Raw genomic sequence first — 54,564 nt, 5'->3', positions numbered from 1 at the left:
TTGCACACGCGGTGACTCAACAAATTGTTGTCGAAAAGCCTGGCTTGTGTGTTCGCCGGGCTTTTTTATGCCCGTTAAAAAATAAAAACGCCACTAGATGTGGCGTTTGGGTAGTTTCGACAACAATAAGAAATTGCTTTTAAAAGAAACCCAGTGGATTCTCACTGTAACTGACTAATAGGTTTTTAGTTTGTTGGTAATGATCAAGGGCAAGTTTATGTGTTTCGCGGCCTATGCCTGACTTTTTATAACCACCAAACGCAGCGTGTGCTGGGTACATGTGATAGCAGTTGGTCCAAACACGGCCCGCTTCAATCTTACGACCAAAGTGATAAGCACGGTTCATGTTTCGACTCCATACACCAGCACCTAAGCCAAACTCAGAACTATTAGCAAGGGCTAACGCTTCGTCTTCATCTTTAAAAGTCGACATTGAAATAACCGGGCCAAAAATCTCTTCTTGGAACACGCGCATGTCGTTAGTGCCTTTTAATAGCGTTGGTTGAATGTAGTAACCGCCATTAAACTCATCAGACAGTTGTTCGACTTCGCCGCCCGCGAGAACTTCGGCCCCTTCTTGTTTACCAATTTCGATGTAGCTTAGGATCTTATCAAACTGAGCTTGTGATGCTTGAGCACCCACCATGGCTTCGGTATCAAGTGGATTACCCCGTTTAATTTGTAGAGTTCGGGCAAGAACACGTTCAATAAATTGCTCGTAAATATCTTCTTGAATAAATAAACGCGATGGACACGTACACACTTCACCTTGGTTAAAGTACGCAAGTACAGCCCCTTCAATCGCTTTACTCAAAAACTCATCGTCTTTTTCCATGACATCGTTAAAGAAGATATTTGGTGATTTACCACCTAGCTCAACCGTCGAAGGAATAATATTATCAGCAGCGCATTTTAAGATATGTGAACCCACTGGTGTTGAGCCTGTAAAGGCAATCTTCGCAATTCGAGTACTGGTTGCCAGCGCTTCGCCTGCTTCTTTACCATAGCCGTTTACCACATTTAGAACACCTGCAGGTAATAAGTCACCAATCACTTCAAGCAGCACTAATATAGATGCAGGGGTTTGTTCAGCTGGTTTTAATACAATACAGTTACCGGCAGCAAGGGCTGGTGCAAGTTTCCACGCCGCCATTAACAATGGGAAGTTCCAAGGAATAATTTGCCCTACTACACCCAGTGGCTCATGAAAATGATAGGCAACCGTGGTTTCATCTATCTCACCGATTGAACCTTCTTGCGCGCGCACACAACCTGCGAAATAGCGAAAGTGATCAGCCGCGAGTGGCACGTCTGCCGCAAGTGTTTCACGAATTGCTTTACCGTTATCCCAGGTTTCGGCCACTGCCAGCATTTCTAGGTTTTGTTCAATACGATCGGCAATTTTTAATAAGATATTGCTACGCTCGGTGACCGACGTTGTTCCCCATGCCGCTTTTGCATCGTGGGCTTTATCAAGTGCCAGCTCGATATCTTCTTTTGATGAACGAGGTACTTTACAAAACACTTTACCGTTTACTGGGCTAATGTTTTCAAAGTATTCTCCTTTTACAGGGGTAACCCACTGGCCACCAATATAATTCTCATACTGCGCTTTAAAGTTAACTTTTGCACCTTCACTGCCTGGATTTGCATAAATCATAATGTGTTCTCTCTTCAAATTGTTGTGTTTTATTTAGCATTGACTAAATTATGCGGTAGGTTATTGTTTAATGAACCGCTAACAATTGAAGTTAGCTCAGTTACTGAAAACACACTTGATTCCTAGTCCAGACTTTTTGACTATTTGTCCAGAATTTAGGACGACAGCGAGGCAACAATGAACACATCAGTTAGTAGCAGAAGTTTAGATAAAAAACGACAACGTATTGATGTGCTTATTGAAAATAAAGTCAGTTTTGCGGGCGAACATGCCGAATTAAGTATTTACGACACCTATTTAGATGCCCAAAAAGTGGCGTTACATTCCACTGAATTATTATTTTGTGGCATGATCAGCGGTAAAAAAATCATGCATGTTGCCGACAGTGATTATCATGAAGAGTTTTTACCAAACCAATCATTTGTACTTGCCCCAGAGCAAGGGGTGCTAATAGACTTTCCCAATGCATCTCTCAATCAGCCAACAACCTGTTTAGCGATTGAAATCAGTACCGATAAAATAAGCCAAGTAGTTGATGCTCTTAATTTTAACCAGCAAATTACCCAGGATGACTTTTTTCAATATCAAACCAAGTTAGTGCACGCCCAGCATAACCCGCAAACTCAGCAACTGCTTGAGCGGATGATCACCCTATTTAGCGAAAATGAACAACACCGCGATTACTTAATTGATTTATCACTTAATGAACTCATAACCCGCCTGTTACAGCAGCAAAGCCGAGATTTAATGATTGCAAGTTGTAAGCAAGGCAAGCTCGCAACCCCGTTAAGTGATGTAATTAGTTATATAGAACAGCACCTTGCTGAGAATATTGATATTGATGTGTTATGTAAAATAGCCTGTATGAGCCGCAGTAAATTTTATCAGCAATTTAAACTAGCCTTTGGTGTTACGCCCGCTCTTTGGCAACAACAATTACGCTTACAAAAAGCGTATAAATTGCTCGAGAAAGGCGAGGCGATTAGCCAAGTTTGTTACCAATTAGGCTTTAATAACCCAAGCCATTTTAGCCGTGTATTTAAACAGGCCTTTGGCGCAACCCCAAAAAGTATCGCTAATCATTAAGTTCTGGATTGCGATGAGAATAAACGCGATAGGTTAAGGCGAGTAAAATACAAATGGCACTTGGTACATAAAGCGCCGCAAAGGTCATTTTTGCAAATAACCACGCCCCTGCTAAGCCACCAAATATAAAGCCAATAATGATTAGGCCGAACAGCTTAGCCTTACGTTTATCAAGCGCCTCGCCACGAAAAACCCGACCAAACATAATACCTAAATCAGTAAAAATACCCGTAACATGGGTAGTACGCACAATTGCACCACTGTAAGTTGTTGCCAAGGCGTTTTGTAACCCACATGCCGCAGAAGCTAAAAAATGTCCATAGCCCGAGCCATTAAATAATAACCAAAGTGCGCCCAGTAAAAGCCCTGCTTCGATCAGCAATGCCGTGTCGTAATGACGACCTAGTTTAAGTGCTGAACTATGCAGCAAGAACCCGGCAATACCAGACCCAACTAAAAATGACAGTAATACACCTAATAAATGTAAAGCATCAAGGCTATTGCCATGCATGAGATCTGCGCCAAGCAAGGTTGCGGTTCCCGATAAATGCGATACCGCTTGATGCTCAAAGCTAAGTAAACCAACTGCATTCACACACCCAGCCACCAGCGCCAAAATAAATGCACCAACCTCAACCCATTTTGGTAACTTAGAAATCACTCGCTACTCGCATTTTTCTCACCCTCGTACTCATTCTTTTATGGTACGCCTATTTTTATGACTAAAAACACTTTTTTTCGACTCTTTATATGGTAATTTACAATTAAGTAAATCGATTAAGAACCTACAATGACAAAGCCAAAAAGTTGGACGCTGAAAAGTATTGCCCAAGAGTTAGGTGTTTCAAATGCCACTGTATCAAATGCGTTTAACCGCCCTGATCAATTATCGAAAGCACGCCGCGAAGAGATTTTGGCTGCCTGTAAAAAGCTTGGCTATTTTGGCCCTAACAAGGCGGCACAATCATTGCGCCGAGGCACCTTTAATATTGTTGCGTTAGTATTACCAGACAGCGTTGAATATATGATATCTGACCCGGTTGCTAGCAGCTTTATGCGCGGTGTGTCAGCGGTGCTCGAAAAAAATGGTATTAACCTTTTATTATTTTCAGGCAACAGCGATAACCTAAATAGCGTTGTCGACTTTGTAGATGGTTTTATTTGCTACGGCCGCCCACGTAATAAGCAACTTGTTGAGCAATTAAAACAGGTTGCCAAACATGTGGTAACGGTTGATTTTAATATCGGTCGCGATGCCTCAGTAAACGTAAACAACCAACAAGCCAGCTTTGATATTGCAAAACACGCACTTCACAAAAATGATGATCGGGTTGCTATTTTAGGCCTGCGTTTACTCGATAACGACGTATTATGCCGAGTATACGAACATCATGAGTTTGAAGCAGGTCAGTCGATTGCTCATCAACGACTGCGCGGTTATCACCAAGCAATCAGCGATGCTGGCATCACCCTGGGTGATGATAGAACATGGAATATTCCAGAAAGCAGCGAGCGCTTTGCCAGCATTGCCGCCAAAGAAGCACTTAGCAGTACACCAAGGCCAAACGTATTGTTATGTATGAGTGATTTGATCGCCCTTGCCGCCATGCGCGAAGCATTAAAAATGGGCTTATCGGTTCCTGAAGATGTCAGAATTGTTGGCTTTGATGGCATCGATGAAGGCCAACGATTTGTGCCAAAACTCACCACTGTTCATCAAAATAGCGAAGAAAAAGGCCGTATTGCTGCGACCTTGTTTCTATCGAAAGAGCAGCAAACAGCCGAAATCGACTATCAACTGCAATTGGGTCAAAGTAGTTAAGCTAAAAAGTCAGCCAAATCAACAATACTTTGTTCGCCTTCACGGTGATCAACAATGATCACTTCACGGCTTAAAAAGTCAACTTTTAACTCGATTGAGCTGGTATCATCATGCCAGCTTAAACGACACACACTGCCTTCACCTTTAGCAATAAACTCACCGTTAAATGCTGGGTGCTCATTACGTAATTGAATTAGCTTGATCAAACCTTTCACCACAGGTTTAGCAAGCGCAGCATCAATGTCTTGCGCATTTAAATAAGGGCGATTGATATCACGACCTACATTGGTACGAGCCAGTAATTCCATATCGTTTTCACAAGCGAACAGGCCACCATAATAAACTTGTGGAATACCTGGCGCGAAGAACTGAATCGCACGCGCTAATAAGTAATCAAAGTCATCTGCACCCAAAGCATTGTAGTATGTACAGTTTACTTGATATAAATCGACATTACTTGCTGCTGCACCAGTTGCTAAGCGGCTTTGCCCTTCACTCTTTTCATGAATGGTTTCAACCAAGTTATCAATTTCTGCTGCGTTTAATAAGCCCGGTTTATCACCCATCGGGCCTGCGTCAATGATGCCAATGCCATCATGGGTATCGAGTACCGTTAAACAGTTTCGCGGCGAAATGGTTAGCCAATTCAGTAGAGCTTGCGCATCATTGCTAAACAAGCTGTGTAAAATAAGGGGTGGTAAAGCAAAGTCATAAACCATATTTACACGCTTTGCGACTTCAACCTGAGTCTGGAAATGGCTGTGGATCTCGGCAATGGTTTCCATACCCGCTTCATTTGCTTGCGCCGAAAGCTTATTTAAATACTCAAAGGTTTCATCCAACATAAAGCAGTTTGTGCCAGCTTCTTTAATCGCATAGCCTGCTGCATCTAAACGAATAATGTTGACATTATTATCAGCAAATTTGCCAAGCACCGTATTTAAATACTCGATACCCGCCGTTGATTTCACATTAATATCAATTTGGTTATCGGTAAATGTGGTCCAAAAATCATAGGTTTGGCCATCACCACACGCAATAGGTGTAAAACAACTACCTGGACGCGGACGATAAATCGCTTGTTGCTCAGCCTCAGACATGCCATTTGGGAATACATCGTCTTTAGTTAAAAATAAATCCCAAAATTCAGATTGCTTGCCTTTAGCGAGTACATCTTTAAATTGGAAAGACTGTGCAGAAACATGGTTAACAATTAAGTCAGCCATTAGATCATAGTTTGCACCAAGCACGTTAATATCGTCCCAGCTACCAAGGCGCGAGTCTACTTCACTATGATCAATAGGATCAAAGCCAGCATCACTGCCATCAATCGGATTATAAAATGGCAACAAATGTACACCTGCAAACACATTGTTAAGTGGGCCATTTAATAAATTACTTAATTCATCAATACCTTGACCAGTAATACGGTCTGCGTAGGTGATTAATTGCACTTTATTGTTGATCATAATTGTTAATACCAAGTTGAAACTTAATCGATTAAGATATATCTTTAACCACGACAGCAAATTATTCAAGCAGTTTTTATAGTTTTTATACACTAATATACATAGTAAAGGCGCAGACCTTTCGGTGGGGATACAACAATGAATAGAACACACGATCCTTTGCAAACCATTAGATGGCTGACATACATGATGTTTTTTATGTTTGCGATGACCTCTGATGCGGTTGGTATGATCATACCTGAGCTTATCGAAGAATTTAATTTAAGCATGACCCAAGCCAGTGCTTTCCATTATGCACCGATGGCACTTATTGCTTTTAGTGGCCTGTTTTTAGGCTTTTTGGCCGACAGCTTTGGCCGCAAACAAACCATCATGCTAGGACTCGGCATCTTCACCATTTGTTGTTTTCTATTTGCTGTTAGCAGTAGTTTTAGCGTATTTGTAGTGCTGCTTAGCTGTATTGGTCTTGCTATTGGCCTATTTAAAACCGGTGCTTTGGCACTGTTAGGTGATATTTCTACAAACAATTTAGAGCACACAAAAACCATGAATTTGGTCGAAGGTTTCTTTGGTGTTGGCGCCATTGTAGGCCCTGCCCTTGTCAGCTTTTTAATCACCCAACAGGTTAGCTGGACCTACCTTTATGTTATCGCTGGGGTTTTATGTTTGATTTTAACCATAATTGCTTGGCGTGCAGATTACCCTAAACCTAAAAAGCTAGAAGAACACGCAAAACCGGCCTCTCTTGCAACCACCATGAGCATGATGAAAAACCCTTATGCACTGGGCTTTTCATTAGCAATTGCCCTTTATGTTGCAACCGAAGTAGCAATATACGTTTGGATGCCTACTCTACTTGGCGATTACGACGGCCCGTGGCAATTACTGGCAACCTATGCACTGACCTTATTTTTCATTTTACGCGCTGCGGGGCGTTTCTTAGCGGTGTGGCTATTAAATCACTTAAGCTGGCAAGCGGCGATGCTGTATTTAAGCTTAGGAATTGCACTGTGTTATTTAGGCTTAATCTTCGGTGGTGTTGATTGGGCGGTATTCTTACTCCCTTTATCTGGGCTATTCATGTCGATGATCTACCCAACTTTAAACTCAAAAGGTATTTCTTGCTTTGCGGTGCAACAGCACGGTGCTGTTGCTGGGGTTATTTTGTTTTTTACTGCCCTCTCTGCTGCAGCAGGCCCATTATTAATGGGTGTGATCAGTGACTACTTTGGCCACATTCGTTACGGCTTTTATCTCGCAACAGGCTTCGCATGTTTACTGTTTTTAGCCATGCTATATAACTACTTACGTAACCCTGCTGAGCAAGCGTTAGCGCAGCACAGTGCATTAAGCCACTAAATAAAAATCGTTAAAAATCAATCATCGAACATAAATCGTGCAAGTTTTTCACTAAAAAGACTTGCACTGTGTAAAATTATTGTTATCTTTACTTAATCGATTAAGATAACAATTTAGACAACAAACCATCTGGGATTGAGACGAGGCACATTATGACAACACACAAACATGCCCTTTATACATTAAGCGCGCTTGCATTAGCAGTAAGCCAAAACTTACACGCCGAAGAGCAAGCACAACCTGAGGCTAAAAAAAGCGGTCTTGAAACTATCGTTGTAACCGGTGTACCACGCCGTACAACCATCATGGCATCAAGCTCATCGGTTAGCAGTGTTACATTAGCTGAAATTGAAGTATCAACACCACGCTCTACTGCAGAAGCCTTCAGAACAATTCCGGGTGTACGTTCAGAATCGACGGGCGGTGAAGGTAACGCAAATATCGCGGTACGTGGTTTACCGGTTGCATCGGGCGGTGCTAAATTCTTGCAACTACAAGAAGATGGCTTACCTGTTATGCAGTTTGGCGATATTGCCTTTGGTAACGCAGACATTTTCATGCGTTTAGATTCAACAGTACAAAGTGTTGAATCAATCCGTGGTGGCTCAGCATCAACAGCAGCAAGTGATGCCCCAGGTGGTATCATCAACTTTATTTCAAAAACAGGTGAGAACGAATCAGGCAGTGTATCAACCACTGTTGGCCTTGATTATGACTCTATTCGTACGGACTTTGAGTATGGTACTTACCTAAACGACAGTGTGCGCTATCACATTGGTGGCTTTGTTCGCCAAGGCGAAGGCCCGCGTGAAACTGGTTATACATCTAATAAAGGTGGCCAAATTAAGGCAAACCTAACGAAAGAATTTGATGCCGGTTATGTACGTGTGTACTTTAAACACCTCGATGATAAAAGCGTAGGTTACCTACCTATGCCTATGTACTCAGATGGCGATTCAATCCCAGGTTTCGATGCGCAATCAGATACGCCGCATTCTGCTCTTTTCACACAAACGCTGCGTTTAAATGGTGATAACCAAATCAGCACGGGCGATATGACCGACGGTATGAACCCAGTTGTTACCTCAGTAGGTTTTGAAGCAGCATTTGATTTAGAAAACGACTGGCGCATCGAAAACCGCTTTAGAACGTCATCAGTAAGCGGTAACTTTATTTCTCTTATTCCAGCTGAAGTTGCAAGTGCAAGCTCTATTGCTTCTAGTATTGCTGGTGATGGTGCATCGCTTGTTTATGCAAATGGTGGTTCAGCAGGCGAAGCCTATGGCGATGACGATTTAGCAATGCGTATTCACACATTCGATGTAACGCTAAACGACATGGGCTCAATTGTTAATGATCTTAAGTTAACTAAGTCGTTCTCTGATGACACCAGTGTTACGTTTGGTTACTTTGCATCAAGCCAATCGATTGATATGTCGTGGCTTTGGAACTCATATGTTATGGAGCTAAAAGGCGACAACGCGGCATTACTTGACGTTTACGCTGCAAATGGCGACAGCTACTCAGATAATGGCTTGTACGCTTATGGTACACCTTACTGGGGTAACTGCTGTCAACGTAACTACGACACAGAATACGAAACACGCGCACCTTACATTAACTTAGCCACTAAGTTTGGCGATTTAAGCATTGATGCAAGTGCTCGCTATGATTCAGGTGAAGCACGCGGTAACTACGCAGGTGCCGTAACATCAACAATTGATATGAATGGCGACGGTACCATCTCAATTCCTGAGCAAAGTGTTGCTGGTATTGATAATGCAAATCCTAGCATTGTTAACTACGACTGGCACTACAGCTCATACTCAATTGGTGCGAACTACCAAATTGATCCAAGCTTTGCGACTTTTGCCCGTTTAAGTAAAGGCGGCCGCGCAAATGCAGACCGCTTATTATTTGGTAAAGTAGAAGCAGATGGTTCGGTTGCCGAAGCCGATGTAATTGATGAAGTAAATCAATACGAAATCGGTGTGAAAAAACGTTTTGATTCGCTATCAGTATTTGCAACTGCATTCTACGCAGAAACAGAAGAGCAAAACTTCGAAGCAACATCACAAAAGTTCTTTGACCGCGAGTACGAAGCAAAAGGTATTGAGGTTGAATCAACCTACTACGTAGGTGATTGGGATTTCCGTGGTAACTTTACTTGGACAGACGCAGAAATTGCTAAAGATGCGTTATCGCCAGAGTTAGTCGGTAATACACCACGTCGTCAAGCTGACCTTATTTACTCTCTAATGGCAACTTACAACTTTGATAAAGGTGCTGCTGGTCTAAGCTTTATTGGTACAACAGATGCTTACGCACAAGACAGTAACGACCTTGAATTCGATGGCTACACGCAAGTGAATGGCTTTGTAAGTTACAATCTATCTGAAAACTTAAGTCTATCACTTAACGTGAATAACCTGTTCGACACCGTAGGTATCACAGAAGCAGAAGAAGGCTCAGTACCAGATAACGACATTATTCGTGCCCGTACTATCAACGGCCGTACCACGTCGCTTACTTTAAAATACTCTTTCTATTAATTACTCTCCTCCCTCGTTTTAGCCCAGTGTTTACTGGGCTTTTTGCGTTTATGTGTTCTTACCAACAGTAACAAAAGGGTGCTGTATTTGACTAGGTTGCTGCTCATTTCGTTTTACATAACTAAATAGTATTAAGCACCCAAGGGCCAAACTTGCTGCTAGCATTGAGCCAAGTGTTGCAAACCTAAAACTATAAAACTGTGCAACAACCCCAGTTGCCCCTGCCCCGCACATAACACCCAGTTTAATGGCGTTCGTGTAAAACGCTGAGGTAAACCCTATTCGTTCGGGGAGCTGATCTTGTAATACGGTTAAGCCAATGCCCGCAAAAATACCGTAAAACAGCCCATTCAATACTTGCAACGCGATCAAATGCCATACTTGAGTGGCAAAAAACACTCCTAAATAAAATACAATGGCACAACAAAATGCCACCGCAAGCATCGCGACTTTACTGTATTTTTTAGCAAGCTTTGCCCCATACAGCATGATAGGAATTTCTAACAGCGCCACTACACCCATAAACAGCCCAGGCGTATGTTCAGCGAATCCTAGTTCAGTAATGCTATAAAGCGGCAGTGCCGATGAATACATAATATTGCCCGTTGAACCAAGCATAATAGCTAAGCCCAACAGCCAAAATGATAAACTCGCTGCCGCTGCTGGCTCTCTGCCGTTTTGTGATTTCTTAGCGCTGTAGTCAGGAATAAACTTAAATGCAAAAATAAGAGCAACCAAGGCACACAACGCAGCAAAGTAAAACGAGCGGCTAAACTCGCCTCCAGCGGCTAACAAATAACCAAGTGGCGGACCGCCCACCCACGCAAAGGAAATAGCAGCACGTAAACGGGAATTAAAACTGGTGATGTCGATGTTCTGTTGACGCCCAGCCCATTGTCTTGCCACGGTCATCATTTGCGGAATTGCCGCATTACCCATTGCAAGAAACAACACACCTGCGAGCAAGACTTGCCAAAATGCAGTAGCATTCGCAAAGGCCACTAACGCACACACCATACCCGATACAGCCACCATAAATAACTTTCGCGCACTGGTGCCTTTATCAGCCATGCTACCTAGCCACTGACTGATAACTAACCCCATAATGGTGACCGCCACCACATAAACACCTAAGTACATAGGGGGTGCTCGCAACCCTTCTACAATAAATAAGCTCATCAATGGGTTAACGAATGCCCCCATTAACCCGGTTAGCATACTTAGAAGAATAAAAATTACACCATGCTGTTTCAGCAATGCTTTCACTCACAACCCCACATCAATACGACAAGTCAACATTTAAAGGGCGCATATTATACATTGTTGTAGTAGAAAACTCATTTTGTAATACAAATAAAAAAGCCCAGCGGGGAAACTGGGCTTTGTCGTGTGGAACAATGTTAGTCGAAGGACACTGTTACTGGGTTAGAACAAGTCGTTTCAGTTACACAGACTTGATACTCATAGCTTGGCAACTCAGCCTTACGCTGTACATCGCGGTAGAACCCACGATCAGCGACTGTTTCAAGTAGTTCACCGTTACGATAAATGCTTACTTGATCGGCCACTGTTTGCCAACCTAAATCAACACGCATCGTACCTAATCGTGTTTTACTTGCACGTTTAACAGATAGCTCAATTTCGACATCAGATACCACAACCGTTTGTGTAAACGTATCTGTTTGACCTTCGCTATCGGTCGCAGTTAGCGTTACTTCATAGCTACCCGCTTGTGCGTAACTATGCATAGGGTCAGCATCTGTTGAAGAAGCACCGTCACCAAAGTCCCACGCCCAAGCAACAATATCATCGTTACTATCAGTGCTGGTGTTAGTGAAAGTGACATTTAAGCCTGATGTTTCAAATGCAAAGCCAGCTTGTGGTGGCTGCGGGCTTACTTCACCAATAGCGCTAAACGTCAGTGACCAGCTGTTTAAAGTACCCGTATCAGCTGACAGTACGTCTTTCACATTAAGTACCCAATCACCTGTCGCAACTTCACCATTAAAGTTTGCTAGCGAATAGCTTTGTACTAGGTCGTCGGCACCACCACCTGATTGGCTGTGTAGTGTAGCTGTTGTACCTTGCGGAGAGGTTAAGGTAACAACTAAATCACCAATATAAGTATGAGAAATGTCGATACTTGCATCCGTTGAGAAAACCGTCAGTTCATCTGCAACTGTAATGATTGAATCAACACCCGTGTCATTGTTATCTGGAATAGACGCAGGTGTTTCATTTGAGTAAGTAAAGTCATTTAAGCCAACAGGGTTAACAAACAATGACGCACTGCTTTGTTTAGCTAGCTCGCCCGATGTTGCATCAACAACAAAACTATAGCTACCCCACGCTGTTGCCTCTTCTGTTGGTACAGTTAAAGTAACTACATCACCCGGTACCGCCTCAGTTTGCGATAGCGTTGCGCCCGCTAAGTCAGCTTGAAGTGCTAGGCTAACAACACCTTCCCACTGGGCGATTGAGCCAATTTCAAAGGTATAAGTTGCCGTTTCACCAGCAGTAATCTGCTGTGAACTTGGCGAAACCGAGATTTTGAAGCTTGGAGTCGGATCAGCTTGTTCTAGTGCCTGATTCACATTTAAACGATTGCCAGACACTGTTTTACCTTGTAGTGCTTCATTCTGGTCACCGCTATTCATTAGCAACTCTTTGAGTTCAAGCGCTGTTAAATCAGGATTAATCGATAGCACTAATGCTGCGGCACCCGCAACATGTGGTGTTGCCATTGAAGTACCCGAATAACTAGCATAACCATTGCCCGGTACCGTTGATAAAATAGCACTACCCGGTGCACCTAAATCAACACTGGTTAAACCCCATTGTGAAAAGCTAGACATGTTATCTCTGCTATCAGTGCTGGCAACAGATAATACGCTGTCGTGCTCGTAGTTTGACGGATAGTGAGGGTTTTGGTCATTATCAACCGCATCGTTACCCGCAGCAGCAACGAATAAGATATCAGCTTGTTCACTCGCTGTGATAGCATCCGCTAGAGCTTGGCTAAAGCCACCACCGCCCCAACTGTTATTTAGAACACGTAAATTTACGCCTTGATTCTTAAGATCAACCATGTAATCGATACATTTAATAGCGTCAGAAGTGGAACCGGTACCATCTGCACTTAAAAATTTACAACCTACAATCGATACTTCGTGGTTAACACCTACAATACCCGTGCTGTTATTACCTGACGCGCCAATTGTACCCGATACGTGAGTACCATGGCCTTGGTCATCCATTGGATCACCAGAGTCAGTGATAGCATTAATACCGTGAACGTCATCAACATAACCATTACCGTCGTTATCGATGCCATCTCCTGGAATTTCGCCTGGGTTGATCCATGCATTATCAGCTAAGTCTTCATGGCTGTAATCAACACCCGTGTCAATCACACCAACAACAACATCGCGACTACCTGTTGAGATAGACCATGCTTCAAGCGCATCGATGTCAGCATCATCTACACCACCTGTCTGACCTTCATTGTGTAACCCCCACAATGATGAAAAATCTGGATCATTAGGCGCACTTGCAATTGAGACTCGATAATCTGGTTCTACATATTCTATGGCGGCATGAGTTTGTAGACGCTTGATAGCTTCTTTTGTACTCATTCCTGCAATTTTAAACTTAGCTAAACGGCCAGATAAAATCGCTGAGTAATTATCATCAACACCATCTTTATTCATATCGCTGATTGTGGCTCTGACTAAGCTACGAGCATGAGCACGCATTGCTGCAGAAGTGCCCTTTTTATACATAACGAGTACAGAATCTTCACTTGCACCGACGAGAGTTGTTTTTGCTGGTGTGCTGATTTGCGCAGCACCTATACAAGGTAATAAGGCGAGGCTTAATACAGATAATTTAGTTTTCATATTTACTATCCATAATTAGTAATACTGACCGAATCAACATGATTCGACCACCAAAGCTCATTACTTCTGAAAATGATTATCACGCGGCATACCCCATAAATGGCGAATTGCAGATAACAGGCAAGGAAAAAAATTAAACAGGCAGCAAATCCATGCTTTTTTACCAATTTAGATTCTAAATCCAGATAAAAATCAGCCTTTTTCGTGACAAATGGAGCGTCAATTACCCGAGGTTATTTATCAAACTTTTTTACTGCTTTGTAATAATTCCTCATATCAAAACCTGATTAGATAATTATAAGATTATGAAAATAAAGAATTAATTAAAACCACAAAAACTGCTGATTTTATATTATTCCATATCTGTCTAAAGTGATTTTCTGTTAATTGCTTTATCTTTTCAGTGCATTTAACAATTTTGCTTCATTCACTTCTGATTGTTAGCGAACACTTGAATATCACGCAATTTAATCCGGCAAGGCATGCCGGTACATGGCCCTAAAAGCAAAAATAATATTTTAGGGCTTTGATTAATAATAATTTAAAGGAAATAATCATGAAGTTAAGAAAGTCTCTTCTTACCTGTGCAATCACCTTTGCACTCGGTTCAAGCTTTGCTGCTAACGCAAATACTGATGACAAAGCGCAGTCTAGCTCTGAGCTTGCTACTCAGGTAACAACTTTAGGTGTTAGCAACTCAATTATTCTAGATCAAGTATCTGTAACAGGTGTGGGTAATGAAGCAGTTATTACCCAGCAAGGCACTGGACAACGTGCAGAAACCGTCAGTATTGGTGACGGCAATATGGTTCAAGTTAACCAAGCACAAACATCTAACTTATCACTTATTTATAATACAGGTGATTTCAATGATGTTGCTCATACTCAGAATGGCACAATGAATGGCGCACTGTCTGAAACAGTAGGTAACGACAACGCTATTCGTGTTGAACAACAAGGTGCTGGCTTCTTTGGTATTAATAATGAAGCTATTAACACAGTTACAGGTGATGAAAATACAATTACTGTAACCCAAGGTGATGGGGGCCACTGGTTCTACAACTTCGATTTAGAAGGTAATAGCAACACAGTAAGCTCTGAGCAAGTTGGTTTATTAAATGAAGCTACATTTAATACTGTCATTGGTGATGACAACACGATTGAAGTAGCTCAAGAAGGCTTATTCAACGCCTTTACGTCAGATGAAATTGTCGGTAATGGCAACGACATTACAATTGACCAGACCGGTGCGTTTAACAGTGCAACATTAACTTCTGTTCGTGGTGATTACAACGAAGTTGAACTTGAGCAAGATGGCGACTCAAACACTGCGTTAATTGCTGAAGTTACAGGTAATGATAACGAAGTTAAATCAGACCAAGAAGGCAACAGCAATAGCTTTGAATCAGCGGTATTAATTGGTGACGGCAATACGTTACTTGTTAATCAAAAGCAAGATGGGAATACTGCTGGCTTAGATGCAATTGGCAATGATAACGAGCTAACGGCATTCCAAAATGGTAACGGCAATGATGTATACCTTGGTGCAATTGGCAATGATAATGAATTTGTTGCAAACCAAATTGGTGATGCAAACAGTGCACATATTGCTAACTTCAATGGCAACGATAATAACGTTGATATTGCACAAGCAGGTGATGAAAACACGGTACTGGTTCAGTCTTCTTATCCAGATACATCGCTATCTTCAAATGATAATGATATTGCGATTAACCAAGAAGGTAATCTAAATGAAGCCGCACTAACGTTTGCAAGTGTGCTTGATAGCAACAATAACCAGGTTGCTTTCACACAAGTTGGTGAACTGAATGCGATTGACCTTATCATGGAAGGAAGTAGCAATTCAGTTGATATTAGCCAAACTGGTTCTGAAAACTTTGTTGCAGGCATTGGTGAAGGCGCATTCTTGTTAGGTGGTGAAGGTAATTCACTGGTCGTTGTCCAAGAAGGTAATGCTAACCTTGTAGAAGGCTCAATGATTGGCTCTAACAGCACGGTCGTTATCACTCAGCTAGGTGATGGCAATATCGCGACTGTAACCCAAGAATAATCATATTTAGGGGGAGCCTTGCTCCCTCATTTCGCTATGAAATTAAATAACTTTCTCCGCATATGTTGTATCTTGCTTGCAGCTCATAGTGCTGCTAGTTATGGCGAAGATCTCGAAATTGATGGTTTAGTACTCGATAGAAGCATTAGCCGATTTGGCCATCAATTTTATTTTGAGTTTGCCAATCTTTGGCGTGACTTACCTTCAACAGCTGGCTTTAATATCGAAATAAAAGAAACGGTATTACCTCGAGCGGGTACTCGCCTTGTTTTAAGAATGAACAACCAAATTGTGTACGTTACCTACCTAGGGCGTCGTTTAGAGCCATTAGATGAGCGTGTTAAACAAGCCATGTATAGCGTAATGGATGCAATGGCGCGTAACAAAATGCAGCAATCATCACCTGATATGGCAAAAAATGGATGGTAAAATGAAATACTTAACAACACTAATAATAATACTCTGCCCCCTCTACAGTTGGTCAACTGAACTCGTTTATACCCCTATAAATCCAAGTTTTGGTGGCAGTCCACTCAATGGCAGCATGTTGCTTAATAAAGCGCAATCCCAGAATAAACATAAAGCGCCAACAATCGAACAAACTTATGGTGAAAAATTTCAAGACTCATTAGAGCGTACCTATTTAAATCGCATGGTTCGTGAGATCACCGATATGGCGTTTGGTGATGAAATCGACGACAGTATTTTTAACGGTGACTCTATCTTCATGACAGGTGATTATGAAATTCAGATCATTACCAGTACTAGCGATTCTATTACTGTAAGAATAACAAATACTTCTGATGGAACAATTACAGTTATTGAAGTACCGAGGTTTGGATAATGAGAAGTTTAATCTTAACCACACTAATCGTAATTTTGTCGGGTTGTTCATCAATGGGCAATTTAATTCCACCGACAAAGCAACTCGCAAGTACACTAGAGCCAACAGAAACCTTTAAGGCATTGCAAGCACTTCCACAACCAGTGGGCAGCATTCCTGTTTCTGTGTATTCATTTCGCGACCAAACTGGGCAATACAAACCTCAAGCTAATGTCAGTTCGTTTTCTACCGCAGTGACCCAAGGCGCAAACTCTATTTTAGTGCAAGCATTACATGAATCAGATTGGTTTATTCCGGTAGAACGTGAAGGTCTACAAAATATTTTGACTGAGCGTAAAATTATTCGTGCCGCGCAAGCCGAAAACGACAAACTGCCTGAACTGCCACCGCTTACGACTGCAAAAATAATCTTAGAAGGCGGTATCATCAGCTACGATACTAATATTAAAACGGGCGGTATTGGGATGGAATACTTCGGGATTGGCGCATCAGAGTTATACCGTGAGGATGCAATCTCAATTTATTTACGCGCTGTCGATGTTCGCACAGGCCAAGTTTTGATATCCGTTGCGACAAGCAAAAAAGTGCTCAGTCAAGAAATGCGCGCAGGGTTCTTTCGCTATGTCAGTTACAAGCGTTTAGCTGAAGCAGAAGCCGGTTTTACCGACAACGAGCCTATGAGCATCTGCGTAACTCAAGCAATAGAAAAAGCATTAAGTGATCTTGTACTAAAAGGTATTAACAAAGGTATTTGGGCTGCAAAAGCGGTCTAATTGAATTGTGGCGCTGAACATCACAGCGTCACACACTTAAAATGAACTGCCGACTTTCGTCACCAAGAACTACTACTAACCATGCTAGAGCTAAGCACTGGGTAAAATCACTCTCCTTTAAACGCAATACTTACACCTTTGGATTATAATCACTGTGTATTTTGTAAAGACAAACTCACTGCCATGTAGCTTTGTGCCCAGTTAGCTAGTTCTACGCGATTACGTGATGATGTTTTCTTAAATGCGCTGTAAAGATGGGTTTTAACCGTATGATCGCTGATGTTTAAACGCTCTGCGATATCTCGATTACTCGCGCCTTGTGCAAGTAGATGAATCACTGATTTCTCGCGTTTAGTTAGTAAGCTGAGATCAATATCGTTATTTACCGAATCATTACTGGCACTAAATTGACTACGAGACATAGCATAAAGCATGTGATTAAAGGTTGTAGAAATACTTTTACGACTAAAAAATAACTCACCATTGATCACTCTCACAAGCCCTGAAAAAATATCTTCAGGTGATTGCTCGGCAAAAAACACGCCTTTAATGCCATTTAAAAGTAGGTTCTTTTCACAGATGGCGTCAGCATCTGCATTAAAAATAACCACTGAGTTTTGCTTAGCAAGTTGTACTAATTCTGCTGGTAATAGGTCTTTCCAATCGGTGTTAGTGCTATCTATCAGATAAAGATCAAATTCGTCGCGCATCGCATCTTGGGGTAAGCTTGTATCTACTTTGACGCGGACAAAGAATGCATCAAGCATCTTAATTAAATATTGATAGCTTTGACTACGGTTTTGCAGTTTTGGTTGTGCTTTTAGAAAAACAGAAGTTGGTTGAATCATCTCATTTCTTCCTTGAAACATTTTATTCACAATACCCAATTTGGATACATGATTCAACCATTTATAATCCTTTATTTTAGTAATTTACAACATCACCAATCCATTTGGATGGCCAGACGCGCGAGTTAACAAACTGTAAATAAACATACTCACATCTCCCCTTTTACAGTGAGTCATTGAGTAGTTTATAAAAACGTGATGTTACGCCGTTCGTCCAACCAAACCCTTGTTGTACTGTGTATTCACCGCCACCAGCACGACTTACCAATTCACATACATTGTATTTTTCAAGAAGACACTTATCCTCAGCAAAACGCATTTCGATCATACTCAACCAATTTTTCATGACAGCTTCGGCTTCGCTGATAAAGCCATAGTCAAGCAAACCCTTAACAGCAAACCATTGCAGAGGTGCCCAGCCATTAGGGCTATCCCACTGCTGAGGAGTATTAGATAATGTTGTAACTAACCCTCCAGGTTTTAAAAAGTCACTCATTAGTTTCGTTTTTACTTGCTGAGCTTGCTGCTCAGATGCAGCACCGACAAATAAAGGTACAGCCATTGCCATTGAATCAATGGGACTTTGCTTATTTAAACGAATATTAAAGTCTCTATAAACGCCTTTATCATTGTCCCAACAATATTGATTAATTGCTTCTAGTCTAAATAATGCCAATTCAGCAATTGCTCGACTTTTATGCTCTTTGTTAATTAAGCTGTAAAACCTTTCTAAGGTCTTTTCGAGGTTATAAACTAAACAATTTAAATCAATGGGTACTATATTTGTTGTTTCAATACTCTTCAAATCACTTGGCTCACTGAGCCAGCGACTGCTGAAATCCCACCCTGATTCACAGGCAGCACGAATATTTTGAAAGTAACTCAACTGCTGATCAGCTGAAAGATTTTGCGCATCATGCAAATCTTCTTTCAACGACTCTGGTCGTGGCGAGCGGGCGCTATCCCAATATCGATTTAAAATAGCCCCATCAGACATTTTAACGACACGCTTAGTAGCTTGTTTATCGTCAACTAACTCTTCACACCCTTTCATCCAAAACTGATATTCAGCTTCTAATGCCGCTATCGCATTTTCTAGCCAAGAAAAGTCTTTGCGTTGCTCATATTTAGCCTCCCATAATAGCGTAACCATCAAAGCTAAAACGGGCGGCTGAGACCGAGAGCTGTAATAAACTCTATTTCCATTTGGAATGCAGCCATTGCGTTTTTGCAAGTCAATAAAATTATTAACCATGGCTTCAATGGTTGCCAGGTCGCCTATGTCCTCAAGGCCTAATGCTGTAAAGTAACTATCCCAGTAGTAAATTTCTTGAAAACGTCCACCAGGAACAATGTAGTCAAACTGTAGAGGCATCAAAGAGCTTGATAAATCACTATCGGCACTGCGATGCAGGTGCGGCCATAGATCGAGTATATACTGGTTTACCGATGTCGTATTGAGTTTCGCCATTGGTATAGCTTGGTTGGCGAATGAAAAGTGCGACATAACAAACTCACGAAGCTTTTCACCTTGCAGAGGACCTACTAATTGGTATAACTCACTCGCACTCTGCCAAGATAAATTGGGGACTGCATCTGCAAATGTTTTAGAATCAGCAAAAATTTCTGCCATTTGCACATCTTTAAATAGCTGGCTATTAACAAAGTTCATAATCATTCCTTAATTGCCTGACGTGTCAGACCATTTTCTAAAACAAGCGTCGCTTTTTTAAACGCCGAAACACTTACTAACAACAGGACTATTGGCAGCAAAGTTAAATAAAAGGCGTGCTGGCCACTAAACTTATCGAACACAAAGCCCGTAATTATTGAACCCGTGGTGCCCCCTAAAGCCGAGAAAACAACGATTAAGCCAGTCATCGCAGCATGTTTATGCTTTTCTAAAGAACTCAGCATGACTGAGTTGAGTAAAGGGTAAATAGGTGCCATAAAAAAACCGACTAGAGGCAACATATATGCCGCAAAAGGCACATCAAAAATATTTTTTACTTGGCTGCCATTAACATCATGAGTAAGAGGTAAAACAAGTAAAATCAACAGCCCCATTGTAATCAGGCAAGTCAATAACATCTTGAACCAACTAATAAACCTAAGTACTTGCCCAGCAACCAAACGGCCAAGCGCTAACGCTGCAGCAAATAAACTAGCGAGCTGAATACTGACATCAACGGGGAGTTTTAAAACTTGATTGTTAAAGGTAGGCAGCCAGGTACCCACTCCTTGTTCAATTAAAACGTATAAAAAAGCACTAACTACAAAAATAAGCACTAAGGGTTGGTAAGTTAATTTCAGCATATCTAAGAAAGCGTCTACTTGTGACTGTTTCTGGTTATGTAACTCAGGAGATTTAATTGGCGCTGTTAAAACAGTAAAGGTAGTCACTAAGACGATCGCTGCTAGCATGTAATATACATTCAACCATTCGTTACTTTGGGGGTTATTAGCATCGATGAATAATGCAAAGATCCAGTAACCCGATAACACCCCAAGCATAAACACTCCTTCAATAGTGTTTAGCAAAGACGAATGTTTGTTCGCGTTATCAGAAAGTTGACCAATAATTGAGTAAACAGAGATTTTCACTACAGCGAAGCTACAACCAATTGCAGCAAATAATGCTTTTAGCACCCAAAATTCAGCAATGCTTGGCACCAATAAACAAAGAGCCGACACTAACAATAATGCACAGAGCATCGCGATTTTGTAGCCTATTCTTGGAATGAATGAAGCGACTAAAAAAGACATAATGGCAATGCTCAAATCCTTAAATCCCTCTAAAACAGAGGCATCCGTCTTGCTAACATCCAGGCTATTAATTGCTTGTAAAATAACAGTGCCTACACTATTGAGCATAATTGCAAATACAAAATAGCTGCTTGCTAACGCTATGGTAATTCTTAATGAAGCCATTTAACTATACCGAAAGTAATTTTTACTCAGTCTAGTTGAGTGGAATTTCTTTTGCAAACGTTTGCAATAACAAAATACACAATTTATTCACAAAAAACCGAGCTCTATTTGCTAGATTGTCGATTTATCATTTCAATTTCAACAACTTGGGAGTTAACTTTTTGGCCTGCGAGTTGTGCAAGTAGTTTTTCAACCAAAATAATAGAGGCGCGCTGGGTATTTTGCTTAATAGTTGAAAGTGATGGATGACTAATATCAGCCATAGAAATGTCATCAAATCCGATAAGACCAACATCATTTGGTATACTGATGTAGCGTTCTTTAAGGGCCTTCATAGCGCCAAGAGCGACCATATCACTACATGCCATAATCCCATCGAAACAAAGCCCCTTATCTACCAGTAACTGATTTATACCCTGATAGGCAGCTTTACTCGTGATATCGATAGACAGTACATTTGGTGTGGCTTTTGCCTTTGAAACTGCATCTAAGTAGCCTCTGTAGCGTTCACCAATTTCTGCGTGAGCAGGATCGCCCAAAAACAACACATTTTTTGCACCGTGCTCAAGTAAGCGTTCAGTGGCTAAACGACCTCCCAAGTAATTATCACTACCAACTATAGGGTAATTACTCTCTGTTTTTGGATCTCCCCAAACAACCAATGGAACACCCGCATTTGCAGCTGCCTCAATATTCGCCTGGCTTTTACCTTGTCCGACAACAATCAAACCATCAGCCCGACGGCTGTTGATGAAATAATTGACCCAATCATCACTTGCCATAAATGAGTTAGAAAGTAACAGTTCGAGGCCATGCTTATTCAGTGCAAGGTTAATTTCGCCAACAAGTTTCAGTAAAAAAGGGTCATTAATTGATTGTTCTGTGTCACCATCAAGATTGATCATCACAGCAATCACATTGGTTTTTTGCGTTCGAAGACGGCTTGCAGCAGTATTCAGACTAAAGTTGTGTTTCTTCGCTAAACGCTGAAGCTTCTGCCTAGTTTCTAGTTTAATCAAAGGGTTATCATTAAGTGCTCTTGACACTGTCGAGGTAGATACACCTGCTAATTTAGCAAGATCAACTAATTTTAATTTTTTATCGTTCATGGCAGTAACACAGTAATCCTTAAACTGGGATAACAATATAGCATTTTTTTAAACAAACAACTGCTTAAAATTTTTTATTAAAAATCAATAACAAAACCAAGTTAACTGGAAGAAACCAAGAAAATTGTGAAAAACAGTTACAAAATTGTTTGCAAACGTTTGCATAAACTTCTATGGTTTAAATAGGCAAAGCATTAACAATTTTTTAAAATCTTGTTATGCAGTGTACTTAACAACAGATTAGTGGGAAAAAACTATGGCAACAAAACACACACGAACTGCAATTGCATCCGCAATTCTTTTAGCAATGTCAGGCCAAACTGCTTTTGCTGAAGAGCAGACACAACAGGCAGCAGAAGAAAAAGTAGAACGCATTATTGTATCTGGTACACCAGGTGGTGTAGGTGTTCGCAAAATTGACGCCGGTTATGCCGTGACGAATATTGATGCTGACCAAATTGTTAAACTTTCACCTAAAAGCACCGCGGACTTGTTTAAAGCTGTACCTGGTGTTTGGGTAGAAAGCTCTGGTGGTGAATCAGGCGCGAACGTATTTGTACGTGGCTTTCCGGGTGGTGGTGATGCACCATTTTTAACAATTAGCATTGATGGCTCTCCTATCTACCCTGCTCCGACGCTCTCATTTTTAGAAAACTCTTCTATTTTCCGTCTTGATGAAACAATTGAGACAATGGAAGCACTTCGCGGTGGCCCTAACCCAGTTGTTTCAAACGGTCAGCCCGGTTTAACAACAAACTTCCGCTTAAAGCGCGGTAGCGAAGATACCGAAGCTATTTTTAAGTACACAACATCTGATTATGACCTACAACGTATTGATGCGATGGTAAGTGGTGAAATTTCTGAAGATTTTTACTACATGGTAGGTGGTTACGTTAAGAGTTCACCTGGTATTCGTGACGCAGGTTTTACCTCAGAAAAAGGCAATCAATTTACGATTAACCTTACAAAGGTGCTAGACAATGGCACCATCAACTTATACAGCCGTCATACCGATGATCACGGTGCGTGGTACTTACCTACGCCTTTAAATGTTGAAGGTATTGATGCTGGCTACACACAACTTGGCACTCTAAATCGTCAAGCAACTATATATACTGGCCCTAACAATGATGAACATCAAATTGACTTAGGTGAAGGGCGCGGTTGGAAAGGTCATGTGTCTGGCGGTAGCATCAAGCTTGAATTTGATAATGGCTGGCAGTTTGTAGATCGCTTTAACTTTACTAAAGGTGATGCAAATACCTACGGCCTTGTTCCAGCAGGCTCTGCAACAACATTGGGTGAAGTAGCAACTAATGGTGAAACCGCAGCAGGTGCAGCAACAGGCACTGTTTATGATGCAGATACACCAGTACAACAACTTGGCCGTTGGGTTGTATTAAAAGAAATTAGTTCATTCACTAATGATCTTGCCTTTTCTAAAGACTTTGGTGACCTGTCTGCCGCATTCGGTTATTACACAGCAAGCACATCTGCAAACGACTGGTGGAGCTTAGGAAACGCTGCTTATCATGTACTTGAAGCAGGCGGTGAGATGTTAAATGACATTGAGTGTAATGCAAGTACTGAAGGTTGTGCATGGAACTACGATATTAACTCGACAGGTGATGCACGCACCAATGCGTTTTACTCAACAGCTCAGTATAAAATCAATGATGCATTCACACTTGATGCAGGTATTCGTTTTGAAAATCACGAAGTAGAATACACTGTAGATGAAGGCCTAGATGGTGTTATTACTAAATCTATCCAGTACGATGAAAGCAAAACATCATGGACAACAGGTATTAACTACTCAATTAATGATGATATGGGTGTATTTGCACGTGTTAACCGTGGTTATAAAATGCCTTATTTCGATGATTTTCGTGATAACTACGGCGCTTACCAAGGCGGCGAAAAGTTAATCAAAGAAGTGACACAGGCTGAATTCGGTTACAAGCTTTTGACCGATAGTACTGATTTTTATGCCACTTTATTCACGAATGAAGTAAAAGGTGACACTTTTGTTCGTCGTCCAGGCGCCCCTGCTGAAATTTTAACAAATGAAGCATACGGTATTGAGCTTGATTATAACTATAACCACGAATCTGGTTTCTCAGTTAACTTAAACTCAACACTGCAAGAAACTGAGATCACAGAAAGCCCGACCAACGAAGGCAACGAAAGCCAACGTCAGCCAAAATGGCAAGTACGTGTTACACCGAGCTATGACTTTGAAGTCAGCGGCATGTATGCAACTCTATACGGCACAATTTCAGCAGTTGATGATCGTTGGGGCGACAACGAAAATACTGTTACATTAGAAGGCTATGAAAAAGTTGACCTAGGTTTAATTGTTGAGCCTATGGAAGGTATTAAAATACAGTTAGCTATTGATAACTTAACTGATGAACAAGGCATTACCGAAGGTGATCCTCGTAATGCTGATGCACCAAATGGCCGTTATATTATGCCTCGCACCACGCGTTTAAGCGTAAGTTATGAGTTTTAAACTCTCCTAAAATCCCTTGGTTGTAAGTCAATCAATACCCAAGCCACAGTGTTTTACAACCTGTGGCTTTTTTGTATTTATACTTCCAAAAAAAGCTTATTAATTAAGTCTTTCTCTTGTTCATTAAGTTGTTCTTGCAACGCTCTAATAAAATCCATTGACGTTGCTGGTCGGTTAGGAAATGCATATTTTTGCCATACTGATTTTAAAGCAGCCACAATCACAGCATCGCCAATTTCATTTCTAAGTTTTGCAAATACAAGAGTAGCTTTGGAATACTGATCGTAACTTTTTGATGAGTCTACCAACGCTTGCTTTGTCGAAATATCTAGCCGAGAAGCTTGTTGATATCGCTGAGTTTCATATTTGACTAATGCATCGACAGCCTTTTTTCCGTATCGTTTTTCAATCACCACAAGCTCTATATATTTAGCTAATGATTCAATCAAAAAAGCGCTATCTTCAGGAACACTATTGCCAATATCATGACCAAACCATTGATGAGCCGTTTCATGTACTGCACGGCGGTAGCGTTGATCAAAACCTGCGCCTTCACTTGGTTTAGCTCTAAAACCGACCTTATTATCAATCAACATGATTTCAGGTAATGCATACCCTGTCCCACCAAATCCTGTTGCGTCGATCAAACTGAGCTTTGAACCTTTGTACGCATTAAGATTATTATTAAACCAAAAAAGCGTGTCACTCATAGCTTGTAAGTTAACTTTTACGGCATCTTTATTAGCTTCTGTTGCACTTGATTTAGTAAAAACCTGTAACTTCACACCCTCATAAATTAACTCAGTTGCTGCAAATGGAAATGACAACCAAGCAGGTAAGTTGTTAATTGGCACTGTCGTCTGAAATTTAAAAACGGCTCTTTGCCCTTCAACAATATGCGCTATTTTCTTCCCCTGTGAAACGACCTGATAACCTAGGGCGGTGGTAACTTTGCTTTTCATGGTGATGCGTTCATAGTTATATGGTACTTGGTATGTTGCATTAAAAAGCTTTGAAGGCGGTGTTTTAACATAGAGTGGAAGCCCATAATCTAACCTTAACTGCTCGTCATCTAATTCATAGTTTCTTTGATACCCAAGCGTCGGTAATAGCGGAACTGAACGAATATAACTAAATTCAGGCGTTATGATTTGATGCCCTTGTGTAGGCCATAAATTGGCTTGCTTTACTACAAATTGCGTTTTTAGTTGCCTTGTTTCGAATGGCTGAAGTGCGGATTTAAACTCGTAAATAGCTTGGTTCATTGATGGATAAAATGCGACTTCCTCAGCTCCTTCTATTTTAATATCTGCCCATTGATAGAAGCCTGCACGACCTATCAATACCTGTTTTATTGGTTTTTTGTGAGGGTTAGTAAATGAGTAGGTTAAGTTAAATTGGGCTGACTGCTTATAAGGATAGAAATCTATTTCTGCATCGATATGACTCACTTTTGGCTGAGCTTTATGTTTCCAATCAGCAAACATTTTTTCATAATTTGCTTTAAATGTTTCTCGTTTATAAGAGTTACTTAATGGCTTTTCTGAAATTAAATTAGTATGTAGCTGCCAAAATAAATTGATAGCCAAAACTGCAGGTATTAACAGCCAAGCATCTTTATTTTTAAGTGCCCTACTGCCCATTCCTGTCCCGCGGTGATTAAAAGCCTGACTAACAAGCACAACACTAAGTAATAATACTAGCCACGCGCGGACATAAGGCCAGTAACTACTTAAACTTGCTCGATATCCCCAAAATTCATTAGCCGGCTGCAATGGTGTCCAAGCTACACTCCAAAACGTGTGTGTTAGCCCCAAATAAGTCATTACTGGGGTAAATTTAAGTAACAAAATGGCAAACACCACTAAAGAAGCAACAAGCTCTGAGCGCAATAAATTAAAAATACATACAAATATCGAAGCAATGATAGCTAGCGGCAGTCCCATTAAAGCTAAGGTATAAATAGGGTGATAAGCGTCAAAGTCACTGCCAATAAAAAGTTCAGCTAACGATGCACCAACAAAACCTATTAACGAAAAAACAAACACCAAACTCACTATTGCCAATAATTGGCTATGCAAAATAGAAGCAGTCTTAATAGGCGCTGCCGCAATTATCTCTGCTATTTTATAGTGCCTAGCATGACAACTAAGTTGCCAACTCCATAGAGCCATCAGTAAACAACCGAGCAATATATACATATCAAAGGCATATTGATTAACAGCATCAATGCTAGTTGCTTTAATAACACTCATTGGTTCTGCATACTGAGAAGAAGATGCAACACTATTGAACACTAACCCTAGCCATAAAAGTAACAGAATAAGAGTTATAGGTTGTTTTAATATATTTAAAATTGCAGCTTTATATAGCTCGAATAGAATCGAGCTTTGACGAAATGTAGGCTTTACCGTTTGAAATTGAGTGTAAGGCCTAAGGTCAGACTCAATACATTGTTGTTTGGGTTGCTTTGTCCTTGCATATACTTGGGGGTGCGAGCCAACAGCATGAGTAAAAATTACAATTGCTAGAGTAAAACAAATAAAGCGATTAGTATAAAAAGGCGTATTTTGTGACTCGCTAAAACTTGCTATTACCGTTGTATAAGCAAATGGGTCTAACCAAATAAATAGCTGATAAAACGTTTCGTTTAGTACACTACTTCCTGCCAAAATTGGATTACCCGTTATACTCGCAGCGAACAAATAAGCAATCCAAACACTTGCAAAAGCGGCGTAGATAATCATTGAGCTTCGAAACCTTTGACAAAGCCAAAATGCCAAAGCAATAAGTAAAAAACAGTTTATGAGTAGAACAAAACCACTATAAAAAACTGTATAACCAAGTATTTGCCAACTAAATCCATTATTTTGAAAATGTACGTAACTCATAACCAACGTACTGCTTAATGAAACCATCATTAATAGACTTACAAAACCACCTATTCGAATATAGTTTTTTTGTTTTGAACTTACTGATGCAACAGCAATAATTTCGTCCATATGAAAGAGGTGGTCACGTAAGAAAATTGCTGGCGATAATGCTCCAACCAATAAAGCCAATTGCATCATGTGTAATGACACTAAATGCAATTGATACTGCTGTAATGGGTCAACATTACTTGTTGCAAGCCCTGAAGAAAGTGAAAATGCAAAACTTGGCGCAATAAGCAAGCATACCCAAACTATTGGTTGACGAAAAAGATACTTTAACTCATTGATTATTAGCATAATTCACCTCTTCGAGATTTTAGTTCAAAGAAGTACTTATCTTGTAATGATTCTGCCGCCAAAACAGCCCCTGTAGTTGGGCGCTCTGCGGCATAAACTCGAAAGACGGGCTCACCATATCGATAACTTTGGCTCAGTACTAAAGCATCTTTGGGCAGTGCGCGTGGCAAAGTTTTTAATACCCATACTTTACCTTTGAGTTGGTTTACTAAGGTATCGATATGGCCACTTTGGATCAGTTGACCACCTTTAATCATCGCCACAAAGTGACATTGGTTTTCTATGTCTTCCACAATGTGTGTTGAAAGCAAAATCAGTCGATTCTTACTCATTGAAACTAATAAGTTATTGAGACTCTCTCGCTCTGCCGGGTCAAGCCCAGCAGTAGGCTCATCTAAAATGATTAATTTAGGATCACCCAACAATGCTTGAGCAATACCAAAGCGTTGTTTCATTCCCCCAGAAAAGTGACTGACTCTTTTATTTGCATGCTGAGTTAAATTTAATGCAGTAAGCAGGTCATCAATCTGTTGCTTTGTCTTTTTAGATTCAAGCCCTTTTAATATGGCGATGTGTTCAAGTAATGCTCTACATCTCATATGTGGGTAAACACCAAATTGTTGTGGTAGATAACCAAGTTGCTTACGTAACTTGTCAGGGTCTTTTAATATATCTAAGCCACTAAACTGTATACGGCCAGAATTAATAGTTTGCAGGCATGCAAGAGTTCTCATCAAACTAGACTTGCCAGCGCCATTTGGCCCCAGCAACCCTACCATGCCGCTGGGTAACTCAATGGTTATATCGTTAAGTGCTTGAGTTCCATCAGGGTATGTTTTCGAAATATGCTCAAGTGTTAGCATTTATTGGCTCCTTAATTAGCACAAATCTAGATTAAGGAATGGCAAAGCTCGCTGCTACGAAGTAATGATCAATGAGTCAAGTTTGATGATGAAAGCAAAAACTCTTATTTCGTCATCAAAAAAAGAACTTTCATCAAGATGTGGATGAATAAAGAAATAAAAACGTTAAGCTAAATCCATTATAACGCTTAATCAGAGTATTACTCCCTCAGTTTCCACATTATTTAGAAATTAGGGTAATATATAAATGTTCGAAAAAACAACAGTGTACGTTGCAAAAATAAAAACTGAACGGAGTAGATTTTGCTGGCAGCTATTAGCTATTTATCATCACCTAAAAACACAAAAAACATGGTTGCTCTACTACCATTAATCGCTGCGATACTACTTGAAAGTCATATTCGCTATCTTTCGCTGAGAATTGATTCACCCAGTACTTATCTAACAGTAAATTTACAGCTAATATTTGAGTGTATCCCTTTCTTAATCGCTCACTGGATGGCATCACAGCATTCTTCAAAGCAGGATTCAATATGGTGGTTATCTGGGTTTATTGGTTACCCAATACTCATTTATCTGTTAAGCAACAGCTTGCCACTTTATGATAAATGGCACTACTTACAAGAGCAATGTTGGTTACTGTGCAGTCTAGCAAGTTTACTTTGGCTTTCATCCCAACGCTTTAAGAAGAACCAAAAATCCAAATTAACCAGTTGGATGAGCTCTTTGTTTACATTAAATAAAGTTGTTTTTGTTATATGTTTTGGCTGGGCCTTTGTCATGGCTGGCATACTCAACAGCCATAACGAACCTTTGCTAAATCAACCCTTTGCATTGATATTTGATACTCAAAAGCTACTTACAAACTATAATCAATTTATTTGGTATTTTTCTCAGCTTTTGGTCTACGCAATTATTGTACACGGCACTTTTTTATTTAATCGTTACATTTTAATACGTCAATTCTTAGCCAAGCATGGAGTGCTCATTTTTGTATCTGCATGCTTAATTAGCATGGTTGTTTTAACACCATTACTTGCCGCTATTGTGCTTACATTGCCTGTTAATGACTTACCCTCAAATGTTGCCAATCTAACTCCGGGAGGCAACCTAGACATTATCAATAAGTACAATTATCAGTTTATGTTTTTATTTTTAAGTATCTCTACACCCATTATCTTGGCGTTTGAACGCCAGCAGCACCATCATAAATTAGAAGAAATTGCCAAACAGCAAATAAAAACAGAACTAAAGCTACTGCAGCAGCAAATTAATCCGCACTTTTTATTTAATACTTTAAATAACTTATATGCACTTGCATTAACAAAATCAGAAAAGACACCTGAATTGGTATTACAGCTGGCTGACTTACTGAGATACACCGTCTATGAAGGGCAAAAACCATTTGTTCTACTCGAAAAAGAGCTAAATTACATTAAAAACTTTCTTGAACTGCACAAGATAAGGCATGCAAATAACTGTAGATTTAACCTAGCATGGCCTGAAACTAGTCACCCTCTTTATATAGCGCCACTGCTTCTTATTATTTTAATCGAAAACACCATAAAGTACGGTGTTGAACACGCACAAGAAAACGCTGAAGTAACGATAAAACTATCCTTAAATGGCAACGCTTTAACGTTATATTGCGAAAATAGCATTCCTCGCAAAAACAATAATGATAATTCAGGCATGGGGCTAAACAATTTAAGGCGCCGTTTAGAGCTTCTATATCCAGAAAAACATACTTTATTGGTGCATAATCACAATGGACTTTGGCAAACCACCCTCTCCTTGGAATTATCAAATGATTAAAGCAATTATTGTTGATGATGAACCACTTGCTCATCAAGTAATTCTTCATCATTTAGAGTCGTATTCAGATATCAAAGTAGTTTCTCAGCATTTCAGCGCAAAAGATGCTTTGTACCAATTAGCAAAATCAACTATTGATGTCGTTTTTTTAGATATAAACATGCCAGAGTTGTCAGGGTTAGAACTCATTCAATCACTCGCTAACCCGCCTCAAATTATCATTGTGAGTGCTTATGAAGAATATGCACTCGCAGGTTACGAGCTAAATGTTACTGATTATTTACTCAAACCTGTATCTGCACAACGTTTACAGCAAGCAATAAATAAAGTCCGTGAACGTATTTCCCAAACGCCGAAAAGTAAAACAATCACCCTAAAAGTAGATCGCGAAAAACGCAAGCTTAGCTTAGATACAATTGAATACATTGAAGCGTATGGAAATTATGTAAAAGTACACCAAGAAGACCAAACGATCCTCGCAACAACAACCCTAAAACAGATCTTAGAGCAGCTATTAAGCTCATTCACTCAAATCCATAAATCATACATAGTGAATAACAGCAGAGTCATAGCCGTTACGAACGAACATGTAGAGCTAGATACTGGTGATAAGATAAAAATTGGTAAATCATTTAAAGAACACAGCAAAGTTTTACTTTAGAGACAACTTCTCAAGTGATCTACAAGTGTCTTATGCTGTGAGCTTGGCCAATGAACGCCTTCTGAAGAACATGGTGTTATTAATTCAAAGCAGTTAACGAAACAGCAGTTGTTGCTGTCAGCAACATTTTTAAACTCTTCCACTAACCGTTTTGCTTTTAGCTCTGCTCCTGCATAAATAGATTTATACGCGCCAACCTCATACACCGCTGGCGGGCTCAAAATTATTATTTTGGGTAATTCACGGTGCCGATAATAGTTTTTTATATCTAAAATAAGTGCTTCTAGTGCGTTGGCAATATCAACAACCGACAGCGCAAAACGGCGCTTTAAATCATTCGTGCCGAGCTGAATAACAATCACATCTAAATGATAAGCCGCTAGGTAAGGCTCTAGGTATTTAATGCCCAGTTTATCACCACTAAAAGGTGGGTCGTTCACCAGTGTACGATTGGGCTGGCCGGCTTCAATCACTTGGTAGCCGGCACCTAATTTAATACCCAGTAAACTAGGCCAGCGCTCATCGGCTGCAAAGCGCTTACCATCGACGGGGGAAATACCATAGGTGTTTGAGTCACCAAAACATAAGATATTCATTAAAATGGATTCAATGTGTAACCTTGTTGCTGCAACTGTGCATGCGCGGTCATTGCCGATAACGCCATTTGCACACCAGGAATAAGCTGTTGCTGCTTTACCTTCATGTGCGTTGCAGACTGCCCACACACATACACAACGGTATTATGTGCCAACAATTGTGAGATCAATTGCTGATTTTTATTGTCACTGGCAAAGCGCTGTTTATAAAAACTGTTTTCCAGTACATCAACACTTGCGCCACCATGCACAATCAAAGCAAGTTGAATGTTCTCAGGCTTCACACCATGGGCTATGTGCATATTAATGAACCGTGCTAATGAGTTCATATTGTTATTCTGCGCCCCTTTTTCTGCCGCATCAGCTACATCAAATGCCACTTTAAAAACCGTTTGTTCAGAGATTTCTGCATGGTTTGGCACGTCATAATAATAACCAAAACCTTTGATCGCGGGCTCAGCTTGCTCTGCATGACTAAACGAAGATAACAAGGCTAAAGATAAACCTAACAGTGTTGATTTCATAAAAGTTCCTGTTGCTTTTTACTCTAGCCTACCTTGTTTAAACGCGTTTAACTAGCATCAATATGTTGATGTGCTTTGAAGGTCATGCCTAAGTAATTAAAGGTGTTTTTAAACATCTCGATAAACGCGTTAGGTGCGTGAGCAGACCCTGCATTTGAGAGCAATGAAAACTGCTTTTCACGCAGTGTTCTCAGTTTTGGCCTGAGTGCGTCATCATCCATGTAGTCAGTAATCCGGTCTAAAAATGCTTTAAACTGCGGTGTGGTGTTATACCAATACACTGGCGATGCCAGTACCCAGTGTTGATAATTCAACAGCGCTTCAAATACCGCATAAAAATCATCATTTTTATATTGCTTATCGTAGCAATAAGGCGAGATAACATAGTCATCTAGACATACTACATCGCCGCCATATTGGGTTTTATAATCATTAACTTGTAAGCTCGTGTTACCCGTTTTTCGTGCACTTGAATAAATAATTACCGTGTTTGTTGTTGGTTTTTGTTGCATGACTATCACTCCTTTTTTATGATGTGTGCAGCGTAAAACCTCAAGCTAACTTTAGGTCAACACCTTGGAGCAAATTATGTCAGATAAAAAACTTATTGATGCAAACCTAGCGGTTGGCTTTGTGGCAAAACGCAGTGGTGTAAAAGTTTCGACCTTGCATTTTTATGAGTCAAAAGGGCTTATTCGCAGCTGGCGTAAAAAAGCTGCGCAAACCAACTACGGTTAAATGTAGTCAAACACTCATCATTTGAAATGCGTGCTTGTTTGTTTTTAGGTTTTTAAGGAGTTACTTTTAAAGCTTATAAGTGAATATTAAAAATAGGTTCCTTCGATTAAAAAGCGAGGTAGTGAATCACTTTCAACCGTTACAGTATTACCCATATCTCGCCACATACATGCCATGCCCAACAGTTGAAGAGGTAAAAATGATTCAACCGGGACAGTGTCTGGGCCACTTGCATTTATCCAATATTTTTCTTGCAGCTGAATATTTTTTGCAAGCGTTTCATTGAAGTCAAACCCAATATCGGTGGTGAGTGCTGCAAACGTTTCTAAATACCCCATTGCTATACCCAGTGCCCAATCGTTACCTTGATCTACTGCCATTTTCATACACTGGTTGAGTAACGATGGATAATTATCTTGCCTGTGATGGAAAGCTTGAAATACTTCGACTAACTTATATGAAACAGGCCCTGCTTTTGTGGCACTTTGTTTCATAATTTCAACGGGGAAGTTCGCTAAGCTATCCATACTTTCAGAATCGCGCGTGATCACAGCTAAAAAATAGGCATCAAGCCATTGACTTGGGTGAGCACGACCATCTTCTAACATTCCTAGCCCATTCCAAGTCACTGCAGGTAAATCGAATATCTTAAACGTAATGTCTTGCTCGGGATGCTCTGCGAGCTTCAAAAAAGCCGCGTACATTTTAGATGCATAGCGTAAACCTGATGCAGACTCTTTTTCTATTTCATTGGTTTGGACTTCCCAAGTGAGCCAACGAGCTAAATCCAACCTATCTTTTGCACACTTTAAAAGGTTATCACGATAATCACCAAAGAAGTCTGGAGTTTCATCGATTTCTTCTCTAGGAAACTCCAATCTTTCATTTAGGGACACATTTTCAAACTTAGGAATACAAACCCTTTCTATTTTCATTTGTTACCCTGTTAATTCCCTTTAATCAATATCAAATTCTGAAATTTTAACTTCACTAACAGAAAAGTTATTATTTGTTATAGGGTCTCAATATATAAATATTTAATTCACCGAGGTATACTCAATTTAATATTACTTAGTTGAAATGATTAACCGCTACAGCGTTACTTGTTATGTAATTCATTAGACATAGCGACAATATCAGCCATTATGCGTTTCTCGCCCAATTCAGCTAGAAAATTCAAATGCTCAATCGCTTTTACTTTCTGCAAATTTTCAAGCTTATTCACACCACCAAGCGCCAACGCAGGAACGAACGCATACATTTCATCGGCTTCTAATGGGCCTAGGTTTTTTAATGCTTGCTCAAACAAAGGTTTTTCGTTAATGTCTTTTTGATCAAATGACTCTTTTCTTCGAACTGCAAAAAATAAGTCAATTGAACGTTCCTCCCCTCGCTCCTTTAATTTTTCAGAGTAATCTGTTGGAAAAATCATTCCAAAGTTTGAATTAACATCTATACTCTGACCTGATGTTTTCCCCCAAATAAGTAAATTTCCAAAAGCACCGCGACCAATTACATAATATTTATCAACTCCATTGTTTTCGCGTTCAGCGAATTCGGTACCCTCAAGCCAAGTTTGTAAAATTTCATGGTAATCCTGTGGGTTAACAATCCAAAAAATGCCATTACCCCAGCCACAAAAACCATACTCTTGCCAGTATTCCAATAAGCGCTCAGGGAGCTTATCTTTAAAAAAGTCAAGTGTCTCTTGTGTTGGCATTGTCGCTTTTATCGCGGGACCAAATCCCGCATAATTGTAAAAGTTATCGAAAAATTTATTCATCATTCAGTCGCTCTATTTCATCTGCCAATTCTTGACCCCATGAAAAATCAATATTGAATTCACCTGTTGGCTTTAGATTAAATACAGCACGATTCCACTTGTTCGAATCATTTTCAGTCATAATTTCATGCAGTTCTTCAAAGCTATCAAATAATGTATGTTTGATTCTAAATTGAATACTGGGCTTATCATTTTCATTCTTCGCGTACAGTCCTTTAAACTTAGTTGAATCTCCATAATATTCGACATACAAGCAAGCTTCTGTCCATTCATCTTGAATTTTTCCAAAAATATCTTCGGCTATTGATTGATATATATCATTTATTGTATTTGCCATAATTAACCTTCAAGTTAAATCTTAAAATTTACAGTATCTAACTCGTCATCAACTTTGTGCTCAACTACGAACTTGTAAGGTTTCTTACGTATTCTTATAGCAGCTAGCATCAATCCAGCCGCTGGCTATTCCTCCACCTCTAAACGGTGACACTCAAGTGGAGAAAAATCTGTATTTTCAATCTTAATTGAACAATTCATATTAACTACATTCTGACCCAACAAAGAGAGTTCTAAATCAAATGTCAGAGTTTGTGAATTAACATTCAGATTGTAGATATCTAAAAATGTTAACTTTTTAAAATCATGTGTCACTTTTAACGCTTCATCATACACGTTACATATATTATTTCGTTTGATAAGCGCATTACTACCCGCTTCTAGAATCTCTAGTCTTAAACAAGGGAACTCGCTATCAGGATGAAATTTAAGCCAACGAAACAAATTGTCATTGACCCTTTCTACATTCATCTCAATAACATCAAGGCTAACATACGTTTTGTCATCATTACTTAAAGCGTCGGTACAAGAAAAAGTAAAAATCAAACAAACGCTAATAATCAATTGTTTCATCATACACCTAAGAATTTATTTAATACGTGCCTGGTTTTTAGGTTTTTAAGTCGTTACTTTTAAAGCTTATAAGTGAATACTAAAAATAGGTTCCTTCGATTAAAGAGCGAGGTAGTGAATCACTTTCAACCGTTACAGTATTACCCATATCTCGCCACATACATGCCATGCCCAACAGTTGAAGAGGTAAAAATGATTCAACCGGGACAGTGTCTGGACCACTTGCATTTATCCAATATTTTTCTTGTAGCTGAACATTTTTTGCAAGCGTTTCATTGAAGTCAAACCCAATGTCGGTGGTGAGTGCTGCAAACGTTTCTAAATACCCCATGCCAACATGAAGAGACCAATCATCTCCATCAGCTATTAGCTCTTTCATAGTATCATTTAACATTTTAGGGTAATCAGGATGACGATGGTGATAGGCTTGGAACACTTCAACCAAGCTATACAAAACAGGATCCGCTTTTGTGGCACTGTGTTTCATAATTTCAACGGGGAAGTTCGCTAAGCTATCCATACTTTCGAAATCGCGCGTGATCACCGCTAAAAAATAGGCATCAAGCCACTCTTCTGGTTCCGCATAACCCGCTTCAAGCATACCTTTACCGTTCCAAGTCACTGCAGGTAAATCGAAGATCTTAAACGTAAAGTCTTGCTCGGGATACTCTGCGAGCTTCAAAAAAGCCGCGTACATTTTTGCAGCATAGCGCAAACCTGTTGCAGATTCTCTTTCTATTTTATTGGTTTGGACTTCCCAAGTAAGCCAACGAGCTAAATTCAACCTATCTTTCGCACACTTTAAAAGGTTATCACGATAATCACCAAAGAAGTCTGGAGTTTCATCGATTTCTTCTCTAGGAAACTCCAATCTTTCATTTAGGGACACATTTTCAAAATTAGGAATACAAACCCTTTCAATTTTCATTTTTCACCTTTTAACTATTAATTACCAATATCAAACTCTGATATTTTCACTTCCTTAACTATTGAGCCTTGTTCTGTCTTATAGATAGGAGTTTCTATGTGCAAATATTTAATTTCATTTTTCTTTCTGCTAGTAGCTTTATTAATTGCTTTTGTAGCTTTAATATCAGTTGCCGTCCCTTTTTTATCCATATTCTCAGTAATTGTTTCAGCATATTCACGTGTTCCTTGCTGATAATCCTTATCACCAATTTGCTTCTTACCCAGTGGGCTCTTGCCGCCTTTAGCCTCAACGATTATTACATCCCCCGCTGCATTATTGCTGGTAACAAACGTGGGGTATTTAGTTGGTCTAGATGGTAGCAATACAGTTCGCCTTAATAACCTCTTGCTTTCAAGTCAATATCAAGTAATACCGTAAGAATTTTTAACATATTTTGACATTGGATTTTGAACGATTTTGAGTTTTCTGGGCGGGAACCTAAACGCCCGTCCACGACCAATGCGTTTATAGAAGGGAGCAATTTAAGTAATTTATTTAATGCTGTTTGTATTGCTTTTACATCAGCTGGATTATTAACACCACTCAGACCAACTGACTGAGTTATTCTTATTGCTGACATATGAAAGTCCTTTTCATGTATTTATTTTCAAAGCCATTTCATATTAACGTTCAACAAAATGGCTTATTTAGTACCAGATGGATACCCAATTTAATATTACTTAGTTGAAATGATTAACCGCTACAGCGTTACTTCTTATGTAGTTCATTAGACATAGCGACAATATCAGCCATTATGCGTTTCTCGCCCAATTCAGCTAGAAAATTCAAATGCTCAATCGCTTTTACTTTCTGCAAATTTTCAAGCTTATTTACACCACCAAGAGCCAACGCAGGAACGAATGCATACATTTCATCAGCTTCTAACATGCCAAGTTTATTAAGTGCTTGCTCAAACAAAGGCTTTTCGTTAATGTCTTGTTGCTCTAATGCATCCTTTCGCATAATAGCAAAAAATAAATCTACCGTTAAATCTTCTCCATCCTCATTTAAGTCCGAAGTGCCATCAGTAGGGAAAATCATACCAAAACTTGGATTAATGGTAATACTTTGACCAGATGTCTTCCCCCAAACAATGAGCTTTCCAAAAGAGCTTCGACCTATCACATAATAATTATCAATACCGGCTTTTTCTCGTTCTGCAAACTCAGTATCTTCAAGCCAAGTTTGTAAAATATCATGGTAATCTTCTGGATTTACTAGCCAGAGAATGCCATCACCCCAGCCACAAAAGCCATATTCTTGCCAGTATTCCAACAAACGCTCAGGAAGTTTGCCTTTAAAAAGTTCAAGCGTTTCATTGGTTGGCATTGTCGCTTTTATCGCGGGGCCAAAGCCTTTAAAATTATAAAAATTATCAAAAAACTTATTCATCATTTAACCGTTCTATTTCATCTGCCAATTCTTGATCCCATGAAAAATCAATATTGAATTCACCAGTTGGTTTCAGATGAAAGACAGCACGATTCCACATGTTCGAATCATTTTCAGTAGTTATTTCATGTAGCTCTTCAACATCATCAAAAATATTATCATCAACCTCAAAATAACTAACAGATTCACCGTTTTGATATTGTCCAGAGAAATCGCCTGCATCAACAAACCACTCAATATCGATGCTTGCTTGTTCCCAATCTACATTGATACTCTCTGTCATACCTCTTGCAATAGATAAATAGATATCTTGTATCTCTCGCTTTCCCACCTTAACCTCCAGACTTATTTTTAAATATTCGTTTTGATGGCTTTCCATCTATGTTATAGCGCACAACAAATTTACCGAGGCGCTTTAAACCTAACTTAGCAGCTTGATTATTTCGTAAATAAGTTTAATAAAGACACTCATTCCAATGCCCATCATAAAGATATAGCCATAAACTATAGCGACTCCTGAGCTTGATGGGTCAGACTGACTTCTTATACATAAACTACAACCAAATAAATAAATGAAAAAGTTCAGAAACATACAAAGAATATAACTATCACCAAAAAGAGGTAAGAAACTTGCTAAAAATGCCAACGGGTAAAGGAGTAAGCTAGCAATATCGAAAAGCGAAGCTGATAGCCGACTTAATAAATAGCAACTTAACATGCCACATAAGCAGTAAAAACTAGGCCAAAGTTGTTTATACAAAAATTCAATGCTTAAATACTCAAGTATTGATTGTTCAGAGCCTGCTTCTATCTGATTTGCTGACGCTGTATTTTCTGCCGTTACATCAGCGAAAAAATAAGTTGAAATGGTGAATATAACTATTTTTAAAACACCAAAAAAAAGAAAGCTAGAAATTGTAAAACCTATTGCATCATTTTTCGTTAAAGGTTTATTGGCTTTACTTTCAACTATTTTGGCCAGAAAAAGGCCCAGCAAGCATATACTTGTAAAGAAAAGCAAGGCTTCAGGAAATTGTTCAATATAAAAGACCGACAAACCTGGAGCGATAAATAAATAACTAGCATCATCATTATCGACTGATTTAATCCCACTTCCTGTTGATTTCTTAAATAATGCTAAATATACAAACAATGGCTGTAACAGCAGCATTAAAATGCACGCATTCATTAATGACATAAACCATCCTTGTATTTTTTATCCCACTTTTTCGCATCAGCAATTAAAAGAGAACCATTTCCAATATACATACTTAATGTTTTTAAAGAATCCAGTATTCTATCCCAATCGTTTTCTCGCACCAAAGCGCTAATTTTTCAGATGCATTAATCAAACTTTTGCAGCTACTTCTCACGTTAAGTCAGAATCATTAATATCTATTAAATTACCCAATATTGAGCCAGAAACAAATAGGAGAAGCGCAAACACACAGAAAAAATAACTCTGAACATACTATTTCTCAATCAGTTTTATTCAGAAAGATGAATCATACAAGAAGGAAAAGGAGAACGTATGAAAGTCCCCTTTCTTGAATGGATTATGACTAGGCTCTGCAATTATCACCAAACGGGCATTTCCTGCCATTGTTTTATAGTTAACATCCGTGTTTATTTCACTCATAGTATTTCTCTATCCATTAATCAAAGCTCTTCAGTGAGCTCTTAGACATCATTTACACCAACCAATGCTGTCGCTTATTGTAGCTACCTCTTTTTTATGTTCGGTCAACCAAGACTCAATAGCTAATGACGATTTAAATTCAGACCCTGTACCTGGCCAGTAAAAATTTCCACTTTCATCAACACAAAGTGCTATATAGACAGGCTCTGAATTAAAAATAACATCTTCCCCAGCCTCAACATACATATCATAGTTTAAGCTCTTGATAGGTTTGCCTTTGTAAGTAGAGAGTACATCCGCATAATAAACATGCTTTTCCGAATTATCATCTTCTTGAAAAGCCTCTACTTTAGTGATTTTAACTTTCGCAAGAAACTGAACACTTTCTGATGCTACTTTGAACTCATTTAACTCTAAGCTTTCAGTAACTTTAGCTAATACAGGCTTAGTTAAAGCCACAAAAGCAAATACAATAATAAATATTTTTTTCATTAGGCCTCACTTCCTGCAACTGATGCATTTTGTGTATAAATAGGCAAACTCGCTGACAATGAATCAAAGCTAGTCGGAACTACAAAGTTATCCCATACATCCTTTTTATACTTTGCTACATTAACACTGTTACTTTGATGCCTTGAAATACTCTAAGATACGTGGATTTGCTTTTTTGCCAGCAAATTCTGTCTCTCCAACTTCAGCAAATGCTGTTTTCATCCAAAACGCAGTTGTCACTAGCATAGTTAGAGGCGTTTTAACTTTACTTAGCAAGGCCAAACCCGCTAGTTTCTCGTTGATCTTTTTGTGAGTTCGGCCATTTGGGTCTATTTTTCCACCTGGACGCACCATACCTTCAACTTTGCTTTGAAACTGTTTAATTGCAGCAACTGTTTTCGAGTTGTCTGGGCGGAAACCTAGACGCCCATCCACAACCAACACTTTTGTTGGTGAGATAAGTTTTAGTAATTTATTTAAAGCGGTTTGAACTGTTTTAACATAGGCTGGGGTATTAACGCCACCTAGTCCAACAGATTGGGTTATTCTTATTGCTGACATATGAAAGTCCTTTTCTATAGTAGTGTCTTATTTAAAAATCTTCTCAGAAATAACTGAGTTTATGAGTGTTATTAAGTTCTGCAATAAATACAATGTCTTGCAGATTAATTGCTAATTTGAACCCTCTAAGTTAACTTCAGTGCCAAATGGGACCACTAAAGCTTTTTCAACCATATGCCTTACTTTCTCATCATTTAACCCCGAGAATGAATTAAATTGCTCTTTACTAAAAAGTGATGGTTTTTCAGCTTCATCCCTACTGAACTGTGCAAAAGGTGAGTTATCATAGTTCTCAGACACTTTAAAACCTTTTAATTTACTTACTTGAAATTCGAGGCTTTTTAAATCGCCCAGCCTTTTTACGAAATTAGTTATCTCTTCATCATCTTCTGGGTAATGGTATAAAAAAACTCCGTTTTCTGGTAAGTGATACTTTTTAGCACATTCATCGCAGTACCAAGTTAAATCATAGCTATCATCTAGGAAATCAATTGCATATGGAATCGGCTTTATCCTGCTTTTATTTACAATACTTTTTGCTAAATGACTGCAAACTTTTTGTGCTGTAATGAATTTATCTATCTCTTCTTTTGTAGGCATTGTGTCCCCGCTTTCACCTAAACAGGCATATATAAAGAATCTTTGCAAAATAAACAGTGTAGATTTTACTCTTCAATCAATACCACGATAGATTTATTTTGCTTTGAGGCATCTCTAAACGTAACAAAGTAGCGGTCGCGGACTATTTCATAAGCTTGCGGGTCAAGTTCACCAGCCCTATGCTCGATACTATCTACTAACGCTTTATTTTCACTGTTCTCTATATCGACTTCAAAATACTTTTCTAATAAAGGGAATAGGTCTTGCACCATTTCACTCGAAAAAAAGCCAAATGAACCACTGATGTTAGCATCTGGTCCAATTAATTTATGAGGATAATAATGAAAAGTACTTACCGGCAGTAACCCTTGGCCACCCACAACAGCATCAAGTAACTCTATAGCAGGAATAAATGCTCGCATATTAAGCTCTATTGATTGCCATCTTGTCGCTTCATCCTGAGTAATATCAATTAACGCTTGATACGTTTGCTCATCGTTTAATTTCGAGGTTGTGGGATAGACAGCTTCATCAACAATAAAAAGATTAATCACATTACTCATCATTTCTTCTCTAAATTAGTGCTAAAAATTTAATCGTTAATTAAATATAACGGTAAATAAAGTGAGTCTGTTTGACACTGCCAGCCATGCATATCTTTACCCAATTTGGCCATGCTAAGCGCATTTAATGACATGACCGCATTTCCATCTTCTTTAAAGTCGCCGTATTTACATTCATCAGTATGCCATGCAATGACTTTATCAATACTTGATTGCCATAATAAATTATCACCTATACAGAGACCTTTAATCGCCTCAACAAGCGGCACAATGCATTGTTGTACATCTTTATCTTTTGTTGATTTAGCCTCAGTCAGTGCGCTTTCTATTTCGTTTGTGGAAAGCACTTTGCCTGTGCCTATTTTTATTAGTAGATGGTCATATAAAAAGATCGCTTTCTTAGTTACACTGCTGATTGTAAAGTCATCTGCATGTTCACGTAATTTATTAATTATTGTTTCATCGCCAAACAATAAAGCGACATTTAACTCTCCTTGGATTGTCCACTCATTGTTATGCCCTTTTAGCTCTGAATCAAAACCAGTTAAGTATGCAAATGGTGCCGCTTCTTTTAGGTAAAATTTTGCTTCATTATAGTTTTCTAAAACGTAATGTGCACATGCAAGCTCCTGGTATTCTCCAGAAAGTATTCTCGCAGCGTCTTTTTTATCTTTTTGAGAAGCTAATGGATTATTAATATCAGCAAGCCTAACCTCAATAAACATAGGTGCGTCTTCAAAAAGCTCTTCAAATTCGAAATCATAATTATTAAGTTCTAACATCTACTATTCCTCTGGAAGTGGTTGAATTGTACCACCTAAAACTTCACCATTGACCTCTTCAGCTTCAATAACGAGCTTGGTAACTTTTGGTCTCTTTAGTTTTATAGCTTTTAAAATATTCTTACCTAATTTATTTTTATCGTTGTATTTTTTAGAGTTTTTCATAGACTGCAAGCTATTATCAACCCATCGTTCGGTCATCTGATCACCTTTTTTGGCGCCAGTCGTTAATTTAGCGCCAGGACCTTTAGCTTCAACAACAAAGTACTCTATCACTTTGCCATTTTCGTCTCGTTTTGCCCATACTTGGTCGACTCCTGGACCTGGGCCAAAGCCCATTTCCATTGTGGCTGGAGGAGGTGGGTCTGAAAACTCTTTTTCCATATACATTGAAGCACCAAGCTCACCTTTAGCCTCTGTAATCTTTGCTTTAAAAGCACCTTGCCTCCTAGCTGAATCTCCTGCCGCAATTGAGTCTTTTAGCCGCGTTTCATAGTGTTTTTTATACTCTTCAACTGCTTTGGTATGTTTTTCAAGAGTCGCATCTTCGGATTTAGGCTCTTTCTTATCTTCTTCTGGCTTTTTGTTAGGAGAGTGAATTTTTCCTTTCATTAACTTGCGTGTAAACACCCTAACTTTCCGATCTTCAATGTCGGAATTATTAGGAACACTCTCAACCCCCCAGCTTTTAACACATCAAATACATGGGTTAAACAACTTTGGTTAACAGGATCATATAGTGGTGTATCCAAGTTATCTGGATTCCAATCAGCTCTATCAAGAGCCATGTCGCCTTCTCTAAGTAGTTGCCTTTGTAAGTCACTTGCAGCTATCGCATTTGGTAACTTAATCGTCGATTTCTCAATCGATTTACCTGCAAAATCTTCCTCATCGTAACCGATGATAAGTGTATTGGTTCTAGTGCCATCAGCCTCAGTACCACCATGTTGGTGAGTTTTAGTCGTATCAAACTTTGTTTTGACCTGAATCGCAAAATGCATGTCACTACCATGACCGATTTTTAAAACTGTGGCAGCCCCTTCCTTACAACTAAGTCCAAACGGATCCACCCAATTAACCGGGTTCGGCGCATATTGGTAATGGTTTATGCCACCCACTAAGCCTATCGGGTCTTGATTTATAAAGCGTTGTTGTTTGGGGCTGTAATAGCGGTAACGGTTGTAGTGTAGGCCGCTTTCTTTATCAAAATATTGGCCTTGAAAACGTATTGGCTGAGTGAAGCTGTTTTCTTTATTAAAGTCAGCATTAGCTTCTGGTTCTTCATAGCCGTACACATCGGCGTGGTTTTGCCATACAACCTCTGCGTTTTTATTAGTTACAAAACGTGGGGTGTTAAGTTGGTCTAGGTGGTAGTAATACAGCTCGCCTTAATAACCACTTGCTTTCAAGTCAATATCCAGTAATACCGTAAGATTTTTTTAACATATTTTGACATTGGATTTTGAGCGATTTCGAGTTCTCAGGGCGCGAACCTATACATCAATCCACGGCAAATGCGTTTATAGAAGGGGGCAATTTAAGTAATTTATTTAATGCTGTTTGTATTGCTTTTACATCAGCTGGATTATTAACACCACTCAGACCAACTGACTGAGTTATTCTTATTGCTGATATATGAAAGTCCTTTTCATGTTTAAAAATGCTATTTGTGATTATTTAAAAATGCTCTTCACTACATAAAAACATACACACTACTTTGTTATCAGTGTTAGAGCTGTGTGGCATCCATTTTACTTGGCGCTTTATTGCTATTACACGAAAAATTCTATCTATTAATTACATCAACTGAAATTTAGTACTTACTCACCAGAGTAAAAATTAAAATAGACATCTGACTTATAAATAAAAAAGAATTTAACGAACTCTAACTTAATTTAGAAATCTCTAAGAAAATCCATTTATAAAAGCCCAAGTCATCATTATCATTTTGGTAAGGCATAACTGCAAAGTCATAATTTAGAGCAAAAATTAATTCATCAATACTATATTACTTTTCTTCCTTATTTTCATAGGCTTGCTTTACCTCCTCCCATAATCGCATTGCATTATCAGAATAGTTATCCTGCCAGTGCTTTTCCAATACAGCCGAGTTATTGTATTTTAAAGTAAATGCCGATACATCTGCTCTCGTTAATGTATCTACATTTGGAAGCACTAATAGCGTTTTGCCCAATACCTAGGATAACTTTCAGGTAAACCTTCCCATGACTTAATTTGATTTATCACATCTATGTCAAGATCATTATATTCTTGACTCTCAATATCGAGGGATTTGTACCAAGCAAAATCTTCGTCATATTTAAAATCAATTGAGAAGTCGCCTTCGGATGTCATTTCAAATCGTGCTTTATTCCAAGGAACATCATTTTCATTCTTTTTCATTATATGAAAGAGTGCATAGAAAGCATCGGAAACTTTTGATTCATATGCAACTCCATTTCGTTTATTAACACTAAAATATTGGTAACTCTTGGAATCACTCTTATCCAAATATTTCTGAAACATCGTTACGGAAACATCTACTTTATCCATTAGTAATGTTAATGTGGCTATATCCCATTCATTAGGGAGGGCGTCAAACATCGCTTGCCCTATATGATTGTATATATCGTCGATTGTATCGAACATTTTGTATCCTTAGTTATCAAACTCTTTTTCTATTGGCTCATTATCATCAACCATATAAGTAGCAAAAAGAGTCTTCGGCGAAGTATTATCACCATCATATGTCACCGAAATCTCTACTTCTACTTCATTATCTTTATCTAACTCTTTTTCTATTTCTCTCCATTCAGCAAAGCGATTTTGGTCTTTTAGTTGAGGTACTATGTTTATTTTTTCTGCTGGACCTTGAAAAAGTGTACCAATTAAATGCCCACCATCATACATTGGATCATCGCAACCATAGCTACTTTGTTTCGAACTACGGTGTTTTTTTATCTCTTATCGTTTGATCTTTTATTGCTGACTTTGTGAGCTTACCTTTAACTTTTATTGTACGACCTTGTTCATCTGTTTCGTAAGTATAAATTGCAGGCTGACCATCATGAATAGAAGTTACCTCATAGATAGTGTTAGATTTAGGGTTTTCAAGTTCTTCCGCCCAGCTTCATTTCCCTCTTGGCTTTTCAGACGCACTTCCAGCCAGGATTTTTACAACTGGCTTATCTACTGTTTCATTCTCACCTATAGGCTTTTTAAAGTTGAGTTTTTTCGGTTTTTCTTGCTCTTTGGTTTTTTCTGGCTGATTGTTTGTGATTACAATATATACGCCAGACTCTTTACCCAAAACAGAATCATTAAACCTAAAATCAGATAATACTTTAGCATCAGGTTTTTCTCTAACAACTCACCAACTGTTGCTTCTTTTAGCTCCACATCATTATTAAAATTTCCCTGCTTCTTCCTTAGCTTAGTTAGCTCTCCCAAGTTTGGTTCTGAAGCGGCAAATAGGGCCTGATAATAATCTGGCTTTAAACCGTATTTCATTGCCTTTGAAACATCGAAAAATGGAGATTCATGTGGTGTCATAGGCGTACTTTCTAATGGGCTTTCAAACCTGACCAGCTTTGTATCGCTTGAAATATGTTCAACTATTTTCCCTGACGCACCTATAACAGGGGTTAAAATATTAGTAGACGTACCTTCCTTACAACTAAGTCCAAACGGGTCCACCCAATTCACCGGATTCGGCGCATATTGATAATGGTTTATGCAACCTACTAAGCCTATCGGGTCTTGGTTTATAAAACGTTGTTGTTATGTCGTGTGGTATGAAGAACGGGTCTAACTACATTAATATTGAGCCAAATGGTACTTTAAGTGTTTCTCGAACATATGCATCATTAATAGTTGGAGTAATACCAGATAACAAAAAGAAAGTATTTAAATCTAAATAAACGGTCAATTCTCCTTCTATAGCCTCAAATGGGTTGTTGTTTAAATTATCAGCTTTTTTAAAACCTAATATATCAAAGCAACTTTCTATGTCGCTTAAGTCCAAGTTCAAGTTACGTAGAAACACAAAGTGTTCATCCCCATCATCACTTGCTGGTAAATGAAATAAAAAAACGCCTTGCTTTGGTACATTATATTTCTCAATACAGCCCATACATAACCATGAGCAAGTATAATAGTCATCAGTTATTCCTATTACGTAAGGTACTGGATCAATTTTTACCTTTCTATCAACCTTCTCTTTTAAATGCCGACACACTTTTACTGGCTTGTTAAAAGGATCTGGAGCAGTGTCATAGCGATTCATTAAATGTTCCTGCTTTTAGAATAAATATAATAGAACTCGGTTTATAGATTATTAATTTTTAACCCATTCGATATCCCATATGCTAATACCAAACTGTGCTGAGAATTAACCAAACAAGCATAAAGATTAACACGGGAGCAACCTTGAAAATGACTTGTGGTAGGTAAGTAGATTGATTCCAAGTAACTAGAACCCTATCCTTTTTAGGTAATTCTGACACCACCCTTAGATAAGCAACCATATACGCTACAGAAGCAATCAGCCAAAGTAATATACCGCCAATTTTAGCTAACTCAGCAAAGTGTAGCGAAATAGGGAAAGGTAAAAGAAATACGGCAACATATATGAGCGCATAAAGTTCAACTTTACGCTTTTGTTCATCATTAAAAAACAAACCTTCTCCTATTTGCAAAACTCGGCTCAATGCAAGAGCTCTCTTTAATTTTGATATATCGACAACATTTCACTGAATACACTTTTATTAGACAAAATCGCTGAAATATCCTTCACTCTCTTCAAGCTCAAAAACTTCAAAATCATTTTCCCACCTACAAATACTTAACCCATCGAATTCCAAACTCGGGTTTTTCTTATTGGGAAAAGTGAATCGCACTTCTTGTGAACTTAAATCACCATTCAGAGTAAGTAATTTTTCTTCTATCTCTTTGAATGGTTCAATACCTAGTTGTTTTGTGTTCCATAAAACATACGTTTCTTCATTACTTAAAATTGTAATGCGCTGTAATACAACATCATGAACAAACATATCACCAGGCTTTTTTGACGTTATTAATATTTCGGGCATTGAAAAATGGCCATTAGCATCTGTTACCGTTTCATCAATTTCAACAGCTGAGTGAGCATAAGTTAACTCACGACGTATCCTTGCTCCATTTACCGGCTCTCCATTATTCAAAATACAACCCTTAACCTCAGAGCACATATGAACATCGTATTTTTTCATTAAGCCAACCATATGCTTAAACCTCCCTTTAATTCACGTCTAAAAATTGTATAGTCGTAATTTCGAATCTAATTTCTATTTCTAGATACTGCTTTTTCAATGACTTATAAAGTGGAAATATCGACCACCTGTCATTTTCTAGCGCAAGTTATTTTCAGAGTCTCGCCTAATGTATCTCCATAACCCATAACGGAAATACCTTATTTCTTAAAATCATCTACAGAAGGTAACTGACTAGAACTCAAATCATCACAAAGCCAATACTCTTTCTTACCGCCTTGGACTAACGTGACCGATTTTTCTTTTATATTCATACCTAGTTCTTCACTGTGATAATCACTCAGTGTTAATTTATTTTCACCGACTTTAAACTCCATACTATGTTCTGTAACCAACGGGCGGTGATAGCTAAATTTACCGATAGCAATTACTTTTTCAGGCATTGAGTGCTTAAATTGCGAATGACTAAATTGCTCAAGTTCAAAAAGGCCTTTCTGCTCCTTAACTACCACACGGATCTTGGTTGGCGTATCTGAATGGCACTTAAAAATAACAACAAAGTCACTTGGATTCGCTTGGCACGCATTAATACACAATAGCGGCAAAGTGAGCAAAACAGAAAAAAGCTTATTTTTTATCATACTTGTCAAAGGCCTTTTTTAATTTAATATCATAATTATTTTGGGCGTACTGTGAGCCATTGTAACCTTGGGCAAATGCAGCCCAATTCAATGTTCTGAGATACTCTTCTAAACCTTTACTTTTAACGAAGTTCACAAATGCATCTAACTGCTTCCTTTGCGAATTAAACATTGTTTTACAAAAGCCTCTACACTCGCAAATCCTGCAGCTCTAAAATTAAAACCCATAATCTGAAAACGCCCCCATGAAGTTGATTTTAAAGCTTATAAGTGAATATTAAAAATAGGTTCCTTCGATTAAAAAGCGAGGTAGTGAATCACTTTCAACCGTTACAGTATTACCCATATCTCGCCACATACATGCCATGCCCAACAGTTGAAGAGGTAAAAATGATTCAACTGGGACAATGTCTGGACCACTTGCATTTATCCAATATTTTTCTTGTAGCTGAACATTTTTTTCAAGCGTTTCATTGAAGTCAAATCCAATGTCGGTGGTGAGTGCTGCAAACGTTTCTAAATACCCCATGCCAACATGAAGAGACCAATCATCTCCATCGGCTATTAGCTCTTTCATAGTATCATTTAACATTTTAGGGTAATCAGGATGACGATGGTGATAGGCTTGGAACACTTCAACCAAGCTATACAAAACAGGATCCGCTTTTGTGGCACTTTGTTTCATAATTTCAACTGGGAAGCTTGATAAGCTGTCCATACTTTCAGAATCACGTGTGATCACCGCTAAAAAGTAGGCATCAAGCCACTCTTCTGGTTCCGCATAACCTGCTTCAAGCATACCTTTACCGTTCCAAGTCACTTCAGGTAAATCGAATATCTTAAATGTAATGTCTTGCTCTGGATGCTCTGCGAGCTTCAAAAAAGCCGCGTACATTTTAGATGCATAGCGTAAACCTGTTGCAGATTCTCTTTCTATTTCATTGTTTTGGGCTTCCCAAGTAAGCCAGCGAGAAAAACCAATAAATAAATTTGAAAAGCTTAACAAATTATCTCTTCGCTTTATTATATTTGTAGGAATTTTCTTCATTCTTCTCTTTGGAGATTCTAGCCATTCATCAAGAGGTATACTTTCAAAATTAGGTTTGTAAATTCTTTCTATTTTCATTTGTTACCCTGTTAATTCCCTTTAATCAATATCAAATTCTGAAATTTTAACTTCACTAACAGAAAAGTTATTATTTGTTATAGGGTCTCAATATATAAATATTTAATTCACCGAGGTATACCCAATTTAATATTACTTAGTTGAAATGATTAACCGCTACTGCGTTACTTCTTATGTAGTTCATTAGACATAGCGACAATATCAGCCATTATGCGTTTCTCGCCCAATTCAGCTAGAAAATTCAAATGCTCAATCGCTTTTACTTTCTGCAAATTTTCAAGCTTATTTACACCACCAAGAGCCAACGCAGGAACGAACGCATACATTTCATCGGCTTCTAATGGGCCTAGGTTTTTTAGTGCATGCTCAAACAAAGGTTTTTCGTTAATGTCTTTTTGATCTAAGGGAGCTTTACTCATAGTGGCGAAAAACAAATCTATGGTTAACTCTTCTCCATCCTCAACTAAGTCTTCTGTACTATCAGTTGGAAATAGCATCCCGAAATTTGAATTAATATCCAAACTTTGCCCCGATGCTCTCCCCCAAACAACTAAATCCCCAAAAGCACCACGACCAATTACATAATATTTATCAATTCCATTGTTTTCACGCTTAGCGAATTCGGTGTCTTCAAGCCAAGTTTGTAAAATTTCATGGTAATCTTGGGGGTTAACTAGCCAGAAAATACCATCACCCCAGCCACTAAAACCATACTGTTGCCAGTACTCCAACAAACGGTCAGGAAGTTTGCCTTTAAAAAAGTCAAGCGTCTCCTTACTTGGCATTGTCGTTTTTATCGCAGGGCCAAATCCCGCATAATCATAAAAGTCTTCAAAATATTCGTTCATCATTTACACCTGTGTAAATCTACATTCATCTTAGCGTCTGGCCCTAGTTCTTCTAATGCTTTTTTTGCCTGTGTATCCATAGCCTCAACTCGGCTTGAAATTAATTTATTTCCAGCATCATCTTTACCATTGTTCTTCCACTGTGAACCAATTGACTTGTTGACGCTCGCATCACCCAAGTCCACTACGTTATCATAACCTCCGGCAATCATGTCAGGGTTATGCAGCGCGTTAAGCGTTTTCATGTCTCGTTTTGCTAAAAAATTAGCCCTACTTTCTAGCTCTTCCCCTCTTAACCTATCAGTTTTTCTTAACTCTTTCTTATACTTATTAAATAACTTTGATTCAAAGTTGTCTCTTGCTTTTTGCTGTGCAGAACCAGTCCCTTTTCGACCGATTTTATTGTATGCCTCACGATTATCTAAGTACTCTTTAACCGTCATATCATTTATGCCATCTTGCTGGCCTTTCAATTGACGATCATACTCAGCATCTGTGCCTTTTTTATTCTTTTTGAAACAGGCAACTTTATGTAAATCCATTTCTCTAGCCGCTTTTTTAGCAGCTTGAGTTAGGGTTGTTTGTGCAGCATCTGCAATGTCGTCTAACTTTTTAACCGCAGGCTCGAGTGCTTTATCTGCCACTTTACCTGGTATAAGTGCAATACCCGCAGTCGCAACCCCAGCAGCTGTTACGCCTGTATCTACCATTTGGCTTATTGCCTCGGCAGCATCTGCAAGCCCTTCAACGAACCATTCAACTGGTGTAATAGCAACAGGGGTTATTGCATCAGCCATAGGGTCGTTATGATCATACGCAGGCACTTCAATTGTTTTAGTTTCTTTACAACTAAGTCCAAACGGATCTACCCAATTCACTGGATTCGGCGCATATTGGTAATGGTTTATGCCACCCACTAAGCCTATCGGGTCTTGGTTTATAAAGCGTTGTTGTTTGGGGCTGTAATAGCGGTAGCGGTTGTAATGTTGGCCGCTTTCTTCATCAAAATATTGCCCTTGAAAACGTATAGGCTGAGTGAAGCTGTTTTCTTTATTAAAGTCAGTATTAGCTTCTGATTCTTCATAGCCGTACACATCGGCGTGGTTTTGCCATACAACTTCTGCGTTTTTATTAGTTACAAAACGTGGGGTGTTTAGTTGGTCTAGGTGGTAGTAATACAGCTCACCTTGTTTAATCAGTGCGACTGGGTAGGTTGATGAATCAGGTATAACGCTTCATCATACACGTTACATATATTCTTTCTTTTGATAAGCGCATTACTACCTGCTTCTAAAATCTCTAGTCTTAAACAAGGTTACTCGCTATCAGGATGAAATTTAAGCCAACGAAACAAATTGTCATTGACCCTTTCTACATTCATCTCAATAACATCAAGGCTGACATACGTTTTGTCATCATTACTTAAAGCGTCGGTACAAGAAAAAGTAAAAATCAAACAAACGCTAATAAGTAGCTGTTTCATCATAAACCTAAAACGTCCATATTTTTTAAGTACGTTGCTAAAATATAAATTTATAATTGCTGTCTATATAATTCTAGGTGTTCTCGAAGTCAGGGTTTAATCCCTTTGGGTTTTATTGCATATTTATCATTCACTTGAATAATCAAAGTCAAACTCAGTCCCAAATGGCACCATTAAGGCTTTTTCAACTATATGCTCTACTTTTTCATCATTTAACCTAGATAGTGAGTAAAATAGTTTTTTATTAACATACTTTGGTGTAGAACCCTCATTTTTATCAAATGCTAAAAATGGATTACTATCGCATATTTCCGATGATTTAAAATTGTGTAAACTATTAATGTATGACCTAAGATCTTTAAAACTGTAAAGCTCCTTTAAAGAAGCAAGATCATCGTACTCCTCTTGATTCTCTGGAAAGTCGAACAAAAATACGCCTTGAGCAGGTAAGGAATATTGTTGACAACAAAGTTCACAGTACCAAACCAAGTTATAATGATCAGCGCTAAAACCTATAATGTATGGTTTCGGAGTTATTTCACTCTTTTTATTAATGGAGTCATTTAAATGACTACACACTTTTTCACTTGAATTAAAAGCAAAATTTAATTTTTTATCAGATTTCATGCGCTGCGCCCAAATTTGGAAAGTTTCATCTTAAACAACCTTACAAGGCTTAAGTAAAACAATATGTGTTTATTCTGAAAATTGAAGCTCATTCCTACAATATTGTATTAAAATCAATCAAACTTAGGACGGAGTTTCTCTCGCATTTCGAACATATTACTAGGTGTAATGACCCACCGTTTTGGATCATCAAATTCGAAATCAATTTTGAAGCGCTTTGTTTCTTTTTCCATTTGAAATAATAGTTGATTAAACTTTTCACCGCATTGCAGATAAATATCTTCTCTTAGTTGGTCTAAAGTATTATCTAATAGCAATTGTTCATCTTCAATTGAAGCTGTAGCAGGTCTAACCTTTTCACCGTCGTATAAAAAACCTGAATTAGATATGTGCCCTTCACCAAATTCAAAAATAAACACAAACTCTGTCCAAGGATTTTCCACAACTTTCTTACAACGTAAAAATAATCCAGCAATTTCGATTAATGCTTCATCTTTTATATTCATAAAATCCCTTTAAACTTCTTAATATCTTTCTTAGCAACCCGCCCAAAAGTCTCACCGTTCTGGTTATTAAACTTGTGTCGTTTTTCATAAACCACATCACCACTTTTTGGGTCACATACCTCGTACTCACTAATTATATCAGTAGGCCGAGCAGCTCCAGAAGGCTCAAGCAAAACCTTTAGCTTGACTTCAAATCCAGCTTCGGTCCAATCTGCCCACTCATTTTCCATCGACTAATAACTACCTCGATTGAAGTTAGAATTCTGTGGGAATAAGTTCTTCGTTCCTTGATCACTCATAAAGCGATGGCCAACTAAATGACCGCCATCATCATCAGCTTGCCTATCTTCACCTCCAGCTTCACTTTGTGCTTTTTTTTCTTCATGTGAGCGTTTACCTTGATAAGTAGATTTCAACGTTGCCTCAACTGAAATAGGCCTACCTTTACTATCAATTTTCCAAGTTGCTTTATTATCCTCAAACTCTTCCACAACTTCTGAAATATCTTCTTCACCTATCTTCCCATTCATCATATCACGTGCAAATTTACGGACTGATTTATCTCGAATAGAAGAGTTTTTAGGTGTACCTTCTATCCCACCAGCCTTTAACACGTCGAAAACATGCGTTAGGCAACTTTGAGTAGCAGCATCATATAGCGGTGTTTGTAAATTATCCACCACCAGCTGCATCTAGAGCTATTTCACTATTGAGTATTAGCTGCCTTTGTAAATCAATCGCAGCTATCGCATCTGGTAACTTTATTGTAGCTTTTTCTATCAATTTACCTGCAAAATCTTCCTCATCGTAACCGATGATAAGTGTATTGGTTCTAGTGCCATCAGCCTCAGTACCACCATGTTGGTGAGTTTTAGTCGTATCAAACTTTGCTTTGACCTGAATCGCAAAATGCATGTCACTACCATGATCGATTTTTAAAACTGTGGCAGCCCCTTCCTTACAACTAAGTCCAAACGGGTCTACCCAATTAACCAGATTCGGCGCGTATTGGTAGTGGTTTATGCCGC

58 protein-coding genes and 2 pseudogenes are annotated in these 54,564 nt (G+C 38.9%); 12 read left to right on the top strand and 48 right to left on the bottom strand.

Annotated features, from left to right (window positions below; translation table 11 throughout):
• Positions 1–139 precede the first annotated feature (139 nt).
• Positions 140–1,660, bottom strand: a complete 1,521-nt coding sequence (gene exaC, locus CWB80_RS16525) for an acetaldehyde dehydrogenase ExaC (protein ID WP_138599249.1) — start codon at positions 1,658–1,660, stop codon at positions 140–142.
• A 177-nt stretch (positions 1,661–1,837) separates the two neighbouring features.
• Here exaC and CWB80_RS16520 point away from each other — a divergent pair, with 177 nt between their 5' ends.
• The gene (locus CWB80_RS16520; RefSeq protein WP_138599248.1) at positions 1,838–2,746 is read left to right on the top strand and encodes an AraC family transcriptional regulator; all 909 of its coding nucleotides are present in this window, start codon (positions 1,838–1,840) and stop codon (positions 2,744–2,746) included.
• Here CWB80_RS16520 and CWB80_RS16515 read toward each other — a convergent pair.
• Positions 2,736–3,407: a YoaK family protein gene (locus CWB80_RS16515; RefSeq protein WP_138599247.1), complete on the bottom strand. Its 672-nt coding sequence runs from the start codon at positions 3,405–3,407 to the stop codon at positions 2,736–2,738. The genes CWB80_RS16520 and CWB80_RS16515 overlap by 11 nt on opposite strands.
• Before the next feature lie 129 nt (positions 3,408–3,536).
• On the opposite strand from CWB80_RS16515, the gene CWB80_RS16510 reads away from it, so the two are divergent.
• The gene (locus CWB80_RS16510; protein ID WP_138599246.1) at positions 3,537–4,568 is read left to right on the top strand and encodes a LacI family DNA-binding transcriptional regulator; all 1,032 of its coding nucleotides are present in this window, start codon (positions 3,537–3,539) and stop codon (positions 4,566–4,568) included.
• On the opposite strand, the gene gtfA is transcribed toward CWB80_RS16510, so the two are convergent.
• Positions 4,565–6,037: a sucrose phosphorylase gene (gtfA, locus tag CWB80_RS16505; protein ID WP_138599245.1), complete on the bottom strand. Its 1,473-nt coding sequence runs from the start codon at positions 6,035–6,037 to the stop codon at positions 4,565–4,567. The genes CWB80_RS16510 and gtfA overlap by 4 nt on opposite strands.
• 138 nt (positions 6,038–6,175) lie before the next feature.
• Here gtfA and CWB80_RS16500 point away from each other — a divergent pair, with 138 nt between their 5' ends.
• Positions 6,176–7,396: an MFS transporter gene (locus CWB80_RS16500; protein WP_054554008.1), complete on the top strand. Its 1,221-nt coding sequence runs from the start codon at positions 6,176–6,178 to the stop codon at positions 7,394–7,396.
• Between the two features lie 152 nt (positions 7,397–7,548).
• Positions 7,549–9,948: a TonB-dependent siderophore receptor gene (locus tag CWB80_RS16495; RefSeq protein WP_138599244.1), complete on the top strand. Its 2,400-nt coding sequence runs from the start codon at positions 7,549–7,551 to the stop codon at positions 9,946–9,948.
• A gap of 48 nt (positions 9,949–9,996) precedes the next feature.
• On the opposite strand, the gene CWB80_RS16490 is transcribed toward CWB80_RS16495, so the two are convergent.
• Positions 9,997–11,214 (bottom strand): sugar efflux transporter, encoded by a 1,218-nt coding sequence (locus CWB80_RS16490; protein ID WP_249362618.1) that lies wholly within the window; start codon positions 11,212–11,214, stop codon positions 9,997–9,999.
• 134 nt (positions 11,215–11,348) lie between these two features.
• Positions 11,349–13,847: a S8 family serine peptidase gene (locus CWB80_RS16485; RefSeq protein ID WP_138599243.1), complete on the bottom strand. Its 2,499-nt coding sequence runs from the start codon at positions 13,845–13,847 to the stop codon at positions 11,349–11,351.
• Between the two features lie 556 nt (positions 13,848–14,403).
• Here CWB80_RS16485 and CWB80_RS16480 point away from each other — a divergent pair.
• The 4 genes from CWB80_RS16480 to CWB80_RS16465 are packed head-to-tail and all read left to right on the top strand — an operon-like array spanning position 14,404 to position 17,535.
• Entirely contained in the window at positions 14,404–15,918 is a 1,515-nt protein-coding gene (locus tag CWB80_RS16480; protein WP_138599242.1) for an autotransporter outer membrane beta-barrel domain-containing protein, read from the top strand.
• A 36-nt stretch (positions 15,919–15,954) separates the two neighbouring features.
• Positions 15,955–16,347: a curli production assembly/transport protein CsgE gene (locus CWB80_RS16475; protein ID WP_138599254.1), complete on the top strand. Its 393-nt coding sequence runs from the start codon at positions 15,955–15,957 to the stop codon at positions 16,345–16,347.
• A 1-nt stretch (position 16,348) separates the two neighbouring features.
• Positions 16,349–16,762, top strand: coding sequence for a curli assembly protein CsgF (locus CWB80_RS16470; protein WP_249362616.1), 414 nt, complete (start codon positions 16,349–16,351; stop codon positions 16,760–16,762).
• Positions 16,762–17,535 (top strand): CsgG/HfaB family protein, encoded by a 774-nt coding sequence (locus CWB80_RS16465; RefSeq protein WP_138599240.1) that lies wholly within the window; start codon positions 16,762–16,764, stop codon positions 17,533–17,535. Before CWB80_RS16470 ends, CWB80_RS16465 begins: the two co-directional genes overlap by 1 nt.
• 149 nt (positions 17,536–17,684) lie before the next feature.
• Here CWB80_RS16465 and CWB80_RS16460 read toward each other — a convergent pair whose 3' ends face one another.
• From CWB80_RS16460 to CWB80_RS16445, 4 genes are all read right to left on the bottom strand, one after another.
• A complete protein-coding gene (locus CWB80_RS16460; RefSeq protein WP_054554015.1) occupies positions 17,685–18,383 on the bottom strand; it encodes a helix-turn-helix transcriptional regulator in 699 nt (232 codons plus the stop codon).
• 163 nt (positions 18,384–18,546) lie between these two features.
• Complete coding sequence (locus CWB80_RS16455) at positions 18,547–20,055, bottom strand: trehalase family glycosidase (RefSeq protein ID WP_138599239.1); 1,509 nt, start codon at positions 20,053–20,055, stop codon at positions 18,547–18,549.
• A 2-nt stretch (positions 20,056–20,057) separates the two neighbouring features.
• Positions 20,058–21,314: an MFS transporter gene (locus tag CWB80_RS16450; protein ID WP_138599238.1), complete on the bottom strand. Its 1,257-nt coding sequence runs from the start codon at positions 21,312–21,314 to the stop codon at positions 20,058–20,060.
• A gap of 104 nt (positions 21,315–21,418) precedes the next feature.
• Entirely contained in the window at positions 21,419–22,423 is a 1,005-nt protein-coding gene (locus CWB80_RS16445) for a LacI family DNA-binding transcriptional regulator (protein WP_054554018.1), read from the bottom strand.
• A 256-nt stretch (positions 22,424–22,679) separates the two neighbouring features.
• Between CWB80_RS16445 and CWB80_RS16440 the strand changes: the two genes are divergently transcribed.
• Positions 22,680–24,938, top strand: a complete 2,259-nt coding sequence (locus CWB80_RS16440) for a TonB-dependent receptor (protein WP_138599237.1) — start codon at positions 22,680–22,682, stop codon at positions 24,936–24,938.
• Between the two features lie 77 nt (positions 24,939–25,015).
• Here CWB80_RS16440 and CWB80_RS16435 read toward each other — a convergent pair whose 3' ends face one another.
• Positions 25,016–28,168 (bottom strand): M1 family aminopeptidase, encoded by a 3,153-nt coding sequence (locus tag CWB80_RS16435; protein ID WP_138599236.1) that lies wholly within the window; start codon positions 28,166–28,168, stop codon positions 25,016–25,018.
• The gene (locus CWB80_RS16430; protein WP_138599235.1) at positions 28,162–29,031 is read right to left on the bottom strand and encodes an ABC transporter ATP-binding protein; all 870 of its coding nucleotides are present in this window, start codon (positions 29,029–29,031) and stop codon (positions 28,162–28,164) included. The genes CWB80_RS16435 and CWB80_RS16430 overlap by 7 nt, the downstream gene beginning before the upstream one ends.
• 303 nt (positions 29,032–29,334) lie before the next feature.
• Between CWB80_RS16430 and CWB80_RS16425 the strand changes: the two genes are divergently transcribed.
• Positions 29,335–30,846 (top strand): sensor histidine kinase, encoded by a 1,512-nt coding sequence (locus tag CWB80_RS16425; RefSeq protein WP_249362614.1) that lies wholly within the window; start codon positions 29,335–29,337, stop codon positions 30,844–30,846.
• Complete coding sequence (locus CWB80_RS16420) at positions 30,839–31,507, top strand: LytR/AlgR family response regulator transcription factor (RefSeq protein WP_138599234.1); 669 nt, start codon at positions 30,839–30,841, stop codon at positions 31,505–31,507. The genes CWB80_RS16425 and CWB80_RS16420 overlap by 8 nt, the downstream gene beginning before the upstream one ends.
• On the opposite strand, the gene CWB80_RS16415 is transcribed toward CWB80_RS16420, so the two are convergent.
• Genes CWB80_RS16415 through CWB80_RS16405 form a run of 3 tightly spaced genes read right to left on the bottom strand, consistent with a single transcriptional unit; the run spans position 31,504 to position 33,139 of the window.
• Positions 31,504–32,103, bottom strand: a complete 600-nt coding sequence (locus CWB80_RS16415) for an SGNH/GDSL hydrolase family protein (RefSeq protein ID WP_138599233.1) — start codon at positions 32,101–32,103, stop codon at positions 31,504–31,506. The two genes, CWB80_RS16420 and CWB80_RS16415, sit on opposite strands and share 4 nt — an antisense overlap.
• Positions 32,103–32,627, bottom strand: a complete 525-nt coding sequence (locus tag CWB80_RS16410; protein WP_138599232.1) for a DsrE family protein — start codon at positions 32,625–32,627, stop codon at positions 32,103–32,105. Before CWB80_RS16410 ends, CWB80_RS16415 begins: the two co-directional genes overlap by 1 nt.
• 47 nt (positions 32,628–32,674) lie before the next feature.
• Positions 32,675–33,139 (bottom strand): flavodoxin family protein, encoded by a 465-nt coding sequence (locus tag CWB80_RS16405; protein ID WP_054554022.1) that lies wholly within the window; start codon positions 33,137–33,139, stop codon positions 32,675–32,677.
• Positions 33,140–33,215: 76 nt separating this feature from the next.
• On the opposite strand from CWB80_RS16405, the pseudogene CWB80_RS16400 reads away from it, so the two are divergent.
• Positions 33,216–33,359, top strand: a pseudogene (locus tag CWB80_RS16400) (MerR family DNA-binding transcriptional regulator); the annotation flags it as partial.
• Positions 33,360–33,451: 92 nt separating this feature from the next.
• On the opposite strand, the gene CWB80_RS16395 reads toward CWB80_RS16400, so the two are convergent.
• The 34 genes and pseudogenes from CWB80_RS16395 to CWB80_RS22580 form a co-directional block, all read right to left on the bottom strand.
• On the bottom strand, positions 33,452–34,300 hold the full coding sequence (locus CWB80_RS16395) for an immunity 49 family protein (RefSeq protein WP_138599231.1): 849 nt from the start codon (positions 34,298–34,300) through the stop codon (positions 33,452–33,454).
• Positions 34,301–34,464: 164 nt separating this feature from the next.
• The gene (locus CWB80_RS16390) at positions 34,465–35,151 is read right to left on the bottom strand and encodes a GAD-like domain-containing protein (RefSeq protein ID WP_249362612.1); all 687 of its coding nucleotides are present in this window, start codon (positions 35,149–35,151) and stop codon (positions 34,465–34,467) included.
• The gene (locus CWB80_RS16385) at positions 35,141–35,485 is read right to left on the bottom strand and encodes an immunity protein YezG family protein (RefSeq protein ID WP_054554024.1); all 345 of its coding nucleotides are present in this window, start codon (positions 35,483–35,485) and stop codon (positions 35,141–35,143) included. Before CWB80_RS16385 ends, CWB80_RS16390 begins: the two co-directional genes overlap by 11 nt.
• A gap of 125 nt (positions 35,486–35,610) precedes the next feature.
• Positions 35,611–36,057 carry a hypothetical protein gene (locus CWB80_RS16380; RefSeq protein ID WP_138599230.1) on the bottom strand — a complete coding sequence of 149 codons (447 nt, stop codon included), beginning with the start codon at positions 36,055–36,057 and terminating at the stop codon, positions 35,611–35,613.
• A 79-nt stretch (positions 36,058–36,136) separates the two neighbouring features.
• On the bottom strand, positions 36,137–36,985 hold the full coding sequence (locus CWB80_RS16375) for an immunity 49 family protein (RefSeq protein ID WP_138599229.1): 849 nt from the start codon (positions 36,983–36,985) through the stop codon (positions 36,137–36,139).
• A gap of 17 nt (positions 36,986–37,002) precedes the next feature.
• Positions 37,003–37,350 carry a hypothetical protein gene (locus CWB80_RS16370; protein WP_138599228.1) on the bottom strand — a complete coding sequence of 116 codons (348 nt, stop codon included), beginning with the start codon at positions 37,348–37,350 and terminating at the stop codon, positions 37,003–37,005.
• 11 nt (positions 37,351–37,361) lie between these two features.
• The gene (locus CWB80_RS16365; RefSeq protein ID WP_138599227.1) at positions 37,362–37,607 is read right to left on the bottom strand and encodes a hypothetical protein; all 246 of its coding nucleotides are present in this window, start codon (positions 37,605–37,607) and stop codon (positions 37,362–37,364) included.
• Between the two features lie 128 nt (positions 37,608–37,735).
• Complete coding sequence (locus CWB80_RS16360) at positions 37,736–38,419, bottom strand: GAD-like domain-containing protein (RefSeq protein ID WP_138599226.1); 684 nt, start codon at positions 38,417–38,419, stop codon at positions 37,736–37,738.
• Positions 38,412–38,798 (bottom strand): immunity protein YezG family protein, encoded by a 387-nt coding sequence (locus tag CWB80_RS16355; RefSeq protein WP_138599225.1) that lies wholly within the window; start codon positions 38,796–38,798, stop codon positions 38,412–38,414. Before CWB80_RS16355 ends, CWB80_RS16360 begins: the two co-directional genes overlap by 8 nt.
• A gap of 42 nt (positions 38,799–38,840) precedes the next feature.
• A complete protein-coding gene (locus CWB80_RS16350) occupies positions 38,841–39,617 on the bottom strand; it encodes a hypothetical protein (protein ID WP_138599224.1) in 777 nt (258 codons plus the stop codon).
• Between the two features lie 489 nt (positions 39,618–40,106).
• Positions 40,107–40,550, bottom strand: coding sequence for a hypothetical protein (locus tag CWB80_RS16345; protein ID WP_138599223.1), 444 nt, complete (start codon positions 40,548–40,550; stop codon positions 40,107–40,109).
• Positions 40,551–40,679: 129 nt separating this feature from the next.
• Positions 40,680–41,111 (bottom strand): peptidoglycan-binding domain-containing protein, encoded by a 432-nt coding sequence (locus CWB80_RS16340; RefSeq protein ID WP_212751199.1) that lies wholly within the window; start codon positions 41,109–41,111, stop codon positions 40,680–40,682.
• A gap of 111 nt (positions 41,112–41,222) precedes the next feature.
• The gene (locus CWB80_RS16335; RefSeq protein ID WP_138599222.1) at positions 41,223–41,711 is read right to left on the bottom strand and encodes a hypothetical protein; all 489 of its coding nucleotides are present in this window, start codon (positions 41,709–41,711) and stop codon (positions 41,223–41,225) included.
• A gap of 65 nt (positions 41,712–41,776) precedes the next feature.
• Positions 41,777–42,277, bottom strand: a complete 501-nt coding sequence (locus tag CWB80_RS16330) for a hypothetical protein (RefSeq protein WP_249362610.1) — start codon at positions 42,275–42,277, stop codon at positions 41,777–41,779.
• Positions 42,278–42,303: 26 nt separating this feature from the next.
• Positions 42,304–43,056 carry an immunity 49 family protein gene (locus CWB80_RS16325; RefSeq protein ID WP_138599221.1) on the bottom strand — a complete coding sequence of 251 codons (753 nt, stop codon included), beginning with the start codon at positions 43,054–43,056 and terminating at the stop codon, positions 42,304–42,306.
• 3 nt (positions 43,057–43,059) lie between these two features.
• Positions 43,060–43,668 (bottom strand): hypothetical protein, encoded by a 609-nt coding sequence (locus CWB80_RS22975; RefSeq protein WP_249362608.1) that lies wholly within the window; start codon positions 43,666–43,668, stop codon positions 43,060–43,062.
• On the bottom strand, positions 43,668–44,351 hold the full coding sequence (locus CWB80_RS22970; RefSeq protein WP_283235113.1) for an RHS repeat-associated core domain-containing protein: 684 nt from the start codon (positions 44,349–44,351) through the stop codon (positions 43,668–43,670). Before CWB80_RS22970 ends, CWB80_RS22975 begins: the two co-directional genes overlap by 1 nt.
• Positions 44,352–45,231: 880 nt before the next feature.
• On the bottom strand, positions 45,232–45,705 hold the full coding sequence (locus CWB80_RS16310; protein WP_054554036.1) for an immunity protein YezG family protein: 474 nt from the start codon (positions 45,703–45,705) through the stop codon (positions 45,232–45,234).
• Positions 45,706–45,714: 9 nt separating this feature from the next.
• Entirely contained in the window at positions 45,715–46,017 is a 303-nt protein-coding gene (locus tag CWB80_RS16305) for a DNA/RNA non-specific endonuclease (protein WP_268795055.1), read from the bottom strand.
• 169 nt (positions 46,018–46,186) lie between these two features.
• A complete protein-coding gene (locus CWB80_RS16300; RefSeq protein WP_054554038.1) occupies positions 46,187–46,366 on the bottom strand; it encodes a hypothetical protein in 180 nt (59 codons plus the stop codon).
• Positions 46,336–46,752, bottom strand: coding sequence for a hypothetical protein (locus CWB80_RS16295; protein WP_235378318.1), 417 nt, complete (start codon positions 46,750–46,752; stop codon positions 46,336–46,338). The genes CWB80_RS16300 and CWB80_RS16295 overlap by 31 nt, the downstream gene beginning before the upstream one ends.
• A 115-nt stretch (positions 46,753–46,867) precedes the next feature.
• A complete protein-coding gene (locus tag CWB80_RS16290; protein ID WP_138599587.1) occupies positions 46,868–47,341 on the bottom strand; it encodes a hypothetical protein in 474 nt (157 codons plus the stop codon).
• Positions 47,342–47,423: 82 nt separating this feature from the next.
• Complete coding sequence (locus CWB80_RS16285; RefSeq protein ID WP_054554041.1) at positions 47,424–47,735, bottom strand: hypothetical protein; 312 nt, start codon at positions 47,733–47,735, stop codon at positions 47,424–47,426.
• An 87-nt stretch (positions 47,736–47,822) separates the two neighbouring features.
• Entirely contained in the window at positions 47,823–48,305 is a 483-nt protein-coding gene (locus tag CWB80_RS16280) for a DUF6795 domain-containing protein (protein ID WP_138599588.1), read from the bottom strand.
• Positions 48,306–48,505: 200 nt separating this feature from the next.
• Positions 48,506–48,946, bottom strand: coding sequence for a hypothetical protein (locus CWB80_RS16275; RefSeq protein WP_138599589.1), 441 nt, complete (start codon positions 48,944–48,946; stop codon positions 48,506–48,508).
• Positions 48,933–49,174: pseudogene (locus CWB80_RS16270) on the bottom strand (N-acetylmuramidase domain-containing protein). The gene CWB80_RS16275 and the pseudogene CWB80_RS16270 overlap by 14 nt, the downstream one beginning before the upstream one ends.
• A gap of 49 nt (positions 49,175–49,223) precedes the next feature.
• On the bottom strand, positions 49,224–49,952 hold the full coding sequence (locus tag CWB80_RS16265) for an immunity 49 family protein (RefSeq protein WP_171041550.1): 729 nt from the start codon (positions 49,950–49,952) through the stop codon (positions 49,224–49,226).
• Between the two features lie 284 nt (positions 49,953–50,236).
• Positions 50,237–50,923, bottom strand: a complete 687-nt coding sequence (locus CWB80_RS16260) for a GAD-like domain-containing protein (protein WP_249362606.1) — start codon at positions 50,921–50,923, stop codon at positions 50,237–50,239.
• A complete protein-coding gene (locus CWB80_RS23125) occupies positions 50,920–52,014 on the bottom strand; it encodes a polymorphic toxin type 15 domain-containing protein (RefSeq protein ID WP_283235039.1) in 1,095 nt (364 codons plus the stop codon). Before CWB80_RS23125 ends, CWB80_RS16260 begins: the two co-directional genes overlap by 4 nt.
• A 515-nt stretch (positions 52,015–52,529) precedes the next feature.
• Positions 52,530–53,030, bottom strand: coding sequence for a hypothetical protein (locus CWB80_RS16245; protein WP_138602028.1), 501 nt, complete (start codon positions 53,028–53,030; stop codon positions 52,530–52,532).
• A gap of 113 nt (positions 53,031–53,143) precedes the next feature.
• Positions 53,144–53,536, bottom strand: a complete 393-nt coding sequence (locus CWB80_RS16240; protein WP_138602030.1) for a hypothetical protein — start codon at positions 53,534–53,536, stop codon at positions 53,144–53,146.
• Positions 53,533–53,766 carry a hypothetical protein gene (locus CWB80_RS16235; protein WP_138602032.1) on the bottom strand — a complete coding sequence of 78 codons (234 nt, stop codon included), beginning with the start codon at positions 53,764–53,766 and terminating at the stop codon, positions 53,533–53,535. Before CWB80_RS16235 ends, CWB80_RS16240 begins: the two co-directional genes overlap by 4 nt.
• A gap of 3 nt (positions 53,767–53,769) precedes the next feature.
• Entirely contained in the window at positions 53,770–54,216 is a 447-nt protein-coding gene (locus CWB80_RS16230) for a DNA/RNA non-specific endonuclease (protein WP_171041549.1), read from the bottom strand.
• The coding region (locus CWB80_RS22580; RefSeq protein WP_171041548.1) for an RHS repeat-associated core domain-containing protein at positions 54,209–54,564 on the bottom strand (356 nt) is incomplete at its 5' end. The genes CWB80_RS16230 and CWB80_RS22580, both read right to left, overlap by 8 nt.

The sequence above is a fragment of the Pseudoalteromonas sp. S1650 genome (assembly GCF_005887195.1).
Taxonomy (GTDB): Bacteria; Pseudomonadota; Gammaproteobacteria; order Enterobacterales; family Alteromonadaceae; genus Pseudoalteromonas; species Pseudoalteromonas simplex.
Note: the sequence above shows the minus strand (reverse complement) of the source record. Positions and strands in the feature narration are given on the sequence as shown.

What these genes read in the sequence shown, in the direction of transcription:
- CWB80_RS16455 (WP_138599239.1), bottom strand. Translation starts at nt 20,055, where the DNA reads ATGAACTTTGTTAATAGCCAGCTATTTAAAGATGTGCAAATGGCAGAA.
- CWB80_RS16355 (WP_138599225.1), bottom strand. Translation starts at nt 38,798, where the DNA reads ATGGAAAGCCATCAAAACGAATATTTAAAAATAAGTCTGGAGGTTAAG.
- CWB80_RS16415 (WP_138599233.1), bottom strand. Translation starts at nt 32,103, where the DNA reads ATGAATATCTTATGTTTTGGTGACTCAAACACCTATGGTATTTCCCCC.
- CWB80_RS16235 (WP_138602032.1), bottom strand. Translation starts at nt 53,766, where the DNA reads ATGGAAAATGAGTGGGCAGATTGGACCGAAGCTGGATTTGAAGTCAAG.
- exaC (WP_138599249.1), bottom strand. Translation starts at nt 1,660, where the DNA reads ATGATTTATGCAAATCCAGGCAGTGAAGGTGCAAAAGTTAACTTTAAA.
- CWB80_RS16245 (WP_138602028.1), bottom strand. Translation starts at nt 53,030, where the DNA reads ATGAAATCTGATAAAAAATTAAATTTTGCTTTTAATTCAAGTGAAAAA.
- CWB80_RS16350 (WP_138599224.1), bottom strand. Translation starts at nt 39,617, where the DNA reads ATGTCATTAATGAATGCGTGCATTTTAATGCTGCTGTTACAGCCATTG.
- CWB80_RS16420 (WP_138599234.1), top strand. Translation starts at nt 30,839, where the DNA reads ATGATTAAAGCAATTATTGTTGATGATGAACCACTTGCTCATCAAGTA.
- CWB80_RS16390 (WP_249362612.1), bottom strand. Translation starts at nt 35,151, where the DNA reads ATGATGAATAAATTTTTCGATAACTTTTACAATTATGCGGGATTTGGT.
- CWB80_RS16500 (WP_054554008.1), top strand. Translation starts at nt 6,176, where the DNA reads ATGAATAGAACACACGATCCTTTGCAAACCATTAGATGGCTGACATAC.
- CWB80_RS16480 (WP_138599242.1), top strand. Translation starts at nt 14,404, where the DNA reads ATGAAGTTAAGAAAGTCTCTTCTTACCTGTGCAATCACCTTTGCACTC.
- CWB80_RS16375 (WP_138599229.1), bottom strand. Translation starts at nt 36,985, where the DNA reads ATGAAAATTGAAAGGGTTTGTATTCCTAATTTTGAAAATGTGTCCCTA.
- CWB80_RS16325 (WP_138599221.1), bottom strand. Translation starts at nt 43,056, where the DNA reads ATGTTAGAACTTAATAATTATGATTTCGAATTTGAAGAGCTTTTTGAA.
- CWB80_RS16385 (WP_054554024.1), bottom strand. Translation starts at nt 35,485, where the DNA reads ATGGCAAATACAATAAATGATATATATCAATCAATAGCCGAAGATATT.
- CWB80_RS16435 (WP_138599236.1), bottom strand. Translation starts at nt 28,168, where the DNA reads ATGCTAATAATCAATGAGTTAAAGTATCTTTTTCGTCAACCAATAGTT.
- CWB80_RS16330 (WP_249362610.1), bottom strand. Translation starts at nt 42,277, where the DNA reads ATGATGAGTAATGTGATTAATCTTTTTATTGTTGATGAAGCTGTCTAT.
- CWB80_RS16290 (WP_138599587.1), bottom strand. Translation starts at nt 47,341, where the DNA reads ATGAATCGCTATGACACTGCTCCAGATCCTTTTAACAAGCCAGTAAAA.
- CWB80_RS16260 (WP_249362606.1), bottom strand. Translation starts at nt 50,923, where the DNA reads ATGATGAACGAATATTTTGAAGACTTTTATGATTATGCGGGATTTGGC.
- CWB80_RS16510 (WP_138599246.1), top strand. Translation starts at nt 3,537, where the DNA reads ATGACAAAGCCAAAAAGTTGGACGCTGAAAAGTATTGCCCAAGAGTTA.
- CWB80_RS16280 (WP_138599588.1), bottom strand. Translation starts at nt 48,305, where the DNA reads ATGAAAAAATACGATGTTCATATGTGCTCTGAGGTTAAGGGTTGTATT.
- CWB80_RS16410 (WP_138599232.1), bottom strand. Translation starts at nt 32,627, where the DNA reads ATGAAATCAACACTGTTAGGTTTATCTTTAGCCTTGTTATCTTCGTTT.
- CWB80_RS16470 (WP_249362616.1), top strand. Translation starts at nt 16,349, where the DNA reads ATGAAATACTTAACAACACTAATAATAATACTCTGCCCCCTCTACAGT.
- CWB80_RS16240 (WP_138602030.1), bottom strand. Translation starts at nt 53,536, where the DNA reads ATGAATATAAAAGATGAAGCATTAATCGAAATTGCTGGATTATTTTTA.
- CWB80_RS16520 (WP_138599248.1), top strand. Translation starts at nt 1,838, where the DNA reads ATGAACACATCAGTTAGTAGCAGAAGTTTAGATAAAAAACGACAACGT.
- CWB80_RS16340 (WP_212751199.1), bottom strand. Translation starts at nt 41,111, where the DNA reads ATGTCAGCAATAAGAATAACCCAATCTGTTGGACTAGGTGGCGTTAAT.
- CWB80_RS16450 (WP_138599238.1), bottom strand. Translation starts at nt 21,314, where the DNA reads ATGGCTTCATTAAGAATTACCATAGCGTTAGCAAGCAGCTATTTTGTA.
- CWB80_RS16445 (WP_054554018.1), bottom strand. Translation starts at nt 22,423, where the DNA reads ATGAACGATAAAAAATTAAAATTAGTTGATCTTGCTAAATTAGCAGGT.
- CWB80_RS16465 (WP_138599240.1), top strand. Translation starts at nt 16,762, where the DNA reads ATGAGAAGTTTAATCTTAACCACACTAATCGTAATTTTGTCGGGTTGT.
- gtfA (WP_138599245.1), bottom strand. Translation starts at nt 6,037, where the DNA reads ATGATCAACAATAAAGTGCAATTAATCACCTACGCAGACCGTATTACT.
- CWB80_RS16475 (WP_138599254.1), top strand. Translation starts at nt 15,955, where the DNA reads ATGAAATTAAATAACTTTCTCCGCATATGTTGTATCTTGCTTGCAGCT.
- CWB80_RS16405 (WP_054554022.1), bottom strand. Translation starts at nt 33,139, where the DNA reads ATGCAACAAAAACCAACAACAAACACGGTAATTATTTATTCAAGTGCA.
- CWB80_RS16335 (WP_138599222.1), bottom strand. Translation starts at nt 41,711, where the DNA reads ATGCCTACAAAAGAAGAGATAGATAAATTCATTACAGCACAAAAAGTT.
- CWB80_RS16275 (WP_138599589.1), bottom strand. Translation starts at nt 48,946, where the DNA reads ATGATAAAAAATAAGCTTTTTTCTGTTTTGCTCACTTTGCCGCTATTG.
- CWB80_RS16345 (WP_138599223.1), bottom strand. Translation starts at nt 40,550, where the DNA reads ATGAAAAAAATATTTATTATTGTATTTGCTTTTGTGGCTTTAACTAAG.
- CWB80_RS16440 (WP_138599237.1), top strand. Translation starts at nt 22,680, where the DNA reads ATGGCAACAAAACACACACGAACTGCAATTGCATCCGCAATTCTTTTA.
- CWB80_RS16430 (WP_138599235.1), bottom strand. Translation starts at nt 29,031, where the DNA reads ATGCTAACACTTGAGCATATTTCGAAAACATACCCTGATGGAACTCAA.
- CWB80_RS16495 (WP_138599244.1), top strand. Translation starts at nt 7,549, where the DNA reads ATGACAACACACAAACATGCCCTTTATACATTAAGCGCGCTTGCATTA.
- CWB80_RS16310 (WP_054554036.1), bottom strand. Translation starts at nt 45,705, where the DNA reads ATGTTCGATACAATCGACGATATATACAATCATATAGGGCAAGCGATG.
- CWB80_RS16395 (WP_138599231.1), bottom strand. Translation starts at nt 34,300, where the DNA reads ATGAAAATAGAAAGGGTTTGTATTCCTAAGTTTGAAAATGTGTCCCTA.
- CWB80_RS16380 (WP_138599230.1), bottom strand. Translation starts at nt 36,057, where the DNA reads ATGAAACAATTGATTATTAGCGTTTGTTTGATTTTTACTTTTTCTTGT.
- CWB80_RS16365 (WP_138599227.1), bottom strand. Translation starts at nt 37,607, where the DNA reads ATGTCAGCAATAAGAATAACTCAGTCAGTTGGTCTGAGTGGTGTTAAT.
- CWB80_RS22975 (WP_249362608.1), bottom strand. Translation starts at nt 43,668, where the DNA reads ATGAAAGGAAAAATTCACTCTCCTAACAAAAAGCCAGAAGAAGATAAG.
- CWB80_RS16360 (WP_138599226.1), bottom strand. Translation starts at nt 38,419, where the DNA reads ATGAATAAGTTTTTTGATAATTTTTATAATTTTAAAGGCTTTGGCCCC.
- CWB80_RS16460 (WP_054554015.1), bottom strand. Translation starts at nt 18,383, where the DNA reads ATGATTCAACCAACTTCTGTTTTTCTAAAAGCACAACCAAAACTGCAA.
- CWB80_RS16485 (WP_138599243.1), bottom strand. Translation starts at nt 13,847, where the DNA reads ATGAAAACTAAATTATCTGTATTAAGCCTCGCCTTATTACCTTGTATA.